Here is a 56,590-nt window from a genome sequence, read left to right on the forward strand (position 1 = left end):
GGATTCATTACCTTTCCACTTTTTCGCTGGCCGTTTGCATTCAGGTGCATAATATGGATTTGCTGATCCAGTACATTGTACAAGAGTGAATTTTCAATGGCCAATTGTTTTACATCTGCAACATTGGAGACCTGGACATAACACCAGGCAGCTTCTCTTTCTTTTTCATATCCAACATATTCCAGTGTGACCGGCTTGCCGTTTACTTTTAAATGAACATTATTCTGAATATATTGAAAAATCCAGGCATCTGTCTGCTTGGGGTCTTTAGGATTGGTCAGGTCTACAGTTGTTTTGTATTGTGCTGAAAGACCCCTTTCAAAATCATCAATAAATAACTTGATACTGATCTCCAGCGTCTGGTCGGTTTTATTGTGTTGCACTTCGGTTACTCCCACATAAAATGGATGCATCCAGCTCATCCAGGAAACCAACATCCATTTAAACAAAATTGCAGCCATTGAACATTTTTATTTTTCCAGCACAAAACTCTGTTTTATTTTGGTAGCTTACGAATTTATGCAGGATTTTAACCTTTACTTCGGGCTCGGTGTAGAACATATCCTAACTTGGGATGCGTTGGATCACATATTATTTGTTTCTGCACTTTGTCTGCGGTACAAACTGGAAGACTGGAAGAAAGTGGCAATCCTGGTAACAGCTTTTACCATTGGTCATAGCCTTACGCTGATATTAAGCGTTTTTGGATATGTAACTGTTTCCGTTCCATTGATTGAGTTTCTGATTGCACTTACCATTGCCGGTACTGCAGGCATAAACCTGTTTTTCAAACCAAATGGAAAGCGTGAGAAATTGCCGGTTATTTATTTCTTCGCGCTGTTTTTCGGCATGATACATGGTTTGGCATATGCCAATCTCCTGCTTGACCTCGAAGGCGGAGAAAACCTGACCAGTCATTTACTGGCCTTCAACCTCGGAATTGAAGTAGCACAATTATTAGTGGTAGCGGTTGTCTTGGCGCTATCCTTTATTTTTGTAGAGAAGTTGAACATTCCTCAACTGTGGTGGATCCGGGTTTGGTCATTACTGATTCTGCTATTCGCCCTTAAGATTGCCTGGGAAAGATTCCCGGAATTATTAAATAAAACACAAACAGCAATAATAACAACAAAGCAATGAGAAATCTCCTACTTGCATGCCTGGGTTTATTGTCAGGTTCGGCAATGGCTCAGAACCTTCAAAACAACCCCGGCTCCAATCACGGGAACAAATTCGAGCAGTTGGGCACAATCCTGCCAACACCGAATGAGTACCGTACCGCCAGTGGTGCACCTGGTCCGAAATACTGGCAACAGCGCGCGGATTATGACATCAAGTGTGAACTGGATGAAGAAAAACTACGGTTAAATGGTAGTGAAACCATTACCTATTACAACAACTCACCGGATATATTATCCTATCTCTGGTTTCAGCTCGACGAGAATGAGCACAGCTCTGATAAAAATGCCAACTACCAGGATGCGAGCACCATGGGCAGACAGACCGTTGACATGCAACTGGACCGTATGGTACCAGAGAAAAATGACAACGGTGTGAATATCCTGAAACTCACTGATGCATTGGGTAAACCAATGAAGTATACCATCAATAAAACCATGATGCGCGTTGATCTGGCAACACCCCTGAAGCCTGGTCAAAAGATCATCCTAAAAATTGACTGGAATTACAAGATCACGGATCGCATGAAAGAAGGCGGCAGAGGTGGTTATGAATTCTTCCCTGAAGATGGCAACCATCTTTTCACCATCACGCAGTGGTATCCCCGCTTGTGTGTGTACAGTGATTTCCAGGGCTGGCAGAACCACCAGTTTACTGGTCGCGGTGAATTTGCCCTCACATTTGGCAACTTCAAAGTACAGATGACTGTACCGGCTGACCACGTGGTGGGTTCAACCGGTGAGTGTCTGAACTATGCACAGGTATTGACTCCAACGCAAATGGCCCGTTATCAGAAAGCGCAAACTGCAAAAGATGTAGTTGAAATCGTAACCCTGGAGGAAGCTAAAAAAGCGGAGAAGGCAAAAAGCAAAGCCAAAAAAACCTGGATTTATAAGGCAGATAACGTACGTGATTTCGCCTGGACATCCAGTCGCAAGTTTGTATGGGATGCCATGCCTGCAAACGTTGAAGGCAAGAAGGTAATGTGTATGAGTTTTTATGGAAAAGAGGCATATGGACTGTATCGCCCTTATTCCACCAAAGCGGTAGCACATACCATCAAATCCTACAGCAAATTCTCTATCCCCTACCCTTATCCGGTTGCTCAGAGTGTAGAAGCTTCCAACGGTATGGAATACCCGATGATCTGTTTCAACTACGGACGTACGGCTCCTGATGGAACCTATAGCGAGGGCACCAAATATGGCATGCTGGGTGTAATCATCCATGAAGTGGGACATAACTTCTTCCCGATGATTGTAAACAGTGATGAGCGTCAGTGGAGCTGGATGGATGAAGGTTTGAACACTTTCGTAGAATACCTGACAGAAGAATTGTGGGATAATAAGTTTCCGAGCCGCCGTGGTCCGGCAGTAGGCATTGTAGATTACATGAAGCTGCCAAAAGACCAGCTGGAGCCGATCATGACCAACAGCGAAAATATCATTCAGTTTGGTCCGAATGCGTATTCCAAGCCAGCAACCGGATTGAATATCCTGCGTGAAACCATCATGGGCAGAGAGCTGTTTGATTTTGCCTTTAAAGAGTATTCACGTCGTTGGGCGTTCAAGCATCCAACACCTGCAGACCTGTTCCGTACCATGGAAGATGCGAGTGGAGAAGATCTGGACTGGTTCTGGAGAGGTTGGTTCTACAGCACAGATGCAACTGATATTGCAATTGATACGGTTAAATACCTGACACCTGAGTTTGCTGATCTGCCAGCACAGGCAAGTGGTACACGTAAGATTAAACTGGCAAAACCCCAGGTGAATGAATTTGAGGATATCTCCAAGATTCGCAACCGGGAAGATAAGAGCATCGTATTTGAAACCGATCGGGATACCTCACTGCGTGATTTTTATTGGAGATATGCACGCGGACTGGAGCCTTATGACACGACTACCTACGAAGTACCAAGCAATGTAAATGTGGAGAAAGCAGATGCAGCCCTTCAGGCGAAGTACGGCAGCAAACACATTTATGAGGTTGCATTTGCCAACAAAGGCGGACTGGTAATGCCCATCATTGTTGAGTTTACGTATGAAGATGGCACCAAGGAAGTGGATCGCATTCCTGCCCAGATCTGGAGAAAGAATGAGAACCGCGTAACCAAGGTATACGTGAAGGATAAGAAAGTGAAATCCATCCAGCTGGATCCGATGAAGGAAACTGCTGATATCAACGAAGGCAACAACAGCTGGGGTACTATCGCTGCTCCAAGCAAGTTCCAGTTGTACAAGTTCAAGCAGGCTGCACGCGGACAAAGCACTGGTATTACGCCAATGCAGAAAGCGATGGAGAAGAAGAAGGCGTTTTAAGAAAGTGAGACGTCAGACGTGAGACGTGAGAAGGGAATGGAAGAGGGAGGAATGGAGGAATGGAGGATGGAGCAAAGGAAGACGTGATCACTGATTTATAGAGAAGTGGGTACCAGAGGTCTGGTACCCACTTCTTTTTGGTGTAGGCTGAGCCAAATGCGGCTAGTTGTGAGCCAATTAAGGATGTTTCTGAGCCAATTAATGCGATTTTCAGGCCGATTTTCGAGTAGTATGAGCCAATTCAGACTTTTCATGAGCCAATTACGCATGGCTTACCAAATTGAAACCGGCAGCCCGGAATTGCTTTAGCAGTGGGGTTTTCAAGGCAAAATAAGGTTTGGATCAGCCTTCTCTTCAGATCAATTTTTTTAATTCATCCTACCTAATCCTACGCAATCCTACGTCATCCTACGTCTTTCATATGACCCACTTGCATCCCAACACCCTCCCAGGACCGCTACTCTTATACTCCTTCATCCTTTCCTCCTTTTCTCCCCTTTTCCTTTCCTCCTTCCTTCCCCGCCATCCTACCCGCGGCACGGAGCTGCTGGTGTATAATCCACTCCAGCTGCCCGTTTACACTGCGGAATTCATCAGCGGCCCATTTCTCCAGAAGCTTATATACATCTGCATCCAGGCGTAGTATGAAATTCTTTTTATCTGCCACAATGGTTTATTTCATTGAATTATTGATACAGTGTTCCTGTATTTAGAATGGGTGTCGCGGCTTTTTCTGCGCACAGCACCACCATAAGATTGCTGACCATCGCAGCTTTTTTCTCCTCATCCAGGTGTACGATTTCCTTTTTAGACAACTGCTCCAGGGCAAGTTCTACCATGCCCACAGCTCCTTCCACAATTTTGGTACGAGCCGCAACAATGGCTGTGGCCTGCTGACGCTGCAACATGGCTCCGGCTATCTCCTGCGCATAAGCGAGGTGACTGATACGTGCCTCAATGATCTGAATACCTGCAGGTGCCAACCGGTCTGACAATTCTTTCTCCAGTAACTCATTCACTTTCTCACCCCCACCCCTAAGGGTAATGGTGGCGTGTTCATCTTCAAACTGGTCATAAGGAAAACTGGTGGCCAGATGACGGATCGCCGCCTCGCTTTGCACTTTCACATACTGCTCGTAATCCTCCACTTCAAAAGCCGCCTTATACGTATCAGCAACCCGCCAAACAATTACCGCCGCAATTTCAATAGGGTTACCCATACTGTCATTCACTTTGAGGCGTGAACTTTCCAGGTTCTCCGCCCTTAAAGAAATTTTTTGTTTGGTGTACAACGGATTCACAAACAACAACCCGTTTTCCTTGGCAGTTCCTACATATTTACCAAAGAAGGTAAGCACCCTGGAGTGGTTGGGCGAAATCACAATCAGTCCTGCTGAGAGGAAAAACGCCGATAATGTCAGGATCACCCCTATTGTAATCATCCAGCCATTTCCCTGGCTGTTTACAAACAGGGCAATGCTTACTGCCAAAAAAACCAGTGTGAGGATCAGCGTTAAATAACCAGACATCGGTTTAATGATCTTTTCCATATTGTTATGATATTAAAATGATATCAAATTTAGGCAAATAAAAGCAGGCTTCAAAATTTCTTTATCATTTATTTGTGAACCAGATCGGGTAATTTTCAGTTAATTTCTTCAACCTATTGTTGACGCTATGCGGATTTCTTACTGGCTTCGTTCCCTATTGGTAGTAGTACTGCTCTTCCTCCAGGCTTCCCTGATGGCCGGAAAAGTGGACACCCTGAGTTTATACAGTCCGGCTATGAAAAAGGACATGAAATTCATTGTCGTTCAGCCGGTTACAAAAGCACCCGAAAAGGGATTCCCGGTTTTGTACCTCCTGCACGGCATGGGCGGCAGCTATAATTTATGGATTACAAAAGTACCGGAGCTGCAGGCTGCTGCAGACCGTTACAATTGCCTGATTGTTTGTCCCGACGGAGGACGCACCACCCTCTATTTCAATAACCCCCTGGACAGCTCCTATCGTTTTGAGTCGCATTTTATTAAGGAACTCATCCCCTACATAGATAAAACCTACCCCACAGCCAAAGACCGCCGGTTCCGGGCTGTTGCCGGACTCAGCATGGGAGGATTTGGCGCTTTATTCATGGCATCACATTATCCTGAACTATTCGCCGCTGCAGGCAGTATGAGTGGTGCATTGATGGTGGATCCGATCGCCAAAGCAGTGATTGCAAGGTCCGCAGATAAGTCGGTGGACTCCAGCTGCTGCCAGATCAACTGGGATCGGCTGAAAGCATTCAATGCGGGAGATACCACCTTAAAGGAAACCGTTGCCCTGGTACTGGAATGCGGTACCGATGATTACCTGTTAATGGCGAACCGCTCTGCCCGCAAAAGGCTGACTGAAATGAATATCGCGCATGATTATACCGAACGCCCGGGAAGGCACAACTGGGATTACTGGCAGAATGCCATCGATTATCAGCTGTTGTTTTTCAGAAAGCGCTGGGACCGGTTTGAGCAAAAGGATCAATAACCAACAGATCCGTCTCTCACTTTCACCTTTTTCTTGCCGGCATTTTTCTTTTCAAACTCCAGCACTTCTTTCGGCTTGGGTACTTTTTTCGCGCCCATAGACAGGGTATCCGTACCCAGAGTTGAAGGGTTGTTATTTTTCTCGATCTTACCTAAAGTATAGGTTTCGGTTTTGACAATCAGTCCGCTTGCAGGATCAAAGTAATTCCAGGTTCCATGTTTTACGGAAGCCCCTTCATTTTTTACGATCACCTGTTTGAAATTGCCGGGTAACAGAACATCTTCCACATCAATCGTATCATACACTTTATCCGGATTAAAGGCTCTCCAGGATTCTTCCCGGAATACGTTGCCGGCATTATTAAAGTATTGCGCCTTCCCATCCAGAAATCCCCAGCGAAAATTTTCAATAGCCATCAGATCACCCATCAGGCTGTATTTGCGCCACATGCCTTCTTTGCGATCATCCACATATTCGCCCTCTTCTTCAAAACCTCTTTCTCCCCGGATGGTCTCATAACGATGTACCCAAGGCCCCTGTTTTCTACCCTGCAGGTCCACTTTGTTCAGGGTATCACCCTTCACACCAATGATATAATCCTTCCACTGCGCTGCAGCAGGTAAGGAAATCAGCAGGGATATGATCAAAATCCAACGCATTGTTGTTATGTTTGATTTTAACTAAAACGTAAACTCGACTGCCATGGTATTTTCAGGCTCTGTTATCCGTCCCAATAAATATGCCGGAATCCTTTGTCTTTTCCTGGCTCTACAAAGCTATGCACAAATCCGCCCAACCAGTGGCGATGAACGTCTTAAAGCTTTGCAAAAGCGGCAGGAAGTCAGGAACAACAGCCCTTTAAAGGACATCGCCTTCCGGAATGTTGGACCAGCCATCATGGGGGGACGGGTAGTTGACATCGAAGTCAATCCTGAAGATCCGACTGAATTCTACCTGGCGTATGCCACCGGAGGACTCTGGCATACCAAGAACAACGGGCTCTCCTTTACGCCCATTTTCGACCAGGAAATGGTGATCGGGATTGGTGATATCGCCATTAACTGGAACAGTCCAAAACGCACTATCTGGCTGGGTACAGGGGAAGTGAACAGCAGTCGCTCTACCTATGCCGGCATCGGGATGTATAAATCATCCGATAATGGAGCCAGCTGGACCTATCTCGGTCTTTCTGATTCGCATCATATCGGGGAAGTGGTATTGCATCCAACAGATAGCCTGACTGCCTGGGTGGCGGTAATGGGACATTTATACAGTCCAAATAAGGAACGCGGAATTTATAAAACTACGGATGGCGGCAAAAGCTGGAAGCAGACCTTATACATTGATGAAACCACAGGCGCAATAGACCTTCAGCTCAATCCGCAGCAGCCGGATGAACTCTATGCAGCAATGTGGTACCGGACCCGCTCTGCCTGGAATTTTGAAGAAAGTGGCAAAACCAGTGGCATTTATAAATCTACGGATGGTGGTACCAACTGGCAGCTCATCAGCGATGAAGAATCCGGCTTTGTGACAGGTGCGGGAACAGGAAGAATTGGATTGGCAGTATATCCCAAACAACCCAGCATTGTGTATGCAGTAGTAGACAACCAGGATTCAAGAGAAGTGGTGGCTAAAAAAGAGAATGATTCTACCTATCAGCTGGCAGCCTTGAAAAACCTCGACAAGGCAGCTTTTCAGCAACTCGACAGCAGCCAGCTTAAAAAATTCCTCAGCACCAACCGGGTGCCTGCAGAATATACAGTTGATCGTTTGAAGCGGATGGTGGCTATGGACTCCATTGCCCCAACAGCACTGTATAATTTCCTGTTTGTGGACGATGGCTTCCAGAATAAATCAGTGAAGGGTTGTGAAGTGTATCGTTCGGATGATGCAGGCAAGAGCTGGACAAAAACCAACCTGAAGCCCATTGACAATTATAGCAGCTATGGTTATTATTTCGGTAAGATCTATGTATCTCCTTCTAACCCGGAGCGCGTTTTTATTCTTGGAATTGACCTGATGGTATCGGAAGACGGAGGCAAATCATTCGTATCTATTGATAAGCCAAACGTGCATTCGGATCATCATGCGTTGTGGATTAATCCGCGTAAGCATGATCATATCATCAATGGCAATGACGGCGGCTGCAATATCAGTTATGATCGCGGTTCGGAATGGTTCAAGGTGCAGGCGCCATCCGTTGGTCAGTATTATGCCATCACAGTAGATAAAGCAAAGCCTTATAACATTTACGGAGGCTTGCAGGATAATGGAAGCTGGTATGGTCCATCGAATCACAAGGAGAATACATACTGGACAGAAAGGGGTGAGTATGCGTACAAGCGCATTGGAGGAGGAGATGGTATGCAGGCCCAGGTAGATACCCGAACCAACCAGGTCGTATATACAGGTTCTCAATTTGGATTTTATACCCGGATCAACCTCGCTACCCGCGAGCGTAAAATGATTCGTCCGCTTCATAAAATGGGAGAATATCCACTGCGGTTTAACTGGCAGACGCCCATCTTATTAAGTTCACACAACCAGGATATCCTGTATTATGGATCCAGTAAGTTTCATCGTTCGCTCAATCGTGGGGAAGAGCTGCAAACCATGAGTGCTGATCTTACCAATGGGGCTAAAACCGGCGATGTGCCATTTGGAACCATCACCACTATTTCAGAATCACCCCTGCGTTTCGGATTGATCTATATCGGTACGGATGATGGGAATGTGCAGGTGAGTAAGGATGGGGGTAACACCTGGACGAAAGTTGGTCAGCCTGCAAAGAAGCAACCGGGACTGCCACAGGGATTGTATGTATCGAGAGTAGTAGCGAGCAAGTGGAAAGAAGGCCGGGTGTATGTAACGCTGAACGGTTATCGCAATGATCATTTTACTGCGTATATCTATGTCAGTGAGGATTATGGTCAAACCTGGAAACAGCTGGGAATGAACCTGCCTGCTGAGCCAGTAAATGTTCTCAGGGAAGATCCTAAAGCAGAAGGTATATTATATGCAGGAACAGATGGAGGATTGTATGCAAGTCTGGATAATGGTATCAGCTTTCATGCCTTCACCAAAGATTTGCCAGCCGCAATTCCGGTTCATGACCTGGCCATACAGGAAGAGGCGAATGAGCTCGTAGTGGGTACGCATGGCAGAAGTATTTATATCTGCTCACTCAGCGGAATTCAAAAACTGGTGCCTGCGGATGCAAAAAAATAATCAGGGTAAGAAGTACTGAAGGGCTAACTCATAGCCTTTCAGTCCCAACCCTGCAATCGTTCCTTTTGCTTTGGCACTGATATGGGATATTTTTCTGAAGTCCTCACGGGCATGCACATTGCTTATATGCACTTCAATCACCGGGCTGGTAATGGCCGCGATGGTATCACCGAGGGCAACAGAAGTATGGGTATAACCTCCGGGGTTCAGGATAATGCCATCCACTGAAAAGCCCACGCGCTGAAGTTCATCAATTAATTCCCCTTCCACATTGGATTGAAAATAACTAATGCTGATGGCGGGATATTTAGCCTGCAGACTTTGAAGGAAACTTTCAAAATCCTGCGAGCCGTAGATACCGGGCTCGCGTTTTCCCAGCAGATTGAGATTGGGTCCGTTTATGATGGCAATATTCATAATTCAGTTAGCTAACAATAAGGAATATACGAAAAGACTGATTCGCTTTCCATTTTTGATTTCGTAATCGCGCAGCAGTCCCTCTTGTACAAAGCCTGTTTTTTCAAGGAGCCGGCAACTGGCCAGGTTTTCTGATTCAACGGTAGCTTCCAGCCGGTGCAGTTTAAATAAGGTTTGCAATTGCTGCAGGAAAACAGGAAGCACTGTTTGGAGTATTCCTTTGCCCTGGTATTCCGGCAGCAACCAGAAGCCGATTTCCAATTTTTCATGCTGGGGTTGATAGTCATAACCGGCAAGCACACCAACAGGTTGTTGGTTCAGCCCATCCACAATTTTCCAGGCAGCACCTCGCTCCTCTTTAACCAGGTTTTCATAGAAATCCATTTGTTCTGCAGTAGCCTCCAATGAATCGTATGAAACCCCATAGAATTTAATTACGGCAGGATCACTCAGTCCTTTGAAAACAAAAGGCTGATCGTCTCTGACAATAGGTTCCAGTAAAAAATCGCCTGCTATACAAGCACTGAGCTGCAGCATGCATTAAAACTACGAATTAATTCTTCGAAGCCTTAATCATACCAATGAACTCATCAAACAGGTAACGGCTGTCATGAGGTCCCGGGGTGCTTTCCGGATGGTATTGAACTGAGAAAGCAGGTTTGCCTTTGACACGGATACCTTCAATGGAATGGTCATTCAGGTTCACGTGCGTGATCTCGATATGATCGGCTTTTTTCACTGCTTCCGGATCCACACCAAAGCCATGGTTCTGGGTAGTGATTTCACATTTACCCGTGATCAGGTTTTTAACCGGGTGGTTTAAACCGCGATGACCATGGTGCATTTTAAAAGTCGGGATGCCATTGGCAAGAGCCAGGAGCTGGTGCCCGAGGCAGATACCGAACATGGGTTTATTTGTTTCCAGAATGGATTGAACTGTTTTAACTGCATAGTCCATAGGTGCAGGGTCACCGGGACCATTACTGATGAAGTAACCATCGGGAGCAAATTGCTGCAGTTCTTCGAAGGAAGTTTTGGCAGGATATACGCGAACAAAAGCACCGCGATCTACCATGCACTGCAGGATATGTTTCTTCACACCGTAATCGAGGACAGCAATACGTAGGTCGCTGTTGGGATCCCCCATTTCGTAGGGTTCAGTGGTGCTCACTACGCTGGCCAGTTCCAGTCCGTTCATGGAAGGCACCTGGCTCAGTTGTTTCTTTAATTCTTCCACATCAAAGATCTCTGAAGAGATGATGCAGTTCATGGCACCTTCGGTGCGGACTTTGGCAGTGAGCGCCCGGGTATCCACCCCTTCAATAGCAACAATATTATTCTCTTTGAGGTATTCATCCAGGGAACCTTTTGCAAGGCGGCGACTGAAATGTTCTTCGAGGTTACGGCTGACAATACCACGCACTTTAACAGAACCGGACTCCACATCTTCGTCCTTAACGCCATAGTTACCAATATGCACAGAGTTCATAATAATCACCTGGCCATAGTAACTGGGGTCTGTAAACACTTCCTGATAACCGGTCATACCTGTATTAAAACAAAGCTCACCGGTAGTTGTACCGATTTTACCAAATGCCTTACCATGGTGAACCGAGCCATCCTGCAGAACGAGGATAGCTTTTTGTTGAGGAGTTTGTTGCATGTGTATTGGGAAAAAGTTTTGCAAATATCCGTAAAAAAAAGGCAGAATGGAAAAACCATTCTGCCCATTATTGAGAATCAATCATTCATCCTTATTCAGCCGCTTTTTCAGGGGTTGATTCAGCGGGTGTTTCAGTGGCTGCAGCTGGAGCTTCAGCTTTCGCATCAGCCGCTTTTTTACCACCACGACGAGTTCTCTTAGCTGGTTCAGCTTTCGCTTCAGCAGCCTTACCGTATACTTCGTTAAAGTCTACGAGTTCAATCAGAGCCTGCTCTGCGTTATCACCAGGACGTGCGCCCAGTTTGATGATACGGGTATAACCACCGGGGCGACCACCAACCTTATCAGCGATCGTGCTGAAAAGTTCAGTAACAGCTTCCTTGTTTTGCAGGTAGCTGAACACTACGCGGCGATTGTGGGTATCATTTGATTTAGCCTTTGTAATCAGTGGCTCGATGAACACACGCAGTGCCTTGGCTTTAGCCAGGGTAGTCACAATACGCTTGTGCTCAATGAGATTGATACTAAGGTTAGCCAGCAGGGCTTCTCTGTGGGCTTTCTTACGACCCAGGTTGTTAATTTTGTCTCCGTGACGCATGACTTGTTGTTTTACGGCTGCACCGTGTCAGGAATTGCAGCCTTTGTTAAGTGAGATGTGAGACGTGAGATGTGAGACGAACGCCTACCACCCCATATGCTTCACCAAACTCACTTTGAAATATTAATTCCTACTTCTTACTTCAAAGTTCTTACTTCTTACTTCCTTAGTCTTCCTTGTCGATTCCCAGTTTTGCCAGGTCCATACCGAAGCTGAGGCCACGCTCATGTAAAACCTGCTCGATTTCAGCCAGCGATTTCTGACCGAAGTTGCGGAATTTCATGAGGTCTTCTTGCTCGTACTGAACGAGTTCGCTGAGGGAATTGATCTTGGCAGCTTTCAGGCAGTTGAATGCACGAACGCTGAGGTCGAGATCTTCCAGTGGAGTCTTCAGTACCTTGCGCAGTTGCAGGGTCTGTTCGTCTACCAGGTCTTCTTTTTTCTCTTCCTTGTTATCGAAGGTGATGTTCTCATCAGTGATGATCATCAGGTGCTGAATCAGGATACGGGAAGCCTGCTTCACTGCCTCTTCAGGGTGAATGGTTCCGTCAGTAGCCACATCCATGATCAGTTTTTCGAAATCGGTTCTCTGTTCAACCCGGGTATTCTCAACGCTGTATTTAACGTTTTTGATGGGGGTATAAATAGAGTCGATTGGAATATAACCAAGAGGAGCATCTTTCAGCTTGTTTTCTTCTGCAGGAACATAACCGCGGCCTTTACCTATGGTCAGTTCAATCTCCAGTTTCGCGGAAGGATCCATAGTACAGATCAGGAGTTCCGGATTCATAATCTGGAAGCTCTGTGTACCGTCCTGGATCATACCGGCAGTAAACTCGCTTTTACCTTTGATATGAAGTACAACCTTTTCGTTGGTAACTTCTGTGTCAACCACCTTCTTAAAACGAACCTGCTTCAGGTTCAGAATGATTTCTGTCAGATCTTCTGTAACCCCTTTGATGGTAGCAAATTCATGTTCAGCCCCTTCAATTCTGATACCCACGATCGCAAAACCTTCCAGAGAGCTGAGCAGTACCCGGCGAAGGGCGTTGCCAATGGTTACACCATAACCTGGCTCTAAGGGACGGAATTCGAATTGTGCTTCAAAATCATTTGCTTTCTGCAAAACGATTTTGTCGGGTTTCTGAAAGTTTAAAATGGCCATTTGTATGTTCGATTTACGTTTTGTATGGGTTATTTACTCGACTCTATTACTTAGAGTACAATTCCACGATCAGTTGCTCCTTAATGTTTTCAGGAACACTTTCCCTTTCAGGATACGTGATGAAAGTACCAGTCATAGTAGTCTCATTCCAATCGATCCAGCTAAACTTTTGATTCTTACCACGAACCTGGCTGGTCAGACCTGTTTTTTCGTCTGATCCTGGTTTGAAGGTAATGATATCTCCAGCTTTCAGTTGGAAAGAAGGTACGTTTACCACTTCACCATTCACCATGATGTGTTTGTGGCTAACCAGCTGGCGGGCAGCAGGACGGGAAGGTGCAATACCCATACGGAAAACCGTATTATCAAGGCGCGCTTCCAGTAATTTAATCAGGTTTTCACCAGTAACACCTTTACGGCGGGCAGCCTCTTCGAAGGTTTTACGGAATTGCTTCTCCAGTACGCCGTATGTGTACTTGGCTTTTTGTTTTTCGCGCAGCTGCAGGGCGTATTCACCCAGGCTCTTACGTTTGCGGGCAGCACCATGCTGACCGGGAGGATTGCTGTTCTTGTTCAGCCATTTCCCATTACCGAGAATGGGCTCACCGAAGATTCTTGAAATTTTGGTCTTTGGACCAGTGTAACGTGCCATATCAACTTGATTTTTTAGTTGCGATGTACAATCGGTAAAAATCTTAAAATAAATTGTACACCCATGTTAGAAAATACAAAATCCGAAACCCAAAGCCGGTTGGGCCTTGGGTTTCGGTATATAAAAACAATTATACGCGGCGTTTTTTCGGAGGACGACAACCGTTATGTGGTAACGGAGTAACGTCTTTGATCATTACCACTTCGATACCTGATTGACTCAGGGAGCGGATAGCTCCTTCACGGCCGGAACCAGGACCTTTCACGAATACGTCAACACGCTTCAAACCGGCATCCAGAGCGGTTTTGGCAGCATCAGCAGCAGCCATCTGAGCAGCATAGGGAGTGTTCTTTTTAGAACCTTTGAATCCCATTTTACCGGCAGAAGACCAGGAAATAACCTGACCATTTTTGTTTGTCAGGGAGATAATGATGTTGTTGAAAGTGGCTGAGATATGAGCATCACCATATGCATCCACCTTCACTACTCTTTTTTTGGCAGCGGCTTTTGCGCTGTTTTGTTGTTTTGCCATTACTTAGATAATGAGGTAATCTTTAAAAAAATTTCCTGGTTCACCTGAGCCAGGACGGCACCGCTCCTCCCCCTCCTAAGACCGGATCCGGTAGCGGTAGCTCTATGTCTTACTTCTTAGGAGCTTTTTTCTTACCAGCAACTGTTCTACGCTTTCCTTTACGGGTGCGGCTGTTCGTTTTGGTACGCTGACCACGAAGCGGCAACCCTTTACGGTGACGTAAACCACGGTAGCAGGCGATATCAAGCAAACGCTTGATGCTCATCTGAACCTCAGAACGCAACTGGCCTTCCACTTTCAGTTCATCGGTAATGAAGTTACGGATAGCCGCTAATTCATCATCGTTCCACTCATGCACCTTCTTATCATGACTGATTCCAGCCTGATCAAGAATTTGCTTGGCGGTAGAACGACCGATTCCGAAGATGTAGGTCAGGCCTATTTCGCCTCTTTTGTTTTTTGGTAAGTCAACACCGGCAATACGAGCCATAATCTGATTCTATTTTCAATTTTACAAATGACTGACAAATGCAAAGCTGGGATTAACCTTGTCTCTGCTTGTAACGTGGGTTCTTCTTGTTAATCACATACAGCCTTCCCTTCCGACGCACTATTTTGCAATCGGCGCTGCGCTTTTTGATGGATGCACGAACTTTCATGATGCTTATGTTATTTATATCTAAAAATAATCCTGCCTCTTGTCAAATCGTACGGACTCATCTCCACACCTACCTTATCACCAGGCAGAATCCGGATATAGTGCATTCTCATTTTTCCTGAAATAGTTGCCAGAATTTCGTGTTCATTCTGAAGCTTCACTTTGAACATCGCGTTCGAAAGTGCTTCCACAATAATTCCATCCTGTTTAATGAGTGCTTGTTTTGCCATACAGATTTTGGGAGCGCAAAGATAGTATTAATATTAGTTAAAATGAAAAAAATGGGGAAAAATCCACAATTTGTTGAAAATAAAGGAGGAATGGAAGACGGAAAAATGGAAATAAGGACATTTTTTGTCCAGTATTCCATTCCCCCCTCCTCCATTCCTCCCTCCTCCTTTCTTCCCTATCTTCCCAACTCCACCTTCGTCATATCATAATAATGATTCTGAAGTTCGTGCACGAAGAGTGGCTGCTTGATATGGCGGCGGTCTTCGCGGTACCAGATCTCAAAATCCTGGAAACCATCTTTTTCTGTCATCAGGATCCGGAAAGGGCCTTTTTTATACTTGATCCAGCCGTCGCCCGGAATCTCTTTCTCAAATCCAAATTTTGTCAACTGGTTTTCGTCCAGTGGAATCGGACGAAGCTCTTCCGGCTTAAACCAAAAATCCTGCACCTCGGTCTGAACACAGACCTCCTTGTCTTCCCTGTTTACTTCATTTACGATTCCTTCCCAAAGTTCCCCCTCATATTCCGCCAGCACATAATCTCCTGGTTTGATTTGATTGAATTTGATCATATGGCAGATAATTTAGGAGTAATATAAGGAAAAAGTGAGAAGTGAGACGTGAGAAGTGAGACGAAATTTCACAAATCCATACCCCGTATCCCTTCTTCCTTCCTCCATTCTTCCCTCCTCCCCGTCTCACGTCTCACGTCTGACGTCTCACATCCACGCTTCATTCCGCCCAGCTCATTGTATACCCCTGGTTTTCGATTTCCAGGGCGGTTTTGGTGAGCTGGAGGGGATGAAAGGTATCTACCATTACAGCCAGTTCCCCGGTTTCCTTTTTGCCGATGCTTTTTTCCACAGCTCCGGGGTGCGGGCCATGCGGGATGCCGGCCGGATGCAGGGTGATCATCCCCCTGGTAACATTTTTTCGGCTCATAAAATCACCGTCTACATAATAAAGCAACTCATCCGAGTCGATATTACTATGGTTATAAGGAGCCGGGATAGCTTCCGGATGGTAATCATACAACCTTGGCACAAAGGAACAAACCACAAAATTGTGTGCTTCAAAGGTCTGGTGAACCGGCGGCGGCTGGTGAACCCGACCGGTTATGGGTTCGAAATCGTGGATACTGAAAATGAAAGGATAACAACATCCATCCCAACCTACCACATCGAAAGGATGATGCCCGTAATGTAATCCATACAGGATCCCCTTCTTTTTGGCTTTGATCAGGAAATCACCTGACTCATCAATGGTAACCAGGTCCTGGGGCGGCCGGATATCGCGCTCACAAAAAGGTGAATGCTCCAGCAATTGACCATATTTGGACAAATAACGTTTGGGGTAGCGAATCGGACTAAAGGACTCGACTATAAAGAGCCGGTTGTCTGTTGAGGCAAACTCAATCTGGTAAATGGTACCCCGGGGAAGCAGGATATAATCGCCATAAGAAAAAGGCAGTTTGCCATATTGGGTCAGTACAACGCCGGAACCTTCGTGCACAAAAATCAGTTCATCGGCATCCGTATTCTTGAAAAAATAACCGGTTGTGCCTTTCCGGGGAGCAGCCAGCACCACATGGCAATCGTTGTTCACCAGGATGGCTTTCCGGCTTTCCAGGTAATCATCTGCAGGAGGAATTTTAAACCCCTCAAAGCTGCGATGTTGCAGCATTTTTTCTTCTGCTATTTCCGGCATCACTGAAACAGGTGGATCTGTGCGGATGATCTGGGTTGGCGGATGACAATGATATAAGATGGAATAATCGTTGGAGAATCCTTCCGTTGAAAAAAGTTGCTCAGAATAGAGGGTTCCATCCGGCTTTCTGAACTGTGTATGACGTTTATGGGGAATTGTTCCCAGTGTATGATAATGTGGCATAAATCAATCGTGGTACGAAAGTACAAAATCCTATTTTTACCCATGACCCGAATTGCGCTTTTGTCTGACACCCATGGTTATCTCGATCCCCAGGTATTTACACATCTTTCCAACTGCGACCAGGTTTGGCATGCTGGAGATTTCGGCAATCTTCAATTGGCCAGGGACCTGGAGCAGCAATCCGGCCTTCCGCTTACAGGAGTATTTGGCAATATTGACGGTACTGATATCCGCTCGGTTTATCCGGTAGAAAACTGCTTTACCTGTGAACAGCTGGTGGTTTTTATGAAACATATTGGTGGGTATCCGGGGCGCTATGCACCAGGAGTAAAAGCAAGATTGAAGGAAACAAAGGCCGGTTTATTTATCTCCGGACATTCACATATTTTAAAAGTGCAATTTGATCCGGAATTGAACTGCCTGCATATGAATCCGGGTGCTGCGGGCAAACTGGGATGGCACCAGGTGAGGACAATGATCCGGTTTGAAATCCACGACAAAGAGATGCGAAATTGTGAAGTGATCGAACTCGGCAAGCGCGGCTGATCTCCGGAATTTGATGTAACTTTTACACCAAACTAACAGCTATTCTATGTCTAACAGTATCAACCGGCGAAACTGGCTGAAACAGTCCACACTGGCAGCACTGGGCCTTACTGCTTCCCTTAACAGCCTGGGTGGTGAAGATTACCTGCCCAAAGACCTTGGCCAACTCCTGCCTAATTCCAACCCATCGTTGATCAACCTCGGTTCCAATGAGAATCCTTATGGGTTGTCACCCCTGGCCAAAAAAGCGATCAGTGAATTAATCGGGCAGGCCCACCGCTATCAGTATAATATTCCGCATGTACAGGAGTTCAGAAAACAGCTGGCTGATTATTATGGGGTAACGACAGATCACCTGCTGCTGACACCCGGCTCCGGCGAAGCGCTCAACCTGCTTGCCCGTCATTATTCCAAAGGCAACCTGGTTACCGCTACACCAACATTTGGAATCCTGCCCAATACGGCGAAGAAAATTGGTGTCCAGGTAAAGGAAATTCCACTGGATGGTCAACAGGTGCACGACCTGGAAGCCTTTTCAAAAGCAATCGACCCGGATACTGCGCAGGTGTATATCTGTAATCCGGCGAACCCCACCGGCACTGTTTTACATCCGGACAAACTCAGAGCATTTTGTGAAGAAGCAAGTAAGAAAACGGTAGTCACGATAGATGAAGCTTATATTGATTTCCTGGATGCGCCCTATAATGAGTCTATGCTTTCCCTGGTAAAAAAAGGGAATAAAAACATTGTCATCATCCGGACCTTCTCCAAAATTCACGCCATGGCGGGCATGCGGGTAGGCTTCATATTGGCAGATCCATCGACGATCAAATCCTTACAGGAAAACTATTTTGGTAACAGTAATTTTTGCATGAGTGCGCTTTCACTGACTGCGGCGATGGCCAGCCTGAAAGACACCAGTCACAGTATTCAATCCAAAAAACTAAATGCGGCAGCCAGACAGTATACAGAAGATGCGTTAAAGCGTTCAGGCTTTACCGTTATACCTTCCTACACCAATTTTATTTTCTTTCACTTAAAGCAATACAAAGGAGATTTTGCTGCAGATATGCTGGCGAAGAACATTGTATTACGATCCAGCGAATTGCCGGATGGCAAATATTGCAGGGTAAGTATAGGTACGCTGGAAGAAATGAAAGCCTTCCTCAAAACCATGGAAAGCATGAAATTCACCTAACTAAAAAGCCCCCGATCACATCGTAATCGGGGGCTTTTCACTTCTCACTTCTCACGTCTCACGTCTCACTTCTCATTTCTTAATTGGCCAACCATCCTCTTCCCAGTTCTTCCCGGAATGGCCAGGGAACAAGGAGCAGAATCAGCAGCAGGGCTGCAACGAAAAGGCCAAAAGCTTTTTTATGTTCTACAGCGCCGGCAGTTGCAGGCTTTCCTTTAGAGCGTCCAACAGTGATCAGTGCAATCACCACCAGCATTCCCACCATGTGTTCAACCGCGAAGAAACGTTCCGCGGAAGATTTCATCACTTCACCAAAACCTTTGGCCTGGATGAGTTTTAATCCCCATGGACCTACAAACCACTGGTACAAACCAACCAGCAGGGTGATATGCGCTGAGATCATTAAGAACAGATCTACTTTTCTGTCTGCGGCAGTATAACCTGCTTTTTTGCTCATGCCGGTATAATGGCGATAAATGGCAACCAGCAACAGGATCAGGATGATCCAACGTAAAAAACTGTGTAAATGCAAAAGTCCCGTGTACATATTCTTTGGTTTTGATGATTCAATTATTCCACCCAGTCTGCTACAAATATATTCGTATCGCGCGTACCACCATTATTTCGGTTACTGCAGAATACAATTTTTTTACCATCATAGCTGAACATGGCGAAGGCGTCAAAGCCTTTATCGCGACTAATTTTGACCCGGTTGCTGCCATCGCCATTCATCATGTACAGGTTAAAAGGAAATCCCCTGCGATATTCATGATTGGAAGCAAAGAGAATGCGTTTGCTATCGGGCATAAAGATGGGTGCCCAGTTGGCTTGTCCCAGGCTGGTAATTTGTTTAATATCGGAACCATCTGCGTTAGCAGTAAACACTTCCATATTGGTAGGTGCTACCAGGTGTTCGGCCAGCAATTCTTTATAGGAAGTAATTTCTTCGGCTGTTTTCGGGCGGCTAGCTCTCCAGATGATTTTTTTACCATCCGGACTGAACCAGGCTCCCCCATCGTATCCGATATCATGGGTGATGCGCTTTTCTTTACCGGTCTTCAGATCCATGATATAAAGTTCCAGATCGCCATCCTTATCGCTGGTATAAATCATTTTTTTACCATCCGGTGAAATGGTGGCTTCTGCATCATATCCTTTGGCATTGGTCAGTTGTTTTACAATAACGCCATTAGTGTCTGCCAGGAAAATATCATAGGAAGGGTATAAAGGCCAGATATATTTGTTGCCATATTTGGAACGGTCCGGAACCGGGGGGCAATCTTTTGACCCCAGGTGCGTGGATGCATACACGAAATGTTTACCATCGGGTAACCAGTAGGCACAGGTGGTTCTGCCTGTTCCGGTACTAACCAGTTTGGGCACAAAAGGCTCTTCCGGTTTTGTGGGGATTTTAGCAATATAAATCTGATCACAGGGAATACCCTCTTTTGCATAGGTTTTCTGAAAAATCAGGTAGTTGCCATCGTAACTGAAATAGGCCTCGGCATTGTCACCGCCGAAAGTCAGTTGACGAAGATTTTTAAAATGTGTCTCTTCCGGATAATGTAAGGTATCAGCAATTGGTGCAGGCTGATTCCTGACGGGGGTACTTTCTTTTGAAAAAAATCCAGAAATAACCGCCAATAAACCTGCGGTGATCCACGAAATCGAACTCATAATAGCAAGTATTTACCCGGCAAATGTATTGGTATAAACTCATTTTTACTGAAAACCATAGATTTGACAGATGAAATCATGGTTTGCCAGGTTACTATTGGGTGTTTGGGCAGTCAGCGCAGCCTGTAACAATTCGAATACTGAAAAGGAGGAAGTTGCTACCATCCTGACCCATCCACCCTATCAAAATATTACAGATAGTATTAATGAAGATCCAGACAATACAGCGTTATACCAGCGCCGGGCAGCCTTATTGCTGCAACAGGATGAACTTCAGCTGGCCCTGTCTGATCTGGCAAAAGCATGGGAGCTTCAACCATCAGAAGCCAGTGCTGAACAATTGGTGAATGTACTTTTTATGCTTGGAAACAATCGGGAAGCCGTCCGTTTCCTGGAGGAACTGATTAAAAAATATCCGGAAAACACAGGCTTTCAGCGACGGTTAAGCGAAGCATTGGTAAACAATGGAGCTACGAATGAAGCTATCCTGGCATACAACAACTTAATAGCCGAAGATTCTGCCAATTTCGAAGCCTGGTATGAGCGCGGATTGCTCTACCTGGAGCAAACAGATACGGCAGCGGCTATACGCGACCTGGAAAATTCCTATAGGTTGCAGCCCTTACTAATAACCGGACTAACGCTGGCCAATATATATGCAGAAAAGAAGAATGACCGCGCATTGCTGTTGGCTGACCAGGCAATAGCCCGCGACAGTTTAGGTGAAATGGCCGACCCTTATTTCATCAAGGGAGTGTATTATGTAAATACAGGCAACAAAACAAAAGCGCTGGATCTTTTCAACAACTGTATCCGGATAAACTGGAAATTCCAGGAAGCCTATGTGGAAAAAGGCATTATATATTATGAAGCCAAGAACCTGGATGAGGCTTTGCAGCAATTTAAGCTGGCCGCCACCGTTACTAACACTTATCCGGAAGCCTATTACTGGCAGGGCCGGTGTTATGAAGCACTTGGCATGAAACAGGAGGCATTGCTCAATTATGGACGAGCCTATTCACTGGATAAATCCTTTAAAGAAGCCATAGAAGGTGCTGAAAGGGTTGAAGGAAAAGAATAAATTTACTTACGGAATATTAATCAAGATGATCGTAGCCCCCTCTTTATTAGCCTCCAACTTTCTCCACCTGGAAGCAGAAGCACGTATGTTGAATGAAAGTGAAGCAGATTGGTTTCATCTGGATGTAATGGATGGACGATTTGTAAACAACATCAGTTTCGGGCTACCCATCATACAACAACTTCGAAAAACAACGCAGAAATTATTCGATGTACACCTGATGATCGAAGAGCCCGAAAAGTATGCAGAAGCTTTTGCCCGGGCCGGGGCCGATATTCTTACAGTACATTATGAAGCCTGCCGGCATTTGCACAGGAATATTCAACAGATCCGCGACCTGGGGATGATTCCCGGTGTGGCCATCAACCCGCATACACCGGTTCAGCTCCTGCAGGATATACTTCCCGATATCGGAATGGTGCTGGTGATGAGTGTCAATCCCGGTTTTGGCGGGCAGTCATTCATCCCGCATACCTATCAAAAAGTAAAAACCTTAAGACAGCGGATTGACCAGTTTGGATTGGATGTGAAAATTGAAATTGACGGAGGTGTTGATCTCTCTAATGCCAGGCAGCTAAGTGAAGCAGGCGCCCATGTACTGGTTGCCGGCAGCGCTGTATTTCATGCACCTGATCCCCGCCAGGTAATTTCATCGCTTAAGCATTGTGACGCCTGATGAAGTGGCTGCCATTCATTTCTTTCCTGGTACTATTCCTGGTTTGCGGTTCCAACCTGCAGGCACAGGTAAAAACAGCACAGCTGAGCGGCAGAATTATTGACCAGGATGACAAGCCTTTAGCTGCAGTGACCATCACGGTACTTGGGAAAAAACAAGCAGTTCAGTCAAACGACAGTGGCTATTTTCAACTAACGGTTCCGGCTAACCGTGCATTTGCACTGGTATTCAGTCACGCAGGATTTAGCACTGTCCAGCGGAATTTCCTATTGAATGCGGGCGAAAATGAATTCATTCCCATCCGGATGCTGCCAGGAAAAACAGAACTTGAAGAAGTAACGGTAACGGATGAACGCAGCAGAAGAGAATCCGGTCTTGTTACCATCAATCCCAAACAAGCTATCAATATTCCATCTCCGGGAGGAGGAATTGAAAGCCTTATTAAAGTATTTGTAGGATCCAACAATGAACTGACATCCAATTATAATGTAAGGGGTGGCAGTTACGATGAGAACCTGATTTACATAAATGATTTTGAAATCTTTCGGCCTTACCTGGTCAGGAATGGGCAGCAGGAAGGACTTAGTTTTATCAACCCGGAAATGACCCGATCGGTTCAGTTTTACAATGGGGGTTTTCAAGCGCGCTATGGCGATAAACTCTCATCCGTTCTGGACATCCAATACAAAAAACCGAAGGAGCATGGCGGTTCTGCCTACATAGGGTTATTGGAGCAGGGATTACAGTTGGAAGGCAGTGGTAAGAAAAAGCCCTTTACCTATTTAATCGGAGTGAGAAACCGCAACAACCGGAACCTGCTGAGCAGCCAGGAAACAAAGGGAAATTATGTTCCCTCTTCTGCGGATCTGCAGGGCTTGTTTACCTGGAAGTTTTCAGAAAAATGGTCGGCCGAGTTTTTTGGGAATCTTTCCAGGACCCGTTTTGAACTGGAACCCTCTTTCAGTCAGCCGAGCACTTCTGTCTTCTCTCCTTTTTTCACTAGTAATATTGGATTGGATATTTATTTTGAAGGACGTGAGAAGGATCGGTATTCAACCAGTATGGCTGGCTTATCGGTAACCAAACAGGTAAATAAAAACCTGCGACTGAAATGGCTGGCTTCCTGGTTTGAAAACAAGGAAGTCGAATCCATAGATATTACGGGTGCGTATTTATTTGGCGAGCGATCCTTTGACCGCAGCCGGCCGGAATTTGGTTTAATCGTGAATCCACTGGGTGCTGGAGTATTTCAGCAATATGCCCGCAATCAACTTACAATTGGCGTACTTAACCTCAGTCACAAAGGAACACTGACAAGGGGCAAGCATTTTCACCAATGGGGCGTATCGGTTGACAGGCAACAGGTGCGGGATCAGTTGAGGGAATTTGAGTATCAGGATTCCGCAGGATACAGCTTGCCTTATCAGCCGGGCAACCTTTCCTTGTTTAAAAGCCTTCGCTCCGATGCCAATCTGGATATTCACCGGGTGGCTGCTTATTGGCAGGATAATATTTCACTGGGAGATTCATCGGGCACCATTCTTCAATTGGGAGCCCGGATCAATTACAATGATCTGAATAAAGAATGGTTGGTATCACCCCGTGCAGGCATCAGCTGGAAACCTTCCCGCTGGGAAAAGGATATCATCTTCCGCGCGAGTGCGGGCATATACATGCAACCAGCTTTTTACCGCGAATTGCGACGATATGACGGCAGTCTGAATACCGATGTAAAAGCCCAAAAAAGCTGGCAGGTAAGTGGTGGATTTGATTATCATTTTCCTGCTTTTAACCAGGTATTGCGATTGAGCACCGAAGCTTATTTTAAATCTTTATGGGATGTTGTGCCCTATGATATTGACAATGTGCGATTGCGTTATTTTGGAGAGAACAATGCGCGCGCCTATGCAACCGGCCTGGAAGCGAGACTCTATGGAGAATTGGTAAAAGATGCTGAGAGTTACCTGAGTATCGGGTTCATGCGCACCCGTGAAGACATCAAGGATGATTTCTATTACAAGTACACACTCAATGAACAGAACCAGCCTGTTGACAGCACCCTTACACAGAATGGTTACCTGCGCAGACCAACTGACCGCCTGCTGACAATCGGAATGTTCTTTCAGGATTATTTGTCCACCAATAAAAATATCAAGGTCTACATCAATGGTCTTTATGGTTCCAACCTTCCTTATAACATTCCAAATTCTGTGCGGTACCGGAATGCGCTGTTCATTGATCCTTATATCCGGGTTGACCTGGGCTTCAGCGCCCTGCTGCTGAATAGTGATCGGTCGCGCCGCCGCCGCCATGCCCCTTTCCGGGAATTCGAAAACATCTGGCTCTCACTTGAAGTATTCAACCTGATCGACCGCGCCAACACAATCTCCTATTTGCTCATTAAGGATTTTTCCAACACCACCTATGCAATTCCCAATCGACTCACGCCAAGGTTGTTGAATGTGAAGTTGGTGGGGAGGTGGTAGGGAATGGAAGATGGAGGAAAGGAAGATGGAGGAAGGGAAGAGGGACAAAGGGAGATCTAGGATTACCAGTTTTTATAGAGACGATAGAGTTGGGCCGCGATTTTTCTATAATTACCAAGAAGAAGTTCATATTTTTCTGAAGGAATATAGCCACAATCCATCGAAATTTTAAGTGCGGAAATAGTTTCCTCTGTTGATCCCAAAGCATACACAAATGCCTTCTTTGTTTCATTTGGATAAAAACGTCTGCCCCATCCTTCTGCAATATTCAAAGAAACTGATCTGGCAGCGCGATTTAATTGAGAACATAACGAATATAGCTCCGGAGCAGGAAATTGTTTCGTCAAAGCAAATACTTCCATTGCCAATTCCAGAGAGCTCACGTAAACATCCATATCCTCAAGTTTTGCAATCATGCAGTTAATTTAAATCCTGCAATTGCTACAAAAAACAGTTTTTCCACCCATCTTTCCTTGTCTTGTTTTCCTTGCCTCCATTGCTCCATCTTCCATTCTTCCCTCTTCCTTTCCTCCATCTTCCATACCTTTGCCCCATGACAAAACTCTCAGTCAACATCAATAAACTTGCAACGATCCGGAATAGCCGCGGGGGGAATAATCCAGATGTGGTGAAGGCAGCAAAGGATGTACAATTATTTGGAGCTGATGGTGTAACTGTGCACCCGAGGCCCGATGAAAGACATATACGTTATGCGGATGTTCGGGCTATCAAACCGATCATTACAACAGAGTTTAATATTGAAGGGAATTGCAGGGAAGCAAAATTTATAGATCTCGTATTAGAGGTAAAACCGCACCAGGTGACGCTGGTGCCGGATGCAGAGGGACAAATCACTTCTGACCATGGCTGGAATACAATTGAGCACAAGGAATACCTGAAGGAAATGATCCGGATTTTTAAACAGGCCGGTATCCGTACTTCCATTTTTGTGGATCCGGTTGTAGAGATGGTGGAAGGCGCTGTTGAAACCGGAACCGACAGAATCGAATTATATACAGAAGGATATGCCCGACACTTTCCGGAAGACAAAGAAAAAGCGGTTGGCCCTTATGTGCAGGCAGCCAATCGGGCGAAGGAACTGGGACTGGGAATTAATGCCGGTCACGATCTTGATCTCCATAACCTGGGCTATTTTTCCAAGCAGATTCCTTTCCTGGATGAAGTTTCTATTGGGCATGCACTGATCTGTGACGCCATCTACCTGGGACTGGAAAATACCATCCAGTTGTACCGCCGGCAACTGCAACCATAATTTTTTTCAAAAAATTAAATCCGGCAGAAATCCTTTCTCGTAGATATCCAAAACCAATAAACTGGATACCATGAAAAGGACAACAACACATTTAGTTGCCTGTGCAGCAATGGCAACACTCATCAGCTTTAGTTCCTGTAAAAAAGAAGATAGTCCGGGTATGGAACCCAAAGGACCAGACATTGAATTTCTTGTATTGGATGAAGGCAATAAACTGGTTCGATTTAATGCAGCCACTCCACGGATGCCAATCAGTACTGTTGCGATTAATGGATTACAGGAAGGTGAATCCCTGTTGGCAATTGATTTTCGTCCGGCTACCGGTCAGCTATATGCGCTGAGTAATACAAGCCGGCTACTGGTAATCAATCAAAGTACAGGCAATACTAACGCCATCGGTACCATGCCCTTTAGTCCGGTATTAGCGAGTACGATTGCAGGATTCGATTTCAATCCTACTGTTGATCGTATCCGCATTGTTACAGGCAATGGCCAGAACCTGCGGGTACATCCTGAGACTGGCTCAGTGGTGGCTACTGATGGGGCTATTAATGGCGTGAGTAATGCAATGGTTACAGCAGTTGCCTATACCGATAGCAAAGCCGGAACCAGCACCACTACCCTATTTGACATTGATACCGAAACCGACATGCTGTACAAGCAGGATCCACCCAACAATGGAACCCTGGTAGCGGTTGGAAAACTGAACAATGATTTCAGCGGTGAGGTTGGATTTGATATTAGTCCGGATAACAGCGCTGCATTGGCTGTCAACAATAAAAACGGCAAAGCAGAGCTGTACCGGATTGATCTGACCACAGGTAAATCAATGAAAATTGGTGAATTAATGGGAGTAAACAATGCAATGGGATTGGCCATCCCTACAGATCCTGTAGCATATGCAATCGGTGGTGGCACCAACCTGCTCATTTTTGATCCTACAGATCCTATGCCTGTAACAAAAGCAATAAACGGACTTCAACCAGATGAAACCATTGTAGGAATCGATTTCAGGCCAGCTAACGGTGCGCTATATGCGCTGGGTAGTACTAGCAGACTTTATGTATTGAACACTTCCAATGGAGCAGCAACGGCGGTAGGTACTGCAGCGTTCAGCACTGCATTATCCGGAATGCACTTTGGATTTGATTTTAATCCAACTGTAGACAGAATCAGGGTGGTAAGTAATACCGGACAGAACCTGAGACTCAATCCAAATGATGGTACCGTTGCGGCTGTAGATGGTAATCTTAATCCCGGTAGTCCATCGATAAGTGGTGCTGCTCATACTAATAATATTCCAGGAGCTACGGCTACCATATTGTTCGATCTGGATTGTGGAACTGATAAACTTTACAAGCAGGATCCTCCCAACAATGGAACATTAGTGGAAGTTGGATCAACCGGAATCAATTTCGAAAACGCGGATGGATTTGATATTGGCGGAGAGTCGGAAAAAGCCTGGGCCATCCTGACTGTAAACGGAAGCTCAAAACTCTATGAAATCAATCTCAATACAGGGGCAGCCACCCCATCAGGCAATTACAGTTTTAACGAAACCGTCCATGGTTTTACGGTAGGACTGGGTTTCTAAGCACTTACACTGATACCACAACCAAGGCCGGTTCATTCCTGAACCGGCATTTTTATAAACTGAACCAATAGGTGAATTTTGCGACAAGAGCGCGGTTCTTTACTGACATGTATTCTGGCAGGTAGTTGTCCGTATATACAATGAAAAAATCGGATGCAGGTTTATAACGCCACTGCAAACGTGTATTCAGATTGACATTTTTGGTTTGCTCATTATACTGTCCGAATGCAGTAAAGTAAAAATTATTGGTGAGTGTGACATCCACGCGTGGTCCGACCAGCCAGAAACTTCTCCTTCCCCAGGTACCCGGCACCCGAATATCATTATAAGTGCTGCTCATCGTGATGCCCACATAAGGTTGAAAGCGATAACCAAATTCACCGGTCAGTTGGAGTCTGCTTCCATCATTGTAATAGCCACCGTATCGAACATTCGCAGCATAGGTAAACAGGCTCTTGGGTTTGGAAATATATTCGATATAAGCAGTATTGAAATGGTGCTGTGTGCCGGTTGCCAATGAGTCAGATCCCGTGTTGGTCGGATCAAAAGGCATCAGCAATTCAATATAGGTTTTCGATACATAGGCATTGAGCACTGCCTGGTTCCGAAAATTGGTGCGATACGTCAGACTGTGTTCATAATCTGTTTTTCGTCCCTGTTCATTGGTATAATAAATGGTTTGAAGCAAAGGACCATGACTGAGCACAGGAGATTTTTTCGGAAAAAACAAATAACCGGCCTGCGGATTAAACTTGAGATATCCTGTCCTTGGCACATATCCAACTTCCGCCTGGAAATCCTTGCCAACATATTCGTGCTGCCAGGAAAGAAACAATTGGCGACTGGTATAATTCAGATTGGCAGCCGTTGTGATGGTGCGGTTGCCACCAACCGGACTAAATGATTTCAACACCAGGGCCTTTCCAGTCCAGTAGTTACCGGGAGATGCCAGGTTGTATTCCAATCCCAAGGTTCTGTTGTATTGCCGGTGCTCCGGGGTTACCGGATCCTTATCAGGTTCATAATTGATGGATTGCTTATTGACAAAAAGGAACCCGATATTGGATCGTGAAAAGACTTTACGCTGAAGCGATAACACTGCAAAATTCTGAACCGGCAAATCTCTTTCCGGAACAGATTTGGTTTGCATATCCATAAGGCCAATGCGCCAGTCCTTATTCAGTTTGCCACTGAGGCGTGCACCAAACTGGATGGGTACATTCAGACCAATTCGTCTCGAGAAAAACGGGCGGATGTTTGCATAACCGAAGTTTCCGAAGATGTCTGCATTCTCTAAAAAGAATTGCCTTCGTTCCGGAAAAAACAATTCAAATCGATCCAGGTTGGTGACCTGCCGGTCCACTTCCACCTGGGAGAAATCCGGGTTAACGGTAAGGTCCAGGTTGAGTGAAGACGTAATACTGATCTTGGCATCAGCTCCAATATCTTTTCTGTAATCCGTAGGCGTGCCTTTATCATAATCTTTGGACAGGCCTCCCAGCACATAGGGAATCAATGAAATATTGGCACCTGTGGAAGGAGGAGGTGCATCCCAGACAAGATTTCCCGTATAAGCCAAAGAAACAGTTGGAAATTGCCTGGGAACTGGTGCCCAGCTGCTCTTTTCAAAGGCATGCAAATCATTCCGGCTAAAATTGATTCCCCAGTTGGTAATTCCTTTTTTGTAGCGAATCGTTTTAAAAGGAACAGCTGCTTCAAATACCCAGCGATCCTCGTAGTTGACTACTTTGGAAATCCATTTATGATCCCAGCTAAGATCCATTTTACCACCTTCGTAAATAAAGCCATCCCACTGCGCACCTGCAGCATTGGCGCCAAATGAAAATCCGCTGGTCTGATCTTCAAAGGGATCAAAGAAAAACAGGAAGTTGTCATTTTTCTGAAAAGCAAAATCCCGTCTTAAAGATTCCACCACATAGTTGCCATTACGGCCATGATAACAAACTGCCACCAGGTAAATAAAATGATCATCGTAGCTCATCTGTACTTCCGTTTTGATATTGGCAAAACTGGTATCCATGGGAAGTACCATGAAAAAATCACGCGCCTTGTCAGCTTCCTGCCAGGCTGCATCATTTACAATGCCATCGATCTGTACGGGTTGGGAAGTTTTACGAATGGAAAGATTGTACTTGTTATTAACCTTTTGTGCGAAAACAACATTTGTCAATAGTAAACAGCTGCCTGCTAACTGGAGCCACCTTAAAAATTTCATGCCGGGTTGTAATTATTCTGGTACAGGAATCCTGTGTATTTGCAGCGTTTGCCTGAAATTAGGACAAATCCTGAAATTCAGCAACTTGGATGCTATTTGTTGAACTTAATCCATGCCGGATTGTTGTTTGACTCAGATTATTATATTTTGATATGAAACTATGCTTTCCTATGCGTATTTATTTGAGCTTATTATGTTGTCTTTTGATTTCTAATACAGTAATGGCTCAAACAACCGGTTCCATCAGTGGTACCATCCTGGACCGAAATACGCAAAAGCCTGTAATCGGGGCATCGGTTGAAGTACAACCTTCCAAAACAGGAACCATTACAGATTCACTCGGAAGATTCAGGATTACCGGCTTAACACCCGGCTCTTATTCTCTCAGCATTACTGCCATAGGATTTGCGGATAAAACCCTGACCAACCTGGTAATCACATCCGGAAACGAAAACAACCTGAATATAGAATTAGACCCTGCAGGAACCAATTTGAGTGAAGTAGTGGTAAGTGGCAAACGCGCTTCTGCCCGTGCAACCAGCCTCGAATCGCCCTTAAGCATACAAAGATTAACCACAGAGGAAATCAAGGCCAACCCTGGTGGAAACTTTGATATCAGTCGGGTTATTCAGTCCCTGCCCGGAGTAGGTGGAGGAGTTGGAGGAGGAGGTTTCCGTAATGATATCATCATCCGTGGCGGCGCTCCTAGTGAGAATGTATTTTATCTCGATGGAATTGAAGTCCCGCTGATAAACCATTTTGGCACACAGGGAAGCGGTGGTGGTCCGCAGGGAATTCTGAATGTGAGTTTTATTGAGGATGTCAAGCTCAGCAGCTCGGCTTTTGATGCCAGGTATGATAATGCTCTGAGCAGTGTGTTTCAATTCAAACAGAAGAATGGCAACCCCAACCGGCTGCAGGGAAATATCAGACTAAGTGCAACTGAACTGGCTGCCACTTTTGATGGTCCGATCAGTCCAAAAACAACCTTCCTGGCAAGTGCCCGCAGAAGTTATCTGCAATTGTTATTCCAGGCATTGGACCTTCCGATCCGACCCAATTACTGGGATTTTCAATTCAAGACCAATACCCGGATCAATGACAAAACCACTTTGCAGGTATTGGGCATAGGAGCCATTGATGAGTTCCGATTTGCTGCACCCAAAGAGGCTACACCAGAAAAACTCTATGCTGTAAACAGCAGCCCGTTGATCAATCAATGGAATTATACCGTTGGAGCCAGCTTAAAGCGATTGACAGATCGTGGCTTCTGGACGCTTTCCCTGAGCCGGAATACCCTCAATAACCGGGCTGACAAGTACGAAGACAATGACAACCCATCAGAGGGAACCCGCACGTTCCGGATCAATAGCCAGGAAACGGAGAACAAACTTCGGTTCGACCAGACCGTTAGTATTGATAAATGGAAAATTACGTATGGCGCTTCTGCCCAGTATGTACAGTTCGGTAATGATTTTTACCAGCTGTTCCGTCCGGCTCTGACGGATGAGCAGGGCAACCAGATTCAGCCTGCTGAAGAACTGCGAACGGATACACAGTTAGACTTTCTGCGTTATGGTGCCTTCGTTCAAACTGGCCGCAGATTTTGGGAAGACCGCCTGGCAATCAGTGCCGGTATGCGGGTAGATGGAAACTCAGCTGACAACAGTGTAGCAAATCCATTGAAACAATGGAGTCCGCGCATCAGTGCGAGTCTGGCCCTGGCACCCGACTGGAATTTCAGTGCCAGTTATGGTTTATATTATCGGCTGCCAAGTTATACCCAACTCGCATTTGAAGCAAGCCAGACAGGTATGATGAACCCGGGGGATTATATCCGAAGCAGACACCTGGTAGCTGGCTTTGAATGGCTGCCCTCCAACAATACCCGTTTTACGCTGGAAGGATTTTATAAAAAATATTCCAATTACCCGATCAGCATTCTGGATGGAATCAGTTTGGCCAACAAGGGAACAGAGTTTGGTGCCGTAGGAAACGAACCGGTTGTGCAGGATGGTGAAGGAAAAGCTTATGGCATTGAGTTTTTTGCACAGCAAAAACTAAGCAAACGATTCTTTGGAGTGCTGAGTTATACTTTTTACCGTTCTGAGTTTACCGGACTTAATTCAGAATGGATACGATCCAGTTGGGATAACCGCCACCTCTTAAGTTTGACAGCAGGATATAAACTCAATCGAAACTGGGAGATTGGCTTAAAATTCCGTTACCAGGGTGCGGCACCCTATACGCCCTTCGACCTAACCGCAAGCCAATTGAATTATTTAACATTGGGAACAGGTGTTTTTGATTTCAGTCAAACCAATACGTTGGAACTTCCTGCCTTTCATGCAAGTGATATCCGGATTGATAAAAAATGGAACCTGCGCCGGTTCACACTGGATTTGTACCTTGATATCCAGAACTGGTACAATTCAAAAAACCCGGGCATTCCACAATATACTTTCCAAAGAACTGCTGACAACAGTGGTTTCCAGACAACAGATGGGCAACCGATCCGGCAAAATGGAAGCAATGGCATTCCAGTAATACTGGCTAATAATGACGGCAGGTTATTGCCAACACTTGGGTTTATTGTGGAGTTTTGAGGAAGGGGGGAAAGGAAGAAAGGAAGAAAGGAGGAAAGGAAGAGGGTAAGATAGTCTTCCATTCCACCCTCTTCCTTTCCTCCCGAATTTACTGCTCCTTGCACCCCAACACCTCACACAACTTACTCTGCAATTCTTCTCCGCGGAGGTTTTTGCCAATGATGATACCATTGGGGTCGATCAGCAGGTTTTGTGGGATCGATTGAATTTTATACTGAAGGGCTACTTCATTTTGCCAGTATTTGAGATCACTGACTTGTGTCCAGTCGAGCTTATCATCTTTGATTGCTTTCAACCATTTCTCCTTGTTATTATCAAGGGAAACACCCAATACGGTGAAATTTTTATTTTTAAAGCGATCATGCGCCAATACAACATTCGGGTTTTCCTGTCTGCAGGGTCCACACCAGCTGGCCCAGAAATCAATCAAAACATATTTGCCACGGAAAGAAGACAAACTAACAGGAGTACCGGAAGGGTCATTTTGTGTGAACTCAAGAGCAGGTGAACCAATCCGGCCAATCTTGCTGTCTGCAATTCTGGCTTCCAGGAAACGTCCATAAAAACTGGACTTTACCTCAGGTGTAAATCCGGCAAAACTTTTTTCAACCAGGTCAGGATTTTCAACTACCTGCATGATGGTTGCCCACATAAAGGGAGCCACCACCTGGTCTTTCTTTTCCGCTGCAAATCTTTCACCGGCTGCTGCAAGGTTGTCAACCAGCTGCCGATACAACTGCATCAGACTGTCTGTAACGCCAGACTTGTTAGCGGCCTGCGAGAGCTCCCCATATTTTCTAAAATAGGGTTCGAATTGTTGCTGAAAGGCGATAAATCCATCCTGCGCAACAGATCCCTCCAATTTCAGCTGCTGAATTGCATTGACATCTCCGGAGAGTTTCATTTTTTTATTTTCCAGGAAAAGCAACCCTTTTTTATCAGAAGGCAGGAAGGAAATATTGTACAATTTCACATCTACAACAGCTCCATTTAATTTGAACTGGTTTTGCCGGGAAACAGCTTTTGCCAGGGTATCCGATGGATTGTCGGGATCAGTAATGACAACTACAGATTTATCAGGTAGGCCTGTAATGGTTCCTTCAATCTGAAAACCCTGCTGGGAAATGCCTTCAAAGCTTCCCATAACCAGGGCTACCATAGGCACTATACGGAATAACAAATTCATACGAGTACTTTATTTAGCGTGACGATCCTTCAAAATATCAATCACATCCTGCAGCTTAAAACCTTTCGCATTTAGCAGAATGAGATAATGGAAAAGCAGATCCGCCGATTCATTTAAGAACAGGGCATCGTTATCATCCTTGGCTTCAATTACCGTTTCCACAGCTTCCTCTCCCACTTTTTGGGCAATCTTATTCAAGCCTTTTGAGAAGAGTTTCGCTACATAGGAGGAATCCGGAGAAGCCTGCTTGCGCAGATCGATAATATCTTCCAGGTAAAAGAGAAAATCTTCAGCGTGATTTCGTTCACTCCAGCAGGTATCTGCACCGGTATGGCAAGTTGGTCCCAGGGGATTTGCCTTAATCAGCAAGGTATCCTGATCACAATCCACTGCCATGGATTTTAATTCCAGGAAATGACCACTCTCCTCTCCTTTTGTCCAAAGCCTGTTTTTAGTGCGGCTGAAAAAAGTCACTTTTCCGGTCTCCTCTGTTCTCCGGAGGGCCTCTTCGTTCATGAAACCCAGCATCAATACCTTTTGGGTAGTATGATCCTGAATAATTGCCGGAACCAATCCATCTGCATATTTCTGAAAATCAACTTTCATACCTTCAAATGTACTCAATTTTAAAGCTACCCGATTCGAACCGGGATTCCAGAAGCAGCCAGGCTGTTTTTTAAATCCGGGATAGCCACTTCTTTAAAATGAAAAATACTGGCCGCCAGGGCAGCATCTGCCTGGGCCTTTTGAAACACATCCACGAAATGCTCCACAGTTCCACCTCCACCGCTTGCGATCACAGGAACTGGTAACCGGTTTGCCAGTGTTCCGGTAATATCCAATGCAAATCCTTGTTTGGTTCCATCGTGATTCATGGACGTGAGCAGGATTTCGCCCGCCCCCAAAGCAACTGCCTCTTCCGCCCAGTCAATGCAACGTCGGTCGGTTTTGGTACGCCCCCCATTGAGGTACACATACCATTCTCCATCTTCTTCCAAGCGGGTATCAATAGCCAGCACCACACACTGGCTGCCAAATTGTTTGGCCAGTTCTGCTATCAAAGCCGGACGTTTAAAAGCTGCTGTATTAACCGAAATTTTATCGGCCCCGTTTTGCAGGAGCAGGCTTACATCTTCCACACTGCTGATGCCACCACCCACCGTGAAAGGAATATTAATCTGGTGACTGATCCGGTTGACCAGTTCGCTTAATGTTTTTCTTTTTTCAACCGTAGCTGTAATGTCCAGGAAAACCAACTCATCGGCACCCTGTTCAGCATAAAGCCTTCCCAGTTCAACCGGATCCCCGGCATCCCGAAGGTCTACAAAGTTGGTTCCTTTCACAGTGCGACCATCTTTGATATCCAGGCAGGGAATGATACGTTTTGTCAGCATGTCAGTTTCTTTTTTGTTCATTAAACCGGGTCAGTTCAGGCAGTGAGATCCGGTTCTCATAAATGGCTTTCCCTACAATGGCTCCGCTACATCCTATTGCTGCCAGCGCCTCGAGGTCTTTCATATTGCTTACGCCTCCACTGGCGATCAGCTGCAACTCGGGATACACTGTAAGGATGGATGCATACAGGCTGGTAGCCGGACCTTCCAATTTACCATCCTTACTCACATCGGTACAGAAAATCTGTTTTACCCCCTTTGACAGATAGTTTCCAATAAACTCACGGATAGGAATATCCGTAGTTTCCAGCCATCCTGAAATGGCAATTTTTTCTTCCTTCACATCCGCGCCCAATAAAAACTTATCAGCTCCATAAGTATTTATCCATTGTACAAAAAGGGCTTCCTGTTTTACAGCGAGACTCCCGATTGTTGCCAATGCAGCACCGGATTCAAAAACTATTTTCAGGTCCTCTTGTTTTTTAATACCACCGCCGAAATCAACTATCAAGCCTGTTTTTCCGGCCAGTTCTTCCAACACTTTCCAGTTTTTTACAGCGCCTGCCTTCGCACCATCCAGATCAACCAGGTGCAGTCTTTTTAATCCCGCATCCTCAAACTGTTTCGCCACTTCCAGCGGTCGTTCGTTGTAAATTGTTTTTTGCGCATAATCACCCTGGGTTAAACGAACACATTTTCCATCTATCAAATCTATTGCAGGAATTATTTCCATTATCGCAGCACTTTTTTTATGATGATATAATCAATTCCATTTTTTTGCCATGCCTCCCCATCCTGACAAAAGCCAAAACGGTTGTAAAAACCGAGAGCAGAAACCCGTGCGTTACACCAGATAACAGCATAGCCTTGTGATATTCCATAGTCTAGTACTTCCTGCAGCAACCGTGAACCATAACCCTTTCCCTGATAATCTGCCAGGGTAGCAAATTTCCGGAATTGCAGGGACCTGCCATATTTCAGACTGTTAAAAAGGGAGATAACGGACACCAGTTTACCAGTTGCAAAAAGACCCCAATGAATAGCCTCTTCATCGCCTGCAACTTTTGCCAGTTCTGCAGCTTGCCCGGGATACATTACTTCCTGGCGGATCGGCAGTACTACTTCGAGAGGGACCGATTTAATTTCAAATTCAGGCTTCATCATAATGGTGAAGCCTTTTTAAGATTACTTATTTTTTCAACTGCTTTTACAATTGCAGTTAGGGCGATATCAATATCTTTCGCAGTGGTTCTGTAGTTAACAAGTGCCGCACGAATACAGGACTCACCTTTATATACCGATGGCGTCATAAAAACCAGGCCATCCCGATTCAATTCATTTAATAATTCTGGAATAGTCAGGCCATTTGTTTTTTGGGGATCCGGCTGAAAGCAAACTGTATTCAATCTAACTGGGGCGAGTAACCGAAAATAATCGGTCTCCAAAAGTCTGGAACCAAATTCATTGGCGAGTGTTATGCAATTTTCTACCAACTCCCGGTAACCGGCTTTACCATAAGCCATCAGACTGAACCAAACCGGCAGGGCTCTGAAGCGCCGGCTATTCTCCGGCACATAATTCAGGTAGGAAAATTGTTCCCATGGATTTCCCAGGTAGGGCGCTGCCGAGTTCTGAAAACTCTGCACCTGGTAAACTGCATGCTCTTTCCGGGTAAAGATCATTGCGCTGTCATAGGGAACATTCAACCATTTGTGAAAATCTACGGTGATACTATCCGCCAGTTTCCATCCGTTCAACAGGTGTGCATGCTTTTCGGAAAGTGCTGCAAACGCTCCAAAAGCAGCATCAATATGAATCCAGCAATTACGGGTTTGTTTAAGTTGCGCAATTGCTGCCAGGTCATCAAAATCCACACTATTCACAGTACCACCGCTGGCAATCAGGATGAAGGGCTGATTTGGATCTGCAGGCAGCTTTTCCAGTAAGGCCTGGACATCCATCGCTTCTCTATCTGGTAAAGTGGGAATGATTTCAATATTAGCGCTGCCCATACCCAACATCGCCAGTGCTTTCAGACTGCTGGAATGGGGAGCGGCTGAATAAACAGGGATGGATACCCGAAGTCCATCACGGGCTATATCCTGTCCCAGTTGTTGCCCGGCCCACTGCCTGGCCACAGCCAACCCAGTGAAATTAGCCATGGTAGCGCCGGTTACAAATGAACCCATAAAATTTTCCGGCAAACCGAAGAGGTCAAGCAGTAACTTACCAGTTTGAATTTCCAATAAGGCGGAAGCATCTCCAATGCCGGTCGACAATTGAGCGTTCTGATCAAATACAGAAGTAAGCCAGTCGCCCAGTATGGCTGCGGGTGTTCCTCCTCCGGTAACAAAACCCCAATAACGGGGTCCCGAACTGGCAACGATATAAGGGTAAAAAAGATTTTTGAATTGAGCGAGTGTATTCAATGCACCAGAACCATTTTCAGGTAATGCAGGCCAGTTGAGAGCACCCGGATGGGAAGTAGTTGCCCGATCTGGAAGTTCTTTCAGATAGGCAGCTCCTGCATCTTTTGCAGCTTCCAGAATTTCAGCCAGCTGTTGCAGGTCTTCCTGAATGCTTACACTCATATCTTTTCGATAAAATTTTTTAGGATTTGTTCTCCAACACCCGCCGATTTTTCGGGGTGAAACTGTACGCCATAAAAATTATTACGGTGCAGGGCAGAACTATACGGCTTGAGGTAATCTGTTGTGGCAATAGTATCCGGACCTATCGCTGCATAATAACCGTGTACAAAATAACAATAGCTGTTTTCCGGTACTCCCTCAAAGAGCGGGGTCCGCAGATCAGTAATCGTATTCCATCCCATCTGCGGAATTTTGTAGTTATGCTGTTCAGCTTCCGGAAGGCCTGCTTTTAAAGAATGAAAAGACTGAACATATTCTTCAAAAATTCCCAGGCACACTGTATCGTTCTCTGCTGAATGCGTACACATTAATTGCATTCCCAGGCAGATACCCAGAACCGGTTGCTGCAATTCTTTGATCAGCTGATCCAGTTTGCGTTCGCGCAGGTATTGCATGGCCGTACTGGCTTCCCCTACTCCCGGAAAAATAATTTTATCAGCTTTCCGCAATACATCCAAATCATCTGTAACGGTTGCAGTTGCACCAATTCTTTCAAGTGCATACAATACGCTCTGAATATTCCCTGCATTGTATTTTACGATGGCTATTTCCATACTTACTGACTAAACAATTGTACTTAAAAATTCTTTGGTAGCAGTACCCACGTCTTTTGCTCCTTCCAATGCTTTGATATAGGCAGTGCCGATGATTGCACCATTTGCATGTGCACAGGCGGCATCAAAACTTTCGCGGTCTTTAATACCAAATCCAACCAACACGGGATTTTTTAACTGGTAGGATTCCAGTCGCTGAAGATAATCCTGCACACTGTTCATTTGTTTGTTGGACCCGGTTGTTGAGGAAGAAGAAACAGCGTATAAAAAACCTGAACTTAGTTTATCCAGTTTTTTAACCCTTTGTTCAGCAGTTTCCGGGGTAACCAGGAATATGAAGTCCAGGCCATACTTTCGAATAATGGCGCCATACTCTGTTTCAAATTCATATTCCGGCAAATCAGGCAGAATTAACCCATCTACTCCTACTCTTGCGGCATCTGCGCAAAAACGTTCAAATCCATATTGCAGTACCGGATTCATATATCCCATCAGTATAACGGGAACAGTTATGCGATCCCGAAATCCTTCCAGTTGTTCAAACAACCGCGCGATGGTCATTCCATTTTCAAGTGCTATTGCACTGCTTTGCTGAATAACCGGACCATCAGCCAATGGATCACTATAGGGCATACCCAATTCAATCAGGTCCGCTCTATTCGCCTGTAAAGATTCCATTACTGGTAGCGTGCTGTTGAGCTCAGGATACCCTGCAGTGCAGTACACATTTAATACCCGTTTATGCTTCTGTTGAAATAATGTTTGAATTCTGCTCATATCAATAATCTTAACTCGTCAGTATTTTTTCCATTTTTATATCAGATCTCTTGTAAATCGAATTACCTACCGGTATTTGCTCAAATCCGAATTTCCTGTACAGATGAATGGCTGCCCCCAATTTGGAATGAGAATATAACTGCAACTTGTTGGCACCCTTTTCTTTTGCTGTTGCGATGGCATGCTGAACCAGCAAATGTCCTGTATGACGGCCCTGAAAGGCTGTATCCACCGCCATTTTGGACAATTCAAAACAGTCCTCAGCGGATTTGATCAGGGCATAACAACCAATTACCTGGTCATTTAACAAAGCGAAATATATAAAACCGCCTTTATCCAGGTAATAGGTACGAGGATTACTCAGCATTTCTTCATCCACCGGCTCTACTTCAAAATAGGTTTCCAGCCAGGCTTTATTCAGACGTTTAAAATCCGGCGCCCGGCGATCTTCAAATGGTTCTATCCTTATCAATTCTTCCATCAGATGCCCATCATTTCCATTTGTTTCATATAAGTGGCAAGGTCTTTATCACCTCGGCCACTCAGGCAAATCACTACCTGGTCGGTTGCTTTTAAGGACAACTGAGACAGTGCGGAAAAAGCGTGTGCGGTTTCCAAAGCAGGAATAATTCCCTCCGTTCTGGCCACATCAAAGGCAGCCCGCAGCGCATCTTCATCCGTTACTGCCAGGAACTGTCCTCTTCCACTATCAAATAAATTGGCATGTAAGGGACCGATTCCCGGGTAATCGAGTCCGGCAGATATACTATGCGGCTCCACCACCTGACCATCTTCCGTTTGCATCACCAGGCTCTTGCTTCCATGCAATACCCCTGGTTTGCCCAGCGCAGTAGTTGCAGCAGAGAGGCCACTATTCACACCATGACCAGCAGCTTCCACCGCTACCAGTTGAACTGATAATTCATCCAGGAAATGATAAAAGGCGCCTGCTGCATTGCTGCCGCCACCTACACAGGCGATAACATGTGTGGGCAGCTCGGAGCCGGTTTTTTCTTTCAGTTGCCAGCGGGTCTCTTCACTGATTACACTCTGAAATCTGGCCACCATATCGGGATAAGGATGTGGCCCCACCACACTTCCTATAATGTAATGTGTATCGGAAGGGTTGTTAATCCAGTCGCGGATTGCCTCATTGGTAGCGTCTTTAAGGGTTTTACTTCCACTGGTAGCAGCCACTACTTTTGCACCTAACATTCGCATGCGGGCAACATTTGGCGCCTGCCTTTCGATATCCTTTTCTCCCATATAAACAATACATTCCACCCCTTTCAATGCACAGACAGTTGCTGTTGCCACGCCGTGCTGGCCGGCACCTGTTTCCGCAATGATCCTGTTTTTGCCCAGCTTTTGCGCTAGCAGGATCTGACCAATGGTATTGTTGATCTTGTGTGCCCCAGTGTGACAGAGATCTTCCCGTTTCAGGTAGATATTGGTACCATAGGCAGCACTTAATCGCTTCGCAAAATAAAGTGGCGTTGGCCTTCCAACATAATCGCGCAAAAGATCCCTGAACTCCAACTGGAAGGATGGCTCCTGCATGATTTCCAGGTAACGCGACTGTAACTCTTCCACATTCGGATGCAACATCTCTGGAATATAAGCACCACCAAATCGTCCATAGTAGCCATGCACATCTGGCTGTTGATAGGTTTGCATATTCATTTTCGTATTAGTCGTTCAATTGTTTGATAAATTTTTGGACCAGTTTCAAGTCTTTCACACCGGGACTTGTTTCAAACCTGCTATTAATATCCACAGCAAAAAGCGCTTTGGCTTCTGGTTGCGTTGAAAATTCTTTCAGTGCCCCCACATCATCCGGTTCAATTCCGCCACTCAGAAAATAGGGCTTTCCGATCTGTTGTGATTTCAGCATGCTCCAGTCGAATTTCTTCCCTGTACCCCCATAGCCCACGCCCATTGTATCAAAAAGAAACATATCACATACATCCAGGTAGGGTTTGATCATCCATTCGATGCTGTCGTTTTCACTGAGGCGGAATGCTTTAACCACCGAAACATAATCTGCTATTTTTTCGCAGTACTTCGGCGATTCATCCCCGTGCAATTGCACCATATGAAGCCGGCATTCATCCACCATCTGAATCACTTCATCCACACCCGAATTCACAAACACACCCACCTTGTTGATCTTTTTTTCTTTTTTCAGCTCATTTGTCGTCAGGTACCGGAGCACATATCGGGGGCTCCTTGGATAAAAAATAAAACCAGCGAATGTAGCCCCCAGTTCCTCCAGTTGATCTACCTGTTGTAACTGGGTCATACCACAAACCTTTACTCTCATCATGCAATTTCTTTTTTAAGTGTTAAGTTTTGTTCAATTGACATGCTAGTATGTAATCTCGGAAGTATCAGTCCCGAGAGATTAACCAAGTTTATTTGATTTTAACTCCTGAATAAATAGTTCAAATGCTTTTGCAGGATCGGCAGCTTTCATAAACTGCTCGCCAATCAAAAATCCATCGAACCCGTTTTCCCTGAACAATTGAATAGTGGCAATTTTATCAATTCCGCTTTCTGCCACTTTAATAGCATGCGGAGGCAGTTTGGATGCCATCTCCAGACTTTTTTCAATATTCACTTCAAAGGTTTTCAGGTTTCGGTTATTGATCCCGATGATAGGCGTAAACTCATTCACATGTCCCAGTTCTTCCTCATCGTGTAATTCCAATAACACACTCAATTGCATTTCAGCAGCGAGCATGGCCAGTTTCCTTGTTTCTTCAGGTGTCAGGCATGCTGCAATGAGCAGGATAACATCCGCACCTATCGCCCTGGCTTCATAAATCTGGTATGGATCAATTATAAAATCCTTTCTGAGCAGGGGAATGTTCAGGGAACGGGCGTCCATCAGATCCTGGGAAGAACCTCCAAAAAATTCCTCATCGGTTAAAATGGAGATAGCTGATGCGCCTAATCTGGCATAAGCTGCTGTAACTTCCCACAGATCCGCAGTTCCATTGATGATGCCTTTGGAGGGTGACTTCCGCTTGAATTCAGCAATGATGCCGGTTTTGGAAGGATCTTTTAAAAATTCGGCAAGCGAAAAAGTTGTTCTGTGAAAATGCTCTTTTCTTTCGAGTAAATCCAGCGGTTGCCTGCTCTTACGCTCCTCTACTTCCTTTCGTTTGGCAGCTACTATAGTATCAAGAATATTCATGCCTTATTGAAGTTCAACTAGTTTTTTAAGTGTGTTTCTGGCTTTCCCACTTTCCAGGCTTTCAACGGCCGCATGGTAAGCATCTTCATAGGTCTTGTAATTGCCAGTACTTTTCAGCGCCATGGCGGCATTCGCCAATACTACGGCATTCTGTGCCCAACTACCTTTTCCATCCAGTATTTTCAGGAAAATTTTAGCTGCTTCCTCCACAGAATTGCCTCCGTAAATATCGGAAGGCTGGACCATTCTTTTACCCATTTGTTCAGGAGTAAGCAGTTGTTCTCCTTCATTGGTAATCACTTTGGCATCCGATGTAAGGGAAATTTCATCGTACCCATCGAGGCTGTGAATAATGGTAAAGGCGCCCCCGGTCTGCTGCAATAAATAATTATAGACCCTCGCCATTTCAAGGCTATAAACTCCCACTACCTGGCAGGAAGGGGTGGCCGGATTTACCATCGGTCCTAACATATTGAAAAAGGTACGCATCCCAAGGTTTTTCCGGATGGGCGCTACTACTTTCAGCGCCGGATGAAACATGGGAGCATGTAAAAAACATATATTGGTTTCCGCTACTTCTTTTTTAAGGGCTGCCGGATCGTTTTTAAAGCGATAACCCAACTGTTCCATCACATTGGAAGCACCACTGATTGAAGAGGCGCCGTAGTTTCCATGTTTAGCTACCTTCTGACCAGCACCTGCCACTATAAAACAGGCAAGAGTTGAAATATTGAAGGTATTCTTGCCATCGCCACCGGTGCCAACAATATCAACCAGGTTATCTGCTTCCAGCCGAACCGGAACGCAAAGTTCCAGCAAGGCATCGCGGAAACCCTGCAACTCTTCAATAGTTACACTTCGCATAAGGTAGACCGTCATGAATGAAGTGATTTCATGCTCATTGTACAATCCCTTACCAATGTTCAGCAACACGTCCTTTGCCATCGCCCGGGTCAGCGACTTGTGTTCAAATAAAAACTGTAGTATCTTTTTCATTGTCTATTTTTTTCGTCTCAGATCTCACGTCTCACGTCTCACGTCTGACGTCTGACGTCTCACATCTTCAGCCAATTCCTCAGCATCTTCTCTCCATCCGGAGTCAACACACTTTCGGGATGAAACTGCACCCCTTGTACATCATAGCTTTTATGCCGTAGTCCCATTATCTGTCCAGATTTATCCAATGCTGTAATTTCGAGGCAATCCGGCAGTTCTTTATCATCCACCACCCAGGAATGATACCTGCCCACTTCCAGAGTTTCCGGAAGGCCGGCAAATACATCTCCTTCTTTTTTCTGCCGATTTTTCACCTGGTGAATTGGTGTTGCTATTCCATGATATACTTCTGCCAGGTTAACCAGTTTGGCACCAAAAGCTTCACCAATTGCCTGGTGCCCCAGGCATACACCCAGGATGGACTTGGTTGCTGCGTACTGCTTTATGAGGGGCAACAAACTTCCTGCTTCAGATGGAATACCCGGACCAGGAGACAGAATAATCTTATCATAGTCGGCTGCCTTTTCCAGTGGCAGTTGGTCGTTGCGCACAACATCTACTTTCTCTCCGGTAATTTTTTCAACCAGGTGAACCAGGTTATAAGTGAAGGAGTCGTAATTATCAAAAACTAAAATCTTCATAATGGTTTCGTACTTATTCTTTCAATGCCGTTAATGGATGGATTGCGCCAACTCGATTGCTTTTTTCAGCGCACCCAGCTTGTTATTCACTTCCTGTAATTCGCTGGCCGGCTGACTGGCTGCTACTACCCCGGCACCTGCCTGGTAGGTTAAGGTATTTTGTTTACTCAACAGGGTTCTTATCATGATGGCATGATTACAGTTGCCATTGAATCCCATGAATCCAAGTGCTCCACCATAAAAGGAACGGGCAGTAGGTTCGAATTCATCAATCAATTGCATGGCCCGGATTTTTGGCGCTCCGCTCAAGGTGCCGGCCGGAAAGGATTTTGCCAACAAGGTAAACGGATTTGTATCCTTTGGCACACGTCCCGTTACTTCGCTCACCAGGTGAATTACATGGGAGAAATATTGAACCTGTTTATAGTGCGCCACTTCCACCTGGTCGCAGATTCTGCTCAGGTCATTTCTAGCCAGATCCACCAGCATTACATGTTCCGCATTCTCTTTTGCATCTGCCAGCAGCTTTTCTGTTTCCTGCTGATCCAGCAGGTCATCACCACTTCTTTTATAAGTTCCTGCAATGGGATGAACAACTGCTTTTCCGTTATCGATAATAAGTTGCGATTCGGGAGACGACCCCATCAGTTTGTAATCGCCATAGTCAAAAAAGAATAAATAAGGTGAAGGATTTACACTTCTGAGTGCCCGGTACACATTGAATTCATCACCTTTGAAAGTCTGACGAAAACGCCTGCTGACAACAATCTGAAAAACATCACCCCGATGGCAGGAACGAATCCCTTTTTTCACCATTTCCATGTATTCATCATCACTCATATTGGAAGACTCCGCACCATTCAGTTCAAACGGATAAACCGGCACATCCTTGCCCCGGATCAACGATTCCAGCATATTGCTGTCTGATTCAATTCCGTTGATCTTGTTTTCACAGAGATATAATTCATCTTTAAAATGATTGATGGCTATAACGTACTGGTATAACCGATAACGCATCAGGGGAATTGTTGTTTCAGTTGCTTTTTTTTCTGAAAAACGGATGGTATCAAAAAACTGAACAGCATCATACGTGGTGTATCCAAACAATCCCTGAGCAAAACCTTTTATTTTATCTCCGGGCTCTACCACTTCAAATCGCTGCATGAAATTCCAGAGCTGATCCGGCACTTCTTCCGGCCGCTGGATGGAAACCCTTTCAGGTGTTTGGCCCGGCAGCTTGTATTCAATGCGCTGCAGGTCGCTGATCTCCATACCTCCAATTGCATTAATGCAGATAAAGGAATAACTATTATCCGCAGCATGGTGATCCGTACTTTCCAGCAGGATGGTATCACGGTACCGATCCCGCAAGCGGAGATAAATCCCAACTGGTGTGTAGACATCCGCCAACATCGTTTTGACCGTTGTTTCGATTCGTATCTTCTTTTTTTCGTTGCTCATAGTTGTTGATTTCCAGCAAAAATTAAAAAACCCCGATGGGTTACATCGGGGCTTTAATTATGTCATCCTATACAATGGACACAGCATTACAACACCCCGGAAGAGTTTGTATGCCACCACCACTGAATAGTTTGAATATTTTTTGTCATATCACTGCAAATATGGGGCACCAAATTGGAATGAACAAAACTTTTTTCAGTAGCTTACTTAAAATATCCGGTTATGCTGATACATCATACTCAGAGGGATAGCAAAGGCGTATTTTATGTTGGCGATAGTGATTCTCCGATTGCTGAACTGGTATACACCAAACCTGCATTTGATAAAATGATCCTGGAACATACAGAAGTTGCAGAAGAATTGAAGGGACAGAATGTAGGCTATCACCTGGTAGAAGCGGCTGTTGAGTATGCCCGGCACCACCAGCTTAAAATTCTTCCGCTTTGCCCCTTTGCCAATGCGGTTTTTAAGAAGAAACCAGAATACCAGGATGTATTAATGGATTAAAACCAAAGCTATGAAAGTTGTAATATTTGGAGCCACCGGCCAGGTAGGCCGGTATCTGGTACAACAGGCCATCCTGATGGGTCATCAGGTGAGGGCTTTTGGCAGAAATGTACATGAACTACCAGATGATACACACCTGCTGGAGAAAATCAAGGGTGCCGTTTTTGATCCTGGTGAAGTATTCAACGCCATTAAAGGAACGGATGCTGTTTTGAGTGCGCTGGGGGGTAGTTTTGATGGCACTGATAAGACCCGCTCTCTTGGGATTCGCAACATCGTTGAGCAGATGAAAGCTTCCGGTGTCAAACGCATTGTGGCATTAGGGGGTGCTGGCGTACTGGATCATCCGGATGGCGGATTGGCTATTGATCAGGAATCCTATCCTCCGGAATATATTCCAGTAGGAAAAGAACACCAGAAAGCCTGGGAAATACTGGTGGATTCCGGCCTAGAATGGACCTTTGTCTGTTCCACAGATATCATTAACGCGGATGTTTCAGGCGGATTTCTGACAGCAGTCAATCAATTACCGGAAGGCGCGAAAGGTCATATCAATGCCGGCGACCTGGCACTTTGCATGCTGCAGGAGCTGGACAGAAAATCACATATCCGGCAACGAATTGGTATTTCAGCCGTCTGAACTACAGAATCCCTTTTGTTGAAGGCAAATAATTACTGAATGGGTCCCGTTTTACGGCCATCCGGATGGCTTTTGCAAATGCCTTGAAGATAGCTTCAATTTTATGATGTTCATTCTCTCCGCGGCAGTAAATATTCAGGTTGCATTTAGCTGCATCACTGAAGGACTTGAAAAAATGAAAGAACATTTCCGTTGGCATTTCTCCAATTTTCTCCCGATTGAATGAAGCATCCCATACTAGCCAATTACGTCCACCAAAATCAATCAGCACTTTGGCTTCCGCTTCATCCATTGGCAATGCAAACCCATAGCGCTCGAGCCCCTTTTTATCAGCCAGGGCTTTTGCAAAAGCTTCTCCCAATGCGATGCCTGTATCTTCGATAGTATGGTGTTCGTCAATGTGTAAATCACCGTTTGTTTCTATTGTGAGATCCAGTTTCCCGTGCCTGGCGATCTGGTCCAGCATATGATCAAAAAAACCCAAACCCGTTTGGATACTGGCTTTACCTGAACCATCCAGGTTCAACCCAATCCTGATCTTCGTTTCATTTGTATTGCGTTCGTGTTCCACTTTACGTAATCCAAGTTTCAGGAAGGAATAGATTTCCGCCCAATCACAGGATTCCAGTGCTACAGTTGTTTCCCTTAACTCCATGGCTTTGTCCTTGATCTCCGCTCCACCCAGTTCCGGGTCAAGGTTTAACCAGATAGCTTTTGAGCCTATGTTCTTGGCCAGTTGCACATCTGTGATGCGATCACCAATCACATATGAATTTTCCAGATCATATTCCGGGTTATTCATATAATGAGTGAGCATACCGATACCCGGTTTACGGGTAGGCAGGTTTTCATGTGGGTAACTCCTGTCGATCAATACTTCCTTGAAAAAGATTCCCTCCCCTTCGAGGCTTTTCATAACAAGGTTGTGAAGTGGCCAAAAGGTATCTTCCGGAAAACTGGCAGTACCCAATCCATCCTGATTGGTAACCATTACCAGTTCATAATCCAGCTCACGGGCGATTCTTCCCATGTATTCAAACATTTTGGGATAGAAGGTCAGCTTGTCAAAAGAATCCAGCTGATAAGTGGGAGGCGCCTCGTTAATCAGGGTGCCATCGCGGTCGATGAATAAAACGCGTTTAGCCATAAGGGTTATTATCGATGAAAGTTACTGATACTGTTTCAATGCTTCGATCAATTCTGAATTTTCTTTTTCCGTTCCTACTGTAATCCGAAGACAATCGTCGCAGAGTATAACAGAAGAGCGGTCCCGTACCACAATTCCTTTATCCAGCAGATACTGATATACTTTTTTCGCATCCCGGACTTTAACCAGGAGGAAATTTGCATCAGAGGAATACACTTTCTGAACGATCTTAAGGGATGGTAGTTCACGCTCCAGCCTACCCCGCTCTTCCACCAATACCCTGATCATCTCATTTACCTGCTCCACTTCATCCAGGGCTTTCAGTACCAGCTCCTGCGATGCCTGATTGATATTGTAAGGCGGCTTCACCTTATTCATCACGTCAATGATTTCTTTGGAAGCAAAGGCCATTCCTACTCTCAGAGCTGCAAGTCCCCAGGCTTTGGACAGCGTTTGCAATACCACCAGGTTGGGATACTCCTGCAAATCAGAAAGAAATGAGCGCTGTCTTGAAAAATTGATATATGCTTCATCCACCACCACGAGTCCGAAGTAATTGTTCAGCAGGGCTTCCACCGCACCCCTATGCAAGGAATTCCCAGTAGGGTTATTCGGTGAGCAGAGAAATATAATCTTGGTGAAATCATCCACTGCTTCTTCCATTGCCGGAAGATCCAGTTGAAAATCTGGCGTAAGCGGAACTTTTTTGATCTGCACATTATTGATGTGTGCACTTACCTCGTACATTCCATAGGTTGGCGGTACAATCAGGATATTATCCATCCCTGGTTCACAGAAGGCGCGGATCAGTACATCAATACATTCATCGCTTCCGTTTCCAAGAAAAATATGTTCCGGTGTAACTCCCTTGATAGTGGTGAGTTTTTCCTTTACGGCCATTTGCAGGGGATCGGGATACCGGTTGTACCATTTCAATAGTGGTGATCCCAGTGAATTTTCATTGGCATCCAGGTATACACTGGCTTCTCCTTTGAACTCATCACGCGCGGAGGAATAAGGTACCAGATCGCGAATATTCGGCCTTAATAATTCGTTCAGATTAAACATGGTTTTGCATTCTAATGGTTACTGCCTTGGCATGTGCATCAAGTCCTTCTGCACTGGCCATTTCAACAACAGCGGGACCGATTGCCTTCAATCCCCCAGGAGAAAGTTCCTGGAATGTTATTTTCCTCACAAAGGAGTCTACACTCACCCCACTATACGCTTTGGCATAACCGTTAGTGGGAAGTGTATGGTTGGTGCCGCTGGCATAATCGCCTACACTTTCTGGTGTAAGATGCCCTAAAAAAACAGATCCAGCATTCACCACTTTATCAGCTATTTCTTTGGCCTGATCACTTGCCAGGATCAAATGTTCAGCAGCATAGAGATTCAATATTTCCAGTGCCTCTTCCTTAGTGCTTACCACAATCGCAGAACTGTTTTGCAACGCTTTTTCCGCGAGCTGCGCACGAGATAATTGTTCAAGTTGTTTTTTAAGTGCTTCGGAAACTTTTTCCGGCAGGTTTTCATCGGTGGTCACCAACAGCACCTGGCTATCTGCTCCATGTTCAGCCTGGCTTAATAAATCGGCGGCAACATACGCAGGATTGGCAGTAGCGTCAGCAAAAACAGCCACTTCCGAAGGACCGGCTGGCATATCAATAGCCAGGCCATCGCGTTGCACCAGTTGTTTGGCGCAGGTTACATATTGGTTACCCGGACCAAAAATTTTAAATACCTGGGGCATGGTTTCTGTACCATATGCCATTGCAGCGATGGCCTGTGCCCCACCAACTTTAAAAATGCGCGTAACTCCTACGAGTGAAGCAGCATATATAATGGCCGGATGAAGTTTTCCGGTTTTATCAGGAGGAGAACATAAAACAATCTCTTTGCAACCAGCAATGGAAGCGGGTATGCCCAGCATCAGGATAGTTGAAAAAAGTGGAGCCGTTCCACCAGGAATATACAAACCCACCTTTTCAATACCCACTGATTTGCGCCAGCATTGGATACCAGGCATGGTTTCGATGATTTCAACAGGTTGCACCTGCGCCTGGTGAAAACGTCGAATATTAGCAGCTGCCAGTTGCATCGCTTCTTTAAGCGCTGGGGAAACCTGGTTGGCTGCCACCTGCTTTTCCTCTTCTGACACTTCCAGCTTATTCAATTGAACGCCATCAAACCGGGATGTATATTCAAACAGAGCGGCATCTCCCCTGCGTTTCACCTCCGACAAAACTGTCTGGACAGCTGATTCGAGTGTGGAACTGTCCATAACAGGCCTCGCCAACAGTGATGCATACTCGCTTTTTTCAGGATAGCGAACGACTTTCATATACTCAGATTATCATTTTTTCAATGGGAACTACCAGGATTCCCTGTGCACCGGCTGCTTTCAGTTGTTCAATGATATCCCAGAACTGGTTTTCACTCAACACACTGTGTACACTGCTCCAACCGGGTTCTGCCAATGGCAATACAGTAGGACTTTTCATACCAGGTAACAGGGAGATGATTTCTTCCAGTTTCTCATTGGGGGCATTCAGCAAAACATATTTATTGTTCTTCGCTTTTTTTACAGCCCGGATCCTGAACAGCAAACGCTCCAGTACCTGCATTTGTTCAGCTGATAAATTTTCATTCCGGATCAATGCCGCCTGGCTTTTCAACACCACTTCTACTTCTTTCAGGCCATTCATGAAAAGTGTGGAACCGGAGCTAACCAGGTCAACAATTGCATCTGCCAGCCCTATACCCGGAGCGATTTCCACCGAACCACTGATTTCATGAATTTCGGCCTTCACTCCTTTCGACTGCAGAAAGTTCTCAACCAACACCGGATAACTGGTAGCGATGCGTTTGCCCTGTAAGGATGCTACCCCGGTATACTCGTCTTTTCTTGCAACGGCAATACTTAACCGGCATTTACCAAAGCCCAGTCCCTCTACGATCTGTACCTTTTTATTTTTCTCAAAAACTACATTCTCACCAACGATACCAATATCGGCTACAGCATCCTCCACATATTGAGGAATATCGTCATCACGTAAAAAATAAATTTCAAGCGGAAAGTTTTCTGCTTCGGTTTTCAGTTTGTTGATACCATTCTTAACATCAATACCACAATCCTTCAACAATTTGACAGAATCCTCATAAAGGCGTCCACTTTTCTGGATGGCGATTTTCAATTTCTGTTGCATATAATCAAATAAAATAAAGAGGGCTTACCATGCAGGTAAGCCCTCAAATGTTATCAATAGACATCAAACATCCTCGCTTACCGCGCTGGCAGTAAAACATGATGATGATGAATGTTGCTGTTTCTTTTCATTCCGGATGCAAAAATAGGGGTATCAATTAATATGGACCAAATTTTTTAAGATCCCGTAAATTAGACGGATAACACACACATATGAAAAAACTGCTTCTATTAGTATGCATGGTTGGTTTCCGATTCCTGGTGATTGCCCAGGAGGAAGCAACCTACAAGACCCCTCCAAAAGAGATCATGGACCTGGTTATGGCACGCCCAACACCCATGGTTAGTTTTAATGCAAAAGCCGACTATATGATTTTGATCCAGCGTGCCAGTATGCCCCCAGTGGAAGAACTTGCTCAGCCGGAATACAGGATCGCTGGTTTACGCATGAATCCGGCAAATTTTGGTGGAAGTCGCCAGACCTATTTTAATGGCCTTCAGATAAAAGAAGTAACTACAGGTCAAACAAAAACAATAACCGGATTACCTGCTGACCTGAGAGGAACTTCCATGCAATGGAGTCCTTCACAACAACGTTTCGCTTTTCTGCAGTATAATAATGGAGGAATTGATCTGTATACAGTTGATCTTATACAGGCCACTGCTCAGAAAGTTAATCAGCATCCACTGAACGATGTATTGGGTACCAGCTTTATCTGGCAGAATGATTCCACCGTTATTTACAAAGCTGCTGTTAATGCCGGCAAAAAAGAACCTGCCAGGCCAGCTGCGCCATCCGGACCAGTAATACAGGAGTCTTTAGGAAAAGCTGCTGCATCCAGGACCTACCAGGACCTGATCAAATCGCCCTACGATGAAATGTTGTTCGAACATTTTGCGAAAGGGCAGTTGTACAGATTGCAGCTAGTATCCGGGAAAGAAGAGAAACTGGGCGAAGAAGCTATTTATCGCAGCTTTTCCATTTCTCCCAACAAGGAATTCCTCTTAACTGCAATCCTTGAAAAACCGTTTTCTTATCTTGTTCCCTGGAGTGGATTTCCCACTACTTATAAAGTCTCAAACCTGAAAGGAGAATTGGTAAAAACAATTGCCAGCAATCCGTCTTCAGAGGGAGCGCCGATTGGCTTTGATGATGTGGTATCCTATCCGCGTGGGATCAACTGGCGAGATGATCAGCCGGCAACCATCTATTATGTACAGGCTTTGGACAACGGTAAGGGAAGAGCCAAATCAGAATTCCGGGATGGAGTGTATTGCATCGACCTGATGAAAGAAAAAGAACCCAGGCTCTTCACCAAAACAACCAAAAGATTCAGGGGGATTGAATGGGGGAACGACCAGGTAGCACTGCTTTACGAAGGCATGAATGCCGACCGCAGTTACCGGATCAATCTACTGAATCCTATGACTGGTAAACTGGACAGCCTGCAAGAGCGAAGCAGTAATGATCAGTATAACGACCTTGGGCAACCGATAACTACCCGGAATCAGTATGGCCGCAACGTTATTCAGGTATTGAAGAACGGATCTATCCTGCTGACTTCCAATGGCGCATCTGAAAAGGGAGATTTGCCCCTGCTGCGATCCATGAATCTCAAAACAAGAGTCCTTAAAGAACTCTGGAGATGCCAGGAAGGATACTTTGAATATGTGGTTCGGGTATTGGATGCAGAAAAAGGAGTATTCATTACGCGCAGGGAAAGTCCCACTGAAACACCCAACTACTATGTAAGAAATCTTACAAAAAAGATAGCTCCGCTTGCTCTGACACAATTCACCAATCCCTATGAACAGCTGGAAGGAATCAGTAAAGAAAAGATCAAATATAAAAGAGCAGACGGCATTGATCTGACAGCAACCCTTTACCTTCCAAAAGGATATGACAAAACAAAGGATGGTCCGCTGCCACTATTGATTTGGGCGTATCCACGGGAATACAAATCTGCTGCGGATGCTGCCCAGGTAAGAGGTTCCCAATACACTTTCCCAACCATTTCCTATGGCAGCCCGATTTTCTGGGCAACACAGGGATACGCGGTAATGGACAATGCAGAAATGCCAATCGTTGGGGAAGGAAACAAAGAGCCCAATGATGCCTTTATACCCCAGTTGTACCTGAATGCTCATGCTGCCATCCAGGCTGCCGCCAAAATGGGTGTGGGAGACAGTACACGGGTTGGTGTAGGCGGACATAGCTATGGCGCATTTATGACTGCCAATCTCCTGGCTCATACCAATCTCTTTAAAGCTGGTATTGCACGTAGTGGTGCGTATAACCGAACACTCACTCCGTTTGGATTCCAGGCTGAAGAGCGTACGTACTGGCAGGCTCCGGAAGTCTATTATAATATGAGCCCTTTCAGTTTTGCAAATAAGATTAAAACACCGATCCTTTTGATTCATGGTGAGATGGATAATAACCCAGGTACTTTCCCCATTCAGAGCGAACGACTCTACAATGCGATCAAGGGACATGGCGGTGTAACGCGTTATATTTCGCTGCCTTATGAAAGTCATGGCTACGCAGGCAAAGAAAATATCCTGCACATGCTGTGGGAACAACACCAGTGGCTTGAAAAATTCGTAAAACAGGCCAAGTCCTCAACCGGAGACGGAAAGAAAGCATTCTAAACCCGATACCAGACGCTTTCGCCGGAGGCCCCGGCGAAAGCGTTATTTTTGCACCATGAGCAATTCCATTGGTTCGGATATACAGAGGGCCGCCGAATGTCTGCGAGCAGGCGATTTGGTAGCAATCCCCACGGAAACCGTTTACGGATTAGCAGGCAACGGGCTATCGGAAGAAGCTGTTCTGAAAATCTACCAGGTAAAAAACAGGCCGCAGTTCAATCCCCTGATCCTGCATTTCGCCAACTATCAGCAACTTACAAAACTGAATCTGGAACTGCCCCCAAAGGCCCAGGCATTGGCTGCCAGGTTTAGTCCCGGTCCGCTTACCTATGTGATACCGGCTTCTTCACAGATACCAGCCATCGTAACGGCAGGTACTCCCGCAGTTGCCATCCGTTTTCCCAACCACCCGCTTACCCTGGAACTGCTTCAGCAACTTGAATTCCCGCTGGCTGCTCCCAGCGCCAATCCCTCAGGGTATGTAAGTCCCACTACGGCAGCTCATGTTGCCACTCAGTTGGGTGATAAAGTTTCCTATATACTCGATGGTGGCGATTGCCAGGTTGGGCTGGAATCCACCATAGTATCCTTCCTGGAAGAGCAACCACGACTATTGCGGTACGGTGGGATTTCATTGGAAGCAATTGAAGCAGTTATCGGACCAGTTTCCCTGCCACCGGAAGGATATGTTGATAATCCGGTTGCCCCGGGTATGCTGGCAAGACATTATGCAACCCGGCACCCGCTGAAGTTTGGTAAGATTGCCGACCTCACAGTGGAAGCTTTAAAAAATTATGCGCCTCACCAGATTGCTACGATTAGTTTTCAGAAGGAAGTACCCGGGATACCCGATACTAACCAGTTTATATTATCACCCAACGGCGACTTACCAGAGGCCGCCAGGAGATTATTCAGTGCATTACGGCTGGCCGACAGTATGAATATTGCTGTTATAGTTGCAGAACGGTTTCCGGATGAAGGCCTTGGACGTGCCATCAATGATCGCCTGCAAAGGGCTGCAACGCCTCTGAAAACAACTGATTTAACACCAGGTTAAACCCTGAACGGAACCCATAGTCTAATGGATATGAACCGAATTCTACTGGCATTTGCCCTGCTGACACTAAGCATTTCCGGATTTGCACAAAAGAAAAAAAGCAATTCCGGGAAAACAACTGCCCCATTGGTGGATAGTATTGCCTTTCATTTATATACTGACAGTCTGAAAAAGGGTGTTCATAATTATATTAATGTAGACGGATTGGTCGCTGGTAAAAGCTGGTATCCACTGAGTTCCGAGGATATCCAATTTGAATCAGACGAAGGTCAATTTGAAGGCAATAGCCTGGTATTGCCTCTTGATTTTAGCAAGGAAAAAGTTACGATAACGGCAACCTATAAGCGCAATCCAAAATTGCGAAAAGAAATCACGATTTATATAAAAAAACTAGAGGAGGGTCCCCTGAAATCAAAGGAAGAAATCATGGAGGAAATCCGCAGGGGAGGAAAAAAGAAAAGAGGCCGGTAGGGCCTCTTTTTTATTACATTTTCTTGGCATCTTCCAGAAATTTCGCCAGGCCGATATCCGTAAGCGGATGTTTCAACAGCCCCAGGATGGAATCCAGCGGACAGGTACAAACATCGGCACCCAGTTCAGCACATTTGATAATATGATTGGCGTTGCGGATAGAAGCTGCCAGGATTTCTGTCTTGAAGCCCTGGATACTGTAAATATTCGCGATCTGGCCGATGAGTTCAGAACCTTCCCAACCGCTGTCGTCAATACGTCCGATAAAAGGAGATACATAGGTTGCACCGGCTTTGGCAGCGAGAATCGCCTGTCCGGCTGAAAACACCAGTGTACAGTTGGTTTTAATCCCATTATCCGTAAACCACTTGATTGCTTTGATACCATCCTTGATCATAGGCACTTTCACAACGATGTTTGGATGGATGGCGGCCAGTTTCTTGCCTTCTTCCACCATGGATGCATAGTCAGTAGACAATACTTCTGCACTGATATCACCGTCTACCAGTTCGCAGATATCCTTATAATGCTGGATTATATTATCCTCTCCTTTAATACCTTCTTTGGCCATCAGGGAGGGATTGGTAGTTACACCGTCCAAAATTCCCAATTCATTGGCTTCTTTGATCTGGGCCAGGTTGGCCGTATCAATAAAAAATTTCATTTAGTCGATTTTGGTTTTACACCAGCGAAGATAAGGAAGAATGGAAGAGGAAACAACGGAGACAGGAGACAAGGGAGGCATGGAAGATGGACAATGGAAGGGAAGACGGATGAATGGAAAATGGAGGAAAGGAAGAAAGGGGGAACGGAAGTTCAGGGCATAAAAAATGGCAGGCTTATCATATCGCGCCGCTACGACCACCTACCCTTGCTGCCTTCCGGCCCTGGGGGAGTTCAGTAGGAGCTGGCCGTATGAGACCTGCCGGTGCAAAAGTAGCCATTATAGAGTAAACTGTAAAATCTAATTCGCAGTTGTTATTGATTACGGCCGCCTAGTGAGTTAATGCGACCAATTGCAACCAGTTCATCAGAACGGCCCCCCAGGCTTCTGTAATAAACCAGTACGGTATAACTGTTTTCGGTTTCCCAAAAATTACCCTCTGTTTTATCCGTAACAAAAACCTCCCGCCCTCCAGTTGTTTCTTTTAGCGCATAACCATAATCGTAGTATCCCTGCTTCAGCCAGATGGAAGTTTCATATACCCCTTTTTCCTTGTTGTATGTCATTTTCGCCTGCGGATCCTTTCCATAATTCGTCAGCTCACCAAACAAATACAGGTCCTGCCGGAAGGGCATTCCCGCAGGTGGGAGAAAACTAAAATGTACAGATGCATAATCTCCCTGCCAGTAAGGATTCATTCCATCCAGCGTTTCATTAAAGAACATGCCGTTCCCATCCCGGTAATACACTACCCGTAGGCCCGACCGGTCAATATCCGGTTTTACAAACACGGTTGTTCCGGTCTTTTCATAAACGGCACTGTCTACCCGCTCAGATTGCAACCGAAAACTGCGCAAATCAAGCCATCTCCACTCCTTTCCTCCAGCGAAAACAGCATCCTGTTCCGTATTGTATTCCAACTGGCTCTGGCGGATAAATGTGGGTTTTAA

The 56,590-nt window shown here is 45.4% G+C and carries 59 protein-coding genes and 1 other RNA gene (2 of these 60 cut by a window edge); 18 read left to right on the forward strand and 42 right to left on the reverse strand.

Features of this window, described 5'->3' with window-relative positions; all coding sequences use genetic code 11:
* Window positions 1-461, reverse strand: partial view of a DUF6702 family protein gene (locus L0U88_RS02125; RefSeq protein WP_234863954.1) — the 5' portion only. 28 nt of this gene lie to the left of the window's left edge; 461 of the gene's 489 nt are visible here — the first part of the coding sequence; the start codon lies at window positions 459-461; its stop codon lies off the left edge, out of view.
* 58 nt (window positions 462-519) lie between these two features.
* On the opposite strand from L0U88_RS02125, the gene L0U88_RS02130 reads away from it, so the two are divergent.
* Window positions 520-1,140 (forward strand): HupE/UreJ family protein, encoded by a 621-nt coding sequence (locus L0U88_RS02130; RefSeq protein WP_234863955.1) that lies wholly within the window; start codon window positions 520-522, stop codon window positions 1,138-1,140.
* The gene (locus L0U88_RS02135) at window positions 1,137-3,500 is read left to right on the forward strand and encodes a M1 family metallopeptidase (RefSeq protein WP_234863956.1); all 2,364 of its coding nucleotides are present in this window, start codon (window positions 1,137-1,139) and stop codon (window positions 3,498-3,500) included. Before L0U88_RS02130 ends, L0U88_RS02135 begins: the two co-directional genes overlap by 4 nt.
* A gap of 463 nt (window positions 3,501-3,963) precedes the next feature.
* Here the strand turns inward: L0U88_RS02135 and L0U88_RS02140 are convergent, their stop codons facing one another.
* Both L0U88_RS02140 and L0U88_RS02145 read right to left on the reverse strand, forming a co-directional pair.
* Window positions 3,964-4,167 (reverse strand): type II toxin-antitoxin system antitoxin, encoded by a 204-nt coding sequence (locus L0U88_RS02140; protein ID WP_234863957.1) that lies wholly within the window; start codon window positions 4,165-4,167, stop codon window positions 3,964-3,966.
* Between the two features lie 19 nt (window positions 4,168-4,186).
* Window positions 4,187-5,050 carry an SPFH domain-containing protein gene (locus L0U88_RS02145; RefSeq protein WP_234863958.1) on the reverse strand — a complete coding sequence of 288 codons (864 nt, stop codon included), beginning with the start codon at window positions 5,048-5,050 and terminating at the stop codon, window positions 4,187-4,189.
* Between the two features lie 127 nt (window positions 5,051-5,177).
* Between L0U88_RS02145 and L0U88_RS02150 the strand changes: the two genes are divergently transcribed.
* Window positions 5,178-6,026, forward strand: a complete 849-nt coding sequence (locus L0U88_RS02150) for an alpha/beta hydrolase (protein WP_234863959.1) — start codon at window positions 5,178-5,180, stop codon at window positions 6,024-6,026.
* Here the strand turns inward: L0U88_RS02150 and L0U88_RS02155 are convergent.
* Window positions 6,020-6,685 carry a toxin-antitoxin system YwqK family antitoxin gene (locus L0U88_RS02155; RefSeq protein WP_234863960.1) on the reverse strand — a complete coding sequence of 222 codons (666 nt, stop codon included), beginning with the start codon at window positions 6,683-6,685 and terminating at the stop codon, window positions 6,020-6,022. The genes L0U88_RS02150 and L0U88_RS02155 overlap by 7 nt on opposite strands.
* Window positions 6,686-6,728: 43 nt before the next feature.
* Between L0U88_RS02155 and L0U88_RS02160 the strand changes: the two genes are divergently transcribed.
* On the forward strand, window positions 6,729-9,257 hold the full coding sequence (locus L0U88_RS02160) for a sialidase family protein (RefSeq protein ID WP_234863961.1): 2,529 nt from the start codon (window positions 6,729-6,731) through the stop codon (window positions 9,255-9,257).
* Here the strand turns inward: L0U88_RS02160 and aroQ are convergent, their stop codons facing one another.
* The 12 genes from aroQ to L0U88_RS02220 all read right to left on the reverse strand — a co-directional run bounded on the left by aroQ (window position 9,258) and on the right by L0U88_RS02220 (window position 17,062).
* Window positions 9,258-9,674, reverse strand: a complete 417-nt coding sequence (gene aroQ / locus L0U88_RS02165) for a type II 3-dehydroquinate dehydratase (RefSeq protein ID WP_234863962.1) — start codon at window positions 9,672-9,674, stop codon at window positions 9,258-9,260.
* Window positions 9,675-9,677: 3 nt separating this feature from the next.
* A complete protein-coding gene (locus tag L0U88_RS02170) occupies window positions 9,678-10,211 on the reverse strand; it encodes a GNAT family N-acetyltransferase (RefSeq protein ID WP_234863963.1) in 534 nt (177 codons plus the stop codon).
* Window positions 10,212-10,227: 16 nt separating this feature from the next.
* Entirely contained in the window at window positions 10,228-11,337 is a 1,110-nt protein-coding gene (gene carA / locus L0U88_RS02175) for a glutamine-hydrolyzing carbamoyl-phosphate synthase small subunit (RefSeq protein WP_234863964.1), read from the reverse strand.
* A gap of 91 nt (window positions 11,338-11,428) precedes the next feature.
* Window positions 11,429-11,935, reverse strand: coding sequence for a 50S ribosomal protein L17 (gene rplQ, locus L0U88_RS02180; protein ID WP_234863965.1), 507 nt, complete (start codon window positions 11,933-11,935; stop codon window positions 11,429-11,431).
* A gap of 166 nt (window positions 11,936-12,101) precedes the next feature.
* On the reverse strand, window positions 12,102-13,100 hold the full coding sequence (locus tag L0U88_RS02185; protein ID WP_234863966.1) for a DNA-directed RNA polymerase subunit alpha: 999 nt from the start codon (window positions 13,098-13,100) through the stop codon (window positions 12,102-12,104).
* A gap of 46 nt (window positions 13,101-13,146) precedes the next feature.
* Window positions 13,147-13,752: a 30S ribosomal protein S4 gene (gene rpsD, locus L0U88_RS02190; RefSeq protein ID WP_234863967.1), complete on the reverse strand. Its 606-nt coding sequence runs from the start codon at window positions 13,750-13,752 to the stop codon at window positions 13,147-13,149.
* A 130-nt stretch (window positions 13,753-13,882) separates the two neighbouring features.
* Window positions 13,883-14,284: a 30S ribosomal protein S11 gene (rpsK, locus tag L0U88_RS02195; protein ID WP_234863968.1), complete on the reverse strand. Its 402-nt coding sequence runs from the start codon at window positions 14,282-14,284 to the stop codon at window positions 13,883-13,885.
* A gap of 109 nt (window positions 14,285-14,393) precedes the next feature.
* The gene (gene rpsM, locus L0U88_RS02200) at window positions 14,394-14,774 is read right to left on the reverse strand and encodes a 30S ribosomal protein S13 (protein WP_234863969.1); all 381 of its coding nucleotides are present in this window, start codon (window positions 14,772-14,774) and stop codon (window positions 14,394-14,396) included.
* A 52-nt stretch (window positions 14,775-14,826) separates the two neighbouring features.
* The gene (gene ykgO, locus L0U88_RS02205; RefSeq protein ID WP_014220631.1) at window positions 14,827-14,943 is read right to left on the reverse strand and encodes a type B 50S ribosomal protein L36; all 117 of its coding nucleotides are present in this window, start codon (window positions 14,941-14,943) and stop codon (window positions 14,827-14,829) included.
* A gap of 10 nt (window positions 14,944-14,953) precedes the next feature.
* Window positions 14,954-15,172, reverse strand: coding sequence for a translation initiation factor IF-1 (gene infA, locus L0U88_RS02210; protein WP_234863970.1), 219 nt, complete (start codon window positions 15,170-15,172; stop codon window positions 14,954-14,956).
* Window positions 15,173-15,348: 176 nt separating this feature from the next.
* A complete protein-coding gene (locus tag L0U88_RS02215) occupies window positions 15,349-15,744 on the reverse strand; it encodes a hypothetical protein (protein ID WP_234863971.1) in 396 nt (131 codons plus the stop codon).
* Window positions 15,745-15,904: 160 nt separating this feature from the next.
* A complete protein-coding gene (locus tag L0U88_RS02220; protein WP_234863972.1) occupies window positions 15,905-17,062 on the reverse strand; it encodes a homogentisate 1,2-dioxygenase in 1,158 nt (385 codons plus the stop codon).
* Window positions 17,063-17,104: 42 nt separating this feature from the next.
* Here L0U88_RS02220 and L0U88_RS02225 point away from each other — a divergent pair, with 42 nt between their 5' ends.
* Window positions 17,105-17,608, forward strand: coding sequence for a metallophosphoesterase family protein (locus L0U88_RS02225; protein WP_234863973.1), 504 nt, complete (start codon window positions 17,105-17,107; stop codon window positions 17,606-17,608).
* A 46-nt stretch (window positions 17,609-17,654) separates the two neighbouring features.
* Window positions 17,655-18,806 (forward strand): pyridoxal phosphate-dependent aminotransferase, encoded by a 1,152-nt coding sequence (locus L0U88_RS02230; RefSeq protein WP_234863974.1) that lies wholly within the window; start codon window positions 17,655-17,657, stop codon window positions 18,804-18,806.
* Between the two features lie 79 nt (window positions 18,807-18,885).
* Here L0U88_RS02230 and L0U88_RS02235 read toward each other — a convergent pair whose 3' ends face one another.
* Both L0U88_RS02235 and L0U88_RS02240 read right to left on the reverse strand, forming a co-directional pair.
* Window positions 18,886-19,353, reverse strand: coding sequence for a hypothetical protein (locus L0U88_RS02235; RefSeq protein WP_234863975.1), 468 nt, complete (start codon window positions 19,351-19,353; stop codon window positions 18,886-18,888).
* Between the two features lie 23 nt (window positions 19,354-19,376).
* Window positions 19,377-20,483, reverse strand: a complete 1,107-nt coding sequence (locus L0U88_RS02240) for a TolB family protein (protein ID WP_234863976.1) — start codon at window positions 20,481-20,483, stop codon at window positions 19,377-19,379.
* 70 nt (window positions 20,484-20,553) lie between these two features.
* Here L0U88_RS02240 and L0U88_RS02245 point away from each other — a divergent pair, with 70 nt between their 5' ends.
* From L0U88_RS02245 to L0U88_RS02255, 3 genes are read left to right on the forward strand one after another with little or no spacing between them, the layout of a single operon-like run.
* The gene (locus L0U88_RS02245; RefSeq protein WP_234863977.1) at window positions 20,554-21,564 is read left to right on the forward strand and encodes a tetratricopeptide repeat protein; all 1,011 of its coding nucleotides are present in this window, start codon (window positions 20,554-20,556) and stop codon (window positions 21,562-21,564) included.
* A gap of 25 nt (window positions 21,565-21,589) precedes the next feature.
* Complete coding sequence (gene rpe, locus L0U88_RS02250; protein ID WP_234863978.1) at window positions 21,590-22,240, forward strand: ribulose-phosphate 3-epimerase; 651 nt, start codon at window positions 21,590-21,592, stop codon at window positions 22,238-22,240.
* A complete protein-coding gene (locus tag L0U88_RS02255) occupies window positions 22,240-24,726 on the forward strand; it encodes a TonB-dependent receptor (protein WP_234863979.1) in 2,487 nt (828 codons plus the stop codon). The genes rpe and L0U88_RS02255 overlap by 1 nt, the downstream gene beginning before the upstream one ends.
* 62 nt (window positions 24,727-24,788) lie before the next feature.
* Here L0U88_RS02255 and L0U88_RS02260 read toward each other — a convergent pair whose 3' ends face one another.
* Entirely contained in the window at window positions 24,789-25,142 is a 354-nt protein-coding gene (locus tag L0U88_RS02260) for a four helix bundle protein (RefSeq protein ID WP_234863980.1), read from the reverse strand.
* A 137-nt stretch (window positions 25,143-25,279) separates the two neighbouring features.
* Between L0U88_RS02260 and L0U88_RS02265 the strand changes: the two genes are divergently transcribed.
* Together L0U88_RS02265 and L0U88_RS02270 are read left to right on the forward strand one after the other, a co-directional pair.
* Entirely contained in the window at window positions 25,280-25,999 is a 720-nt protein-coding gene (locus L0U88_RS02265; RefSeq protein WP_234863981.1) for a pyridoxine 5'-phosphate synthase, read from the forward strand.
* A 70-nt stretch (window positions 26,000-26,069) separates the two neighbouring features.
* The gene (locus L0U88_RS02270) at window positions 26,070-27,593 is read left to right on the forward strand and encodes a DUF4394 domain-containing protein (protein WP_234863982.1); all 1,524 of its coding nucleotides are present in this window, start codon (window positions 26,070-26,072) and stop codon (window positions 27,591-27,593) included.
* Window positions 27,594-27,645: 52 nt separating this feature from the next.
* Here the strand turns inward: L0U88_RS02270 and L0U88_RS02275 are convergent, their stop codons facing one another.
* A complete protein-coding gene (locus L0U88_RS02275; protein WP_234863983.1) occupies window positions 27,646-29,829 on the reverse strand; it encodes a carbohydrate binding family 9 domain-containing protein in 2,184 nt (727 codons plus the stop codon).
* Between the two features lie 221 nt (window positions 29,830-30,050).
* On the opposite strand from L0U88_RS02275, the gene L0U88_RS02280 reads away from it, so the two are divergent.
* Window positions 30,051-32,435, forward strand: coding sequence for a TonB-dependent receptor (locus L0U88_RS02280; RefSeq protein WP_234863984.1), 2,385 nt, complete (start codon window positions 30,051-30,053; stop codon window positions 32,433-32,435).
* A gap of 88 nt (window positions 32,436-32,523) precedes the next feature.
* On the opposite strand, the gene L0U88_RS02285 is transcribed toward L0U88_RS02280, so the two are convergent.
* From L0U88_RS02285 to L0U88_RS02355, 15 genes are all read right to left on the reverse strand, one after another.
* On the reverse strand, window positions 32,524-33,621 hold the full coding sequence (locus L0U88_RS02285) for a TlpA disulfide reductase family protein (RefSeq protein ID WP_234863985.1): 1,098 nt from the start codon (window positions 33,619-33,621) through the stop codon (window positions 32,524-32,526).
* A gap of 9 nt (window positions 33,622-33,630) precedes the next feature.
* A complete protein-coding gene (gene hisIE, locus L0U88_RS02290) occupies window positions 33,631-34,227 on the reverse strand; it encodes a bifunctional phosphoribosyl-AMP cyclohydrolase/phosphoribosyl-ATP diphosphatase HisIE (RefSeq protein WP_234863986.1) in 597 nt (198 codons plus the stop codon).
* A gap of 26 nt (window positions 34,228-34,253) precedes the next feature.
* Window positions 34,254-35,036 (reverse strand): imidazole glycerol phosphate synthase subunit HisF, encoded by a 783-nt coding sequence (hisF, locus tag L0U88_RS02295; protein WP_289623299.1) that lies wholly within the window; start codon window positions 35,034-35,036, stop codon window positions 34,254-34,256.
* Window positions 35,017-35,748, reverse strand: coding sequence for a 1-(5-phosphoribosyl)-5-[(5-phosphoribosylamino)methylideneamino]imidazole-4-carboxamide isomerase (gene hisA / locus L0U88_RS02300; RefSeq protein WP_234863987.1), 732 nt, complete (start codon window positions 35,746-35,748; stop codon window positions 35,017-35,019). The genes hisF and hisA overlap by 20 nt, the downstream gene beginning before the upstream one ends.
* Entirely contained in the window at window positions 35,748-36,179 is a 432-nt protein-coding gene (locus L0U88_RS02305) for a GNAT family N-acetyltransferase (protein ID WP_234863988.1), read from the reverse strand. Before L0U88_RS02305 ends, hisA begins: the two co-directional genes overlap by 1 nt.
* The gene (locus L0U88_RS02310; RefSeq protein WP_234863989.1) at window positions 36,176-37,606 is read right to left on the reverse strand and encodes a pyridoxal phosphate-dependent decarboxylase family protein; all 1,431 of its coding nucleotides are present in this window, start codon (window positions 37,604-37,606) and stop codon (window positions 36,176-36,178) included. Before L0U88_RS02310 ends, L0U88_RS02305 begins: the two co-directional genes overlap by 4 nt.
* Complete coding sequence (gene hisH, locus L0U88_RS02315; protein ID WP_234863990.1) at window positions 37,603-38,220, reverse strand: imidazole glycerol phosphate synthase subunit HisH; 618 nt, start codon at window positions 38,218-38,220, stop codon at window positions 37,603-37,605. Before hisH ends, L0U88_RS02310 begins: the two co-directional genes overlap by 4 nt.
* A gap of 9 nt (window positions 38,221-38,229) precedes the next feature.
* Window positions 38,230-38,997: a tryptophan synthase subunit alpha gene (gene trpA / locus L0U88_RS02320; RefSeq protein WP_234863991.1), complete on the reverse strand. Its 768-nt coding sequence runs from the start codon at window positions 38,995-38,997 to the stop codon at window positions 38,230-38,232.
* Between the two features lie 10 nt (window positions 38,998-39,007).
* Window positions 39,008-39,478, reverse strand: a complete 471-nt coding sequence (locus tag L0U88_RS02325; RefSeq protein ID WP_234863992.1) for a GNAT family N-acetyltransferase — start codon at window positions 39,476-39,478, stop codon at window positions 39,008-39,010.
* A complete protein-coding gene (gene trpB, locus L0U88_RS02330; RefSeq protein ID WP_434801956.1) occupies window positions 39,478-40,674 on the reverse strand; it encodes a tryptophan synthase subunit beta in 1,197 nt (398 codons plus the stop codon). The genes L0U88_RS02325 and trpB overlap by 1 nt, the downstream gene beginning before the upstream one ends.
* A 13-nt stretch (window positions 40,675-40,687) precedes the next feature.
* Window positions 40,688-41,323, reverse strand: coding sequence for a phosphoribosylanthranilate isomerase (locus L0U88_RS02335; protein WP_234863994.1), 636 nt, complete (start codon window positions 41,321-41,323; stop codon window positions 40,688-40,690).
* Between the two features lie 78 nt (window positions 41,324-41,401).
* Window positions 41,402-42,196: an indole-3-glycerol phosphate synthase TrpC gene (trpC, locus tag L0U88_RS02340; RefSeq protein WP_234863995.1), complete on the reverse strand. Its 795-nt coding sequence runs from the start codon at window positions 42,194-42,196 to the stop codon at window positions 41,402-41,404.
* A 3-nt stretch (window positions 42,197-42,199) separates the two neighbouring features.
* Complete coding sequence (trpD, locus tag L0U88_RS02345; protein ID WP_234863996.1) at window positions 42,200-43,192, reverse strand: anthranilate phosphoribosyltransferase; 993 nt, start codon at window positions 43,190-43,192, stop codon at window positions 42,200-42,202.
* Window positions 43,193-43,251: 59 nt separating this feature from the next.
* Window positions 43,252-43,833, reverse strand: coding sequence for an anthranilate synthase component II (locus tag L0U88_RS02350; RefSeq protein ID WP_234863997.1), 582 nt, complete (start codon window positions 43,831-43,833; stop codon window positions 43,252-43,254).
* Window positions 43,834-43,863: 30 nt separating this feature from the next.
* A complete protein-coding gene (locus L0U88_RS02355) occupies window positions 43,864-45,294 on the reverse strand; it encodes an anthranilate synthase component I family protein (protein WP_234863998.1) in 1,431 nt (476 codons plus the stop codon).
* A 222-nt stretch (window positions 45,295-45,516) separates the two neighbouring features.
* Here L0U88_RS02355 and L0U88_RS02360 point away from each other — a divergent pair, with 222 nt between their 5' ends.
* Both L0U88_RS02360 and L0U88_RS02365 read left to right on the forward strand, forming a co-directional pair.
* Entirely contained in the window at window positions 45,517-45,801 is a 285-nt protein-coding gene (locus L0U88_RS02360; RefSeq protein ID WP_234863999.1) for a GNAT family N-acetyltransferase, read from the forward strand.
* A gap of 10 nt (window positions 45,802-45,811) precedes the next feature.
* Window positions 45,812-46,441: an NAD(P)-dependent oxidoreductase gene (locus L0U88_RS02365; protein WP_234864000.1), complete on the forward strand. Its 630-nt coding sequence runs from the start codon at window positions 45,812-45,814 to the stop codon at window positions 46,439-46,441.
* A 1-nt stretch (window position 46,442) separates the two neighbouring features.
* On the opposite strand, the gene hisB is transcribed toward L0U88_RS02365, so the two are convergent.
* The 4 genes from hisB to hisG are packed head-to-tail and all read right to left on the reverse strand — an operon-like array spanning window position 46,443 to window position 50,797.
* Window positions 46,443-47,588 (reverse strand): bifunctional histidinol-phosphatase/imidazoleglycerol-phosphate dehydratase HisB, encoded by a 1,146-nt coding sequence (gene hisB, locus L0U88_RS02370; protein ID WP_234864001.1) that lies wholly within the window; start codon window positions 47,586-47,588, stop codon window positions 46,443-46,445.
* 21 nt (window positions 47,589-47,609) lie between these two features.
* Entirely contained in the window at window positions 47,610-48,656 is a 1,047-nt protein-coding gene (gene hisC / locus L0U88_RS02375) for a histidinol-phosphate transaminase (RefSeq protein ID WP_234864002.1), read from the reverse strand.
* Entirely contained in the window at window positions 48,649-49,932 is a 1,284-nt protein-coding gene (gene hisD, locus L0U88_RS02380; protein ID WP_234864003.1) for a histidinol dehydrogenase, read from the reverse strand. Before hisD ends, hisC begins: the two co-directional genes overlap by 8 nt.
* Window positions 49,933-49,936: 4 nt before the next feature.
* Window positions 49,937-50,797: an ATP phosphoribosyltransferase gene (gene hisG / locus L0U88_RS02385; RefSeq protein WP_234864004.1), complete on the reverse strand. Its 861-nt coding sequence runs from the start codon at window positions 50,795-50,797 to the stop codon at window positions 49,937-49,939.
* Window positions 50,798-51,009: 212 nt separating this feature from the next.
* Here hisG and L0U88_RS02390 point away from each other — a divergent pair, with 212 nt between their 5' ends.
* The 3 genes from L0U88_RS02390 to L0U88_RS02400 are packed head-to-tail and all read left to right on the forward strand — an operon-like array spanning window position 51,010 to window position 54,976.
* Window positions 51,010-53,448: an alpha/beta hydrolase family protein gene (locus L0U88_RS02390; protein ID WP_234864005.1), complete on the forward strand. Its 2,439-nt coding sequence runs from the start codon at window positions 51,010-51,012 to the stop codon at window positions 53,446-53,448.
* Window positions 53,449-53,503: 55 nt separating this feature from the next.
* Window positions 53,504-54,505 (forward strand): L-threonylcarbamoyladenylate synthase, encoded by a 1,002-nt coding sequence (locus L0U88_RS02395; RefSeq protein WP_234864006.1) that lies wholly within the window; start codon window positions 53,504-53,506, stop codon window positions 54,503-54,505.
* 30 nt (window positions 54,506-54,535) lie between these two features.
* Entirely contained in the window at window positions 54,536-54,976 is a 441-nt protein-coding gene (locus L0U88_RS02400; protein WP_234864007.1) for a hypothetical protein, read from the forward strand.
* 13 nt (window positions 54,977-54,989) lie between these two features.
* On the opposite strand, the gene fsa is transcribed toward L0U88_RS02400, so the two are convergent.
* The gene (fsa, locus tag L0U88_RS02405; RefSeq protein ID WP_234864008.1) at window positions 54,990-55,640 is read right to left on the reverse strand and encodes a fructose-6-phosphate aldolase; all 651 of its coding nucleotides are present in this window, start codon (window positions 55,638-55,640) and stop codon (window positions 54,990-54,992) included.
* Window positions 55,641-55,680: 40 nt separating this feature from the next.
* On the opposite strand from fsa, the gene L0U88_RS20850 reads away from it, so the two are divergent.
* Complete coding sequence (locus L0U88_RS20850) at window positions 55,681-55,803, forward strand: hypothetical protein (protein WP_255722955.1); 123 nt, start codon at window positions 55,681-55,683, stop codon at window positions 55,801-55,803.
* Window position 55,804: 1 nt separating this feature from the next.
* Here L0U88_RS20850 and ffs read toward each other — a convergent pair.
* Together ffs and L0U88_RS02415 are read right to left on the reverse strand one after the other, a co-directional pair.
* Window positions 55,805-55,904: signal recognition particle sRNA small type (gene ffs, locus L0U88_RS02410), an RNA gene on the reverse strand.
* A gap of 50 nt (window positions 55,905-55,954) precedes the next feature.
* On the reverse strand, window positions 55,955-56,590 hold the 3' end of the coding sequence (locus L0U88_RS02415; RefSeq protein ID WP_234864009.1) for a type IX secretion system plug protein. 648 nt of this gene lie beyond the right edge of the window; the window shows 636 of its 1,284 coding nt (coding positions 649-1,284); the start codon falls outside the window, past its right edge; its stop codon occupies window positions 55,955-55,957.

Source organism: Flavihumibacter fluminis (assembly GCF_021491375.1).
GTDB classification, from domain to species: domain Bacteria; phylum Bacteroidota; class Bacteroidia; order Chitinophagales; family Chitinophagaceae; genus Flavihumibacter; species Flavihumibacter fluminis.

What these genes read in the sequence shown, in the direction of transcription:
- L0U88_RS02130 (WP_234863955.1), top strand. Translation starts at nt 520, where the DNA reads ATGCAGGATTTTAACCTTTACTTCGGGCTCGGTGTAGAACATATCCTA.
- L0U88_RS02135 (WP_234863956.1), top strand. Translation starts at nt 1,137, where the DNA reads ATGAGAAATCTCCTACTTGCATGCCTGGGTTTATTGTCAGGTTCGGCA.
- L0U88_RS02145 (WP_234863958.1), bottom strand. Translation starts at nt 5,050, where the DNA reads ATGGAAAAGATCATTAAACCGATGTCTGGTTATTTAACGCTGATCCTC.
- L0U88_RS02150 (WP_234863959.1), top strand. Translation starts at nt 5,178, where the DNA reads ATGCGGATTTCTTACTGGCTTCGTTCCCTATTGGTAGTAGTACTGCTC.
- L0U88_RS02155 (WP_234863960.1), bottom strand. Translation starts at nt 6,685, where the DNA reads ATGCGTTGGATTTTGATCATATCCCTGCTGATTTCCTTACCTGCTGCA.
- L0U88_RS02160 (WP_234863961.1), top strand. Translation starts at nt 6,729, where the DNA reads ATGGTATTTTCAGGCTCTGTTATCCGTCCCAATAAATATGCCGGAATC.
- aroQ (WP_234863962.1), bottom strand. Translation starts at nt 9,674, where the DNA reads ATGAATATTGCCATCATAAACGGACCCAATCTCAATCTGCTGGGAAAA.
- L0U88_RS02170 (WP_234863963.1), bottom strand. Translation starts at nt 10,211, where the DNA reads ATGCTGCAGCTCAGTGCTTGTATAGCAGGCGATTTTTTACTGGAACCT.
- carA (WP_234863964.1), bottom strand. Translation starts at nt 11,337, where the DNA reads ATGCAACAAACTCCTCAACAAAAAGCTATCCTCGTTCTGCAGGATGGC.
- rplQ (WP_234863965.1), bottom strand. Translation starts at nt 11,935, where the DNA reads ATGCGTCACGGAGACAAAATTAACAACCTGGGTCGTAAGAAAGCCCAC.
- L0U88_RS02185 (WP_234863966.1), bottom strand. Translation starts at nt 13,100, where the DNA reads ATGGCCATTTTAAACTTTCAGAAACCCGACAAAATCGTTTTGCAGAAA.
- rpsD (WP_234863967.1), bottom strand. Translation starts at nt 13,752, where the DNA reads ATGGCACGTTACACTGGTCCAAAGACCAAAATTTCAAGAATCTTCGGT.
- rpsK (WP_234863968.1), bottom strand. Translation starts at nt 14,284, where the DNA reads ATGGCAAAACAACAAAACAGCGCAAAAGCCGCTGCCAAAAAAAGAGTA.
- rpsM (WP_234863969.1), bottom strand. Translation starts at nt 14,774, where the DNA reads ATGGCTCGTATTGCCGGTGTTGACTTACCAAAAAACAAAAGAGGCGAA.
- ykgO (WP_014220631.1), bottom strand. Translation starts at nt 14,943, where the DNA reads ATGAAAGTTCGTGCATCCATCAAAAAGCGCAGCGCCGATTGCAAAATA.
- infA (WP_234863970.1), bottom strand. Translation starts at nt 15,172, where the DNA reads ATGGCAAAACAAGCACTCATTAAACAGGATGGAATTATTGTGGAAGCA.
- L0U88_RS02215 (WP_234863971.1), bottom strand. Translation starts at nt 15,744, where the DNA reads ATGATCAAATTCAATCAAATCAAACCAGGAGATTATGTGCTGGCGGAA.
- L0U88_RS02220 (WP_234863972.1), bottom strand. Translation starts at nt 17,062, where the DNA reads ATGCCACATTATCATACACTGGGAACAATTCCCCATAAACGTCATACA.
- L0U88_RS02225 (WP_234863973.1), top strand. Translation starts at nt 17,105, where the DNA reads ATGACCCGAATTGCGCTTTTGTCTGACACCCATGGTTATCTCGATCCC.
- L0U88_RS02230 (WP_234863974.1), top strand. Translation starts at nt 17,655, where the DNA reads ATGTCTAACAGTATCAACCGGCGAAACTGGCTGAAACAGTCCACACTG.
- L0U88_RS02235 (WP_234863975.1), bottom strand. Translation starts at nt 19,353, where the DNA reads ATGTACACGGGACTTTTGCATTTACACAGTTTTTTACGTTGGATCATC.
- L0U88_RS02240 (WP_234863976.1), bottom strand. Translation starts at nt 20,483, where the DNA reads ATGAGTTCGATTTCGTGGATCACCGCAGGTTTATTGGCGGTTATTTCT.
- L0U88_RS02245 (WP_234863977.1), top strand. Translation starts at nt 20,554, where the DNA reads ATGAAATCATGGTTTGCCAGGTTACTATTGGGTGTTTGGGCAGTCAGC.
- rpe (WP_234863978.1), top strand. Translation starts at nt 21,590, where the DNA reads ATGATCGTAGCCCCCTCTTTATTAGCCTCCAACTTTCTCCACCTGGAA.
- L0U88_RS02255 (WP_234863979.1), top strand. Translation starts at nt 22,240, where the DNA reads ATGAAGTGGCTGCCATTCATTTCTTTCCTGGTACTATTCCTGGTTTGC.
- L0U88_RS02260 (WP_234863980.1), bottom strand. Translation starts at nt 25,142, where the DNA reads ATGATTGCAAAACTTGAGGATATGGATGTTTACGTGAGCTCTCTGGAA.
- L0U88_RS02265 (WP_234863981.1), top strand. Translation starts at nt 25,280, where the DNA reads ATGACAAAACTCTCAGTCAACATCAATAAACTTGCAACGATCCGGAAT.
- L0U88_RS02270 (WP_234863982.1), top strand. Translation starts at nt 26,070, where the DNA reads ATGAAAAGGACAACAACACATTTAGTTGCCTGTGCAGCAATGGCAACA.
- L0U88_RS02275 (WP_234863983.1), bottom strand. Translation starts at nt 29,829, where the DNA reads ATGAAATTTTTAAGGTGGCTCCAGTTAGCAGGCAGCTGTTTACTATTG.
- L0U88_RS02280 (WP_234863984.1), top strand. Translation starts at nt 30,051, where the DNA reads ATGGCTCAAACAACCGGTTCCATCAGTGGTACCATCCTGGACCGAAAT.
- L0U88_RS02285 (WP_234863985.1), bottom strand. Translation starts at nt 33,621, where the DNA reads ATGAATTTGTTATTCCGTATAGTGCCTATGGTAGCCCTGGTTATGGGA.
- hisIE (WP_234863986.1), bottom strand. Translation starts at nt 34,227, where the DNA reads ATGAAAGTTGATTTTCAGAAATATGCAGATGGATTGGTTCCGGCAATT.
- hisF (WP_289623299.1), bottom strand. Translation starts at nt 35,036, where the DNA reads ATGAACAAAAAAGAAACTGACATGCTGACAAAACGTATCATTCCCTGC.
- hisA (WP_234863987.1), bottom strand. Translation starts at nt 35,748, where the DNA reads ATGGAAATAATTCCTGCAATAGATTTGATAGATGGAAAATGTGTTCGT.
- L0U88_RS02305 (WP_234863988.1), bottom strand. Translation starts at nt 36,179, where the DNA reads ATGATGAAGCCTGAATTTGAAATTAAATCGGTCCCTCTCGAAGTAGTA.
- L0U88_RS02310 (WP_234863989.1), bottom strand. Translation starts at nt 37,606, where the DNA reads ATGAGTGTAAGCATTCAGGAAGACCTGCAACAGCTGGCTGAAATTCTG.
- hisH (WP_234863990.1), bottom strand. Translation starts at nt 38,220, where the DNA reads ATGGAAATAGCCATCGTAAAATACAATGCAGGGAATATTCAGAGCGTA.
- trpA (WP_234863991.1), bottom strand. Translation starts at nt 38,997, where the DNA reads ATGAGCAGAATTCAAACATTATTTCAACAGAAGCATAAACGGGTATTA.
- L0U88_RS02325 (WP_234863992.1), bottom strand. Translation starts at nt 39,478, where the DNA reads ATGGAAGAATTGATAAGGATAGAACCATTTGAAGATCGCCGGGCGCCG.
- trpB (WP_434801956.1), bottom strand. Translation starts at nt 40,674, where the DNA reads ATGCAAACCTATCAACAGCCAGATGTGCATGGCTACTATGGACGATTT.
- L0U88_RS02335 (WP_234863994.1), bottom strand. Translation starts at nt 41,323, where the DNA reads ATGATGAGAGTAAAGGTTTGTGGTATGACCCAGTTACAACAGGTAGAT.
- trpC (WP_234863995.1), bottom strand. Translation starts at nt 42,196, where the DNA reads ATGAATATTCTTGATACTATAGTAGCTGCCAAACGAAAGGAAGTAGAG.
- trpD (WP_234863996.1), bottom strand. Translation starts at nt 43,192, where the DNA reads ATGAAAAAGATACTACAGTTTTTATTTGAACACAAGTCGCTGACCCGG.
- L0U88_RS02350 (WP_234863997.1), bottom strand. Translation starts at nt 43,833, where the DNA reads ATGAAGATTTTAGTTTTTGATAATTACGACTCCTTCACTTATAACCTG.
- L0U88_RS02355 (WP_234863998.1), bottom strand. Translation starts at nt 45,294, where the DNA reads ATGAGCAACGAAAAAAAGAAGATACGAATCGAAACAACGGTCAAAACG.
- L0U88_RS02360 (WP_234863999.1), top strand. Translation starts at nt 45,517, where the DNA reads ATGCTGATACATCATACTCAGAGGGATAGCAAAGGCGTATTTTATGTT.
- L0U88_RS02365 (WP_234864000.1), top strand. Translation starts at nt 45,812, where the DNA reads ATGAAAGTTGTAATATTTGGAGCCACCGGCCAGGTAGGCCGGTATCTG.
- hisB (WP_234864001.1), bottom strand. Translation starts at nt 47,588, where the DNA reads ATGGCTAAACGCGTTTTATTCATCGACCGCGATGGCACCCTGATTAAC.
- hisC (WP_234864002.1), bottom strand. Translation starts at nt 48,656, where the DNA reads ATGTTTAATCTGAACGAATTATTAAGGCCGAATATTCGCGATCTGGTA.
- hisD (WP_234864003.1), bottom strand. Translation starts at nt 49,932, where the DNA reads ATGAAAGTCGTTCGCTATCCTGAAAAAAGCGAGTATGCATCACTGTTG.
- hisG (WP_234864004.1), bottom strand. Translation starts at nt 50,797, where the DNA reads ATGCAACAGAAATTGAAAATCGCCATCCAGAAAAGTGGACGCCTTTAT.
- L0U88_RS02390 (WP_234864005.1), top strand. Translation starts at nt 51,010, where the DNA reads ATGAAAAAACTGCTTCTATTAGTATGCATGGTTGGTTTCCGATTCCTG.
- L0U88_RS02395 (WP_234864006.1), top strand. Translation starts at nt 53,504, where the DNA reads ATGAGCAATTCCATTGGTTCGGATATACAGAGGGCCGCCGAATGTCTG.
- L0U88_RS02400 (WP_234864007.1), top strand. Translation starts at nt 54,536, where the DNA reads ATGAACCGAATTCTACTGGCATTTGCCCTGCTGACACTAAGCATTTCC.
- fsa (WP_234864008.1), bottom strand. Translation starts at nt 55,640, where the DNA reads ATGAAATTTTTTATTGATACGGCCAACCTGGCCCAGATCAAAGAAGCC.
- L0U88_RS20850 (WP_255722955.1), top strand. Translation starts at nt 55,681, where the DNA reads ATGGAAGAGGAAACAACGGAGACAGGAGACAAGGGAGGCATGGAAGAT.